The organism is Blautia faecis (assembly GCF_027662325.1).
GTDB classification, from domain to species: Bacteria; Bacillota; Clostridia; order Lachnospirales; family Lachnospiraceae; genus Blautia_A; species Blautia_A faecis.
Window position 1 is genome coordinate 1 of sequence record NZ_JAQDKY010000022.1, and the last position, 57,671, is coordinate 57,671.

A 57,671-nucleotide genomic window follows, 5' to 3' on the forward strand; every position below is an offset into this window, starting at 1 on the left:
AACAAAGAACTTGACATATTATTATATGTGTCTTCGATACCTCATTTAGATGGTTGGTAATTCGCAGCTTTATTGTTTTTATCTAATCCATCATTGCCAAGAAAGTATCGGAAAACCAATCACTCCCCCTCTTCCTCGTTAAAAGTTCCTAAATAGAATCAGTCCCAGCCGACACACAGCATTTGGGCAATGTGTATTACTCCAGCGAGCCATTTCAGGCGCGTTCTTAGCGCAGATGAAATCCAGCGCTTACGGAGACTTATGCGTGAGGGCTCTCCCGAACGCATTAGTCGCAGTTAGCGATTAGTTCATCGGAGCGTTGCGCCGGCGAGTGAGTAATACACATTGTCCAAATGCGTCCCTCCTGAAAACTTTTCACCCTCCCAACACACTAAATAGCAAAACGGTGTTTCAATACCTATGCATTGAAACACCGTATTTTCTATAGTGATTTATGAATTATGAGAGAACCTCGTTCTTCAGCTCATCTCCATTGATATAAGCCTGCGCATTCTCCATAGTTGTCTCTGCAATATTGGTGAGCGCTTCTTCTGTAAAGAATCCCTGATGGGAGGTCATGGTTACGTTCGGGAAGGAGAGAAGCCTCTGGATCAAGGAAGTCTGCATGATGCTCTCAGACAGATCTTCGAATACGTAATCAGATTCCTCCTCATAAACATCCAGACCAACTGCGAAGAACTTGTGGTCACGGATACCGGAAATCAGATCCTCCGTCTTGATAAGACCGCCACGGGAAGTGTTTACAAGGATAACTCCGTCCTTCATCTGGGCAATTGTCTTTTCGTTGATAATATGTTTGGTTTCGTCAGTAAGCGGGCAGTGCAGGCTGATCAGATCACTGGTAGCCAGCAACTCATCAAGAGAAACGTATTCCAGGAAGTCAAGATTCTTGTTTGGGAAAAGATCATATGCAATGACCCGCATTCCAAATCCCTTGCAGATTCTTGCCATAGCCTGACCAATCTTACCAGTACCGATAATACCGGCTGTTTTCTTGTAAAGGTTCACGCCCATAAGACCGCTTAAAGTAAAGTTGTTCTCACGGCATTTGATGTAAGCCTTGTGAGTGTGACGGTTAGCTGTAAGCGCCAGCGCCATTGCGTGCTCTGCAACAGCCTCGGGAGAGTAACCTGGTACACGCAGAACTTTCATGCCATATTTGTGGGCTGTCTTAAGATCCACGTTATTGTAACCAGCGCAGCGCATAAGGATCAGTTTTACACCCTGCTGATGTAATTCTTCAATAACAGGAGCGCCAAGGTCTGCATTTACAAAAGCACAGATGGCTTCATAACCTTTTGCAAGAGAAGCGGTCTCCTCATGGATATTTGCTTCAATAAATTTAATCTTAATATCTGGAAATTCAGGTAAAAGTTTTTCAAAAAACTGCTCGTCATAATTTTTGGTTCCGTAAAATAAAATTTTCATTATTTCTGGCTCCTTTCTTGTGGCAGCCGCTCTTTTGTCTGGGCTGTTCACCTTCGCTTTGTTTGTTTTAGTGTTCCTCAACTTACAGTGGGATTATACGTTATTTTTTTGAAGAAAAAAAGAGGAAAACGGAAAGTTTTTTAACTTCGTCAAAATCGTTAAAAGAATATCAATATAGAAATGAGATTAAAACGAATTTTAAAATTGCATAGAAATTAATACATGGTAAAATGTGCAATATGTATATTTTAGAAGAAAATACAAGCATATAATCTGGCAAAATATGACAGTTGCACTAAACTAACATTGACTATTATTTAACATAAAATAATAAGAATGCACATCTAAAAAGGCAAAAAAACAGGAACCTAAATGGAAAAATGGTTATTGCTCACTCCGTTCACAGTAACGAAAAATGTTCTCATTTAAGTTCCTGCGGTTCAGATTATTCTCCTAACCGATACAGATCCTCATAAAATTCCGGATAAGAAATCTTCACACAATCTCCACCCTTAATAGAGAGCGGTCCATCACAGAGCAGTCCTGCAACAGCGAAAGACATAGCCACTCTGTGGTCCAGATAAGAATCAATCTCTGCGCCGTGAAGCGGCTTGCCTCCATGTATGATCATTCCGTCCTCTGTAGGTGTAATGTCCGCACCCATGCGGGAAAGGTTCTCTGCCATAACCAGAATTCGGTCTGATTCTTTTACTTTAAGTTCTTTTGCATCCTTGATCACAGTAGTTCCCTCGGCGAAAGCAGCCATAACTGCAATCATCGGAATCTCGTCAATAAGAGTCGGAATGATTTCCCCGCCCACTGTTGTACCGTGAAGAGAACTGGTGCGAACAAGAAGATCAGCGGTAGGCTCTCCTTCCATATTTACATTTAAGAGCGTAATGTCAGCTCCCATATCCTTGCACACACGGAGCAGTCCGTCTCTTGTGGGATTGATTCCCACATTCTTCAGAAGAATCTCACTGCCTGGCACCAGAAGTCCGGCTGCGATGAAATAAGCAGCAGAAGAAATATCTCCAGGTACTGTAATTTCTCTGGCAAAAAGAGATGGTTCCGGAGCAATGGAAGCGGTAGTTCCCTCAGAAGTTACCCGAGCTCCAAAATAGTTTAACATGATTTCTGTATGGTTCCTGGAAAGAACCGGTTCGGTGACGCTGGTAATTCCGTCAGAATACATTCCTGCCAGAAGTACACAGGATTTTACCTGAGCAGAAGCAACTGGGGAATCATAGTGAATGGCCTTCAGAGGATGACCTATGATCCGAAGAGGAACACAGTTATTTCCCTTTATGCTTGCAATATCAGCGCCCATGGAAAGGAGAGGCGTCATGATCCGTTTCATGGGACGGCTCTGGATAGAGTCATCGCCGGTAAGCTCCGATACAAAATTCTGTCCTGCAAGAATACCGGAAATCAGGCGGGTAGTTGTGCCACTGTTTCCAACATCCAGAATATCAACAGGGGCAGATAATCCGTGGAGTCCTTTTCCATGAACCAGGATTTCTCCGTTGTTATTCTCAATATCAATACCCATTTTGCGGAAACAGGAGATGGTGGAAAGGCAGTCAGCTCCTTCCAGAAAATGGGTGATCTTTGTGGTTCCTTTGGCAAGGGAACCGAACATGACGGCACGGTGGGAGATGGATTTGTCGCCTGGAACTGTAAGTTCTCCGTGGAGATTTGTAAGTTTTTTTATTTCCATAATAATCGTTCCTTAAATATAAAGTTTCATACAGCAAAAACAGGTATCGACTATATTGCTTATAAAGAATTAGACGAGTCAATATGGCGTTTACTTCATATTTGCTGTATTGATACAGAGTTTGTCTGAAAAAATAATTGTAATGTATCCAATAAACAACTGTCGGTGCGCAGGTTATCGCTCATAAACAATATAATTGCGCTTTTTCAAAAGTGCAATGGCCCGTTCCATAGCGTCTTCTTCATAAAATTCGATTTTCAGAACGCCCTGCTCGAATTCGCGGTTGTGGATGATGCCGATGTTTTTAATGCTGATCTTGTCCATGGCAAGGATGGTGGCAATGGTAGCGATTCCGCCGGCCTCATCTGCAATATCCAGATAAAGCACATAAGCCTTGCGGATAGGACCATTATCCACAACATCAATGGAATCACGGTAATCCCTGGAGCTTGCAAACATCTGATAAATAGCATCTGCCTCCTTCCCATCTGTAGCACAGTTGTCTACAGAACAGCGGATCTGGATCAGCATGCGGATGTAGTCGTCCAGAACATTGGAAATGTTCTCATGGTTTTCCATGCAGATCTGCTGCCACATAACGGGAGAGGAGGAGGCAATCCTTGTAATATCGCGGAAACCGCCTGCAGCGATGGTCTTCATATATTCGGCATCGTTGTCTAGGGTTTTTACCAGATTTACAAGGGCGGAAGCAATAATATGGGGCAGATGGCTTACACCTGCTGTAATAAAATCATGTTCTTCAGCTGTAAGCACCATAGGGATAGCACCAAGAGAACTGATCAGCTCTGTAAAATCTGAAATATATTCCAGTCCCACTTCCCCGCCCGGAGTAAGAATATAGTATGCATTTTCCAGAATGCGCTCGTTGGAATGGTCAAAACCGGTTTTCTCAGAACCGGCCATAGGGTGACCGCCGATAAAGCAGTCTGTCATTCCAAGCTCATCCACTTTCTGATGGATGATTCCCTTTACACTTCCCACATCTGTGATAATGCAGCCTGGCTGGCGGATCTCTTTCAGATATGTAAGGCACTCCAGGTTGATCTCTACCGGAGCACATAAAAATACATAATCACAGGATCCAAAGCGTGGATCCTTCATTTCCTTACAGACACCATCTATAATGCCGGTGCTGATGGCGGAGGCAAGTGCTTCCTTACTGCGGTTATAGGCCAGAATGTGGTAATCCGGATGGTACTTCCGGATGGCCTTGGCGATAGAGCCGCCAATCAGACCGAGACCGATAAAACCGATTGTTTTCATAATATAATGTCGTTTCCTTTCCTTCGTTAAAGTGAAAAATTATCTTATGATATTGTACGAGATTCCTCGCAAATTGTCAATTCCTACAGAAATGACAAAATAATCTAAACTTTTTTGAAAAAAGACCGTCAAAATCCCAGAAAATACTTGAAATTCTTCTGAATATTTAGTAAAATATGAACATATTAGACAAACAGGGAGGTATTACATATGGACGTTTTTAGAACTGACCGAATCAGAAATGTAGTGCTGTTAGGACACGGCGGTGCTGGAAAGACAACTCTGGCAGAAGCAATGGCATATCTTGCCGGCTTGACCAACCGTTTAGGCCGTGTAGAAGATGGCAATACAGTCAGTGATTATGATAAAGAAGAAATCAAACGACATTTCTCTATCACTACATCTCTGATTCCGGTCCCGTGGCAGAAGAACAAGGTAAACATTCTGGACACTCCCGGATATTTTGACTTCGTAGGAGAAGTTGAGGAAGCTGTCAGCGCTGCAGACGCAGCAATCATCGTAGTATCAGGTAAGGCAGGGGTACAGGTTGGTACCCAGAAGGCATGGAATCTCTGCGAGAAGTATAAACTTCCGCGAATGATTTTCGTTACCGATATGGACGTGGACGATGTAAGTTACCGTAAGGTAGTAGATCAGCTTACCGAGCTTTATGGCAAGAAGATTGCCCCGCTGCATTTCCCGATCCGTGAGGATGGCAAGTTCGTGGGATATGTTAACGTTGTGAAGCAGGCCGGAAGAAAATATATCGACAAGGGACAGAAGGAAGAGTGCGAGATTCCTTCTTATCTGGATGAGTATCTTGAGAAGTATCATGATATCCTGATGGAATCTGTAGCAGAGACCAGCGAGGAATTCATGGATCGTTATTTTGAGGGAGACGAGTTCTCCGTTACAGAAGTTTCCGCAGCACTTGCCGCCAATGTACAGGATGCAAGCATTGTTCCGGTATGCATGGGATCCCCGATCAATCTTCGCGGCGTATCCAACCTTCTGGACGACATCTGCGGATATTTCCCAAGCCCGGACAAACGTTCTTGCAACGGTATTTCCCAGAAGACCAACGAGATTTTTGAAGCAAATTACGATTTCGCCAAAGCAAAATCAGCATATGTATGGAAATCCATCGTGGATCCATTCCTTGGCAAGTATTCCCTGATCAAGGTTTGCTCCGGTGTTATCAAATCTGATGATACCCTTCTCAATGTTGAGAAAGGCACAGAAGAGCGTCTTAACAAATTATATGTTCTTCAGGGTTCCAAGCCTATCGAAGTTCCAGAGCTCCATGCAGGTGATATCGGTGCAATTGCCAAATTAGTCAGTGTTCAGACTGGTGACAGCCTTGCCACCAAGGCGAATCCGGTTCTTTATCCGAAAGCAATTCTTTCCACACCTTATACCTATAAGAGATTTAAGGCTGTGAACAAGGGCGATGAGGATAAGATTTCCCAGGCTCTTGCCAAGATCATGAGCGAAGACAGGACTGTTCGTGTTGAGAACGATGGTGCTAACCGTCAGAGTCTGATCTATGGTATGGGCGATCAGCATCTTGATGTTATTGTCAGCATGCTGAAAGAGCGTTATAAAGTTGATGTAGAGCTTTCCAAACCGAAGGTTCCATTCCGTGAGACCATCCGCAAGAATTCTGACGTAGAAGGCAAACATAAGAAACAGTCCGGCGGACATGGACAGTATGGACATGTTAAGATGCGTTTTGAGCCGTCTGGCGATATGGAGACTCCATACGTATTTGAGCAGGTTGTTGTTGGTGGTGCAGTTCCGAAGAACTACTTCCCGGCAGTCGAGAAGGGCCTTCAGGAATGTGTTCAGAAAGGACCTCTTGCAGCATATCCGGTAGTTGGTGTAAAGGCTACTCTTTATGATGGATCTTATCATCCGGTAGATTCCTCAGAGATGGCGTTTAAGATGGCTACCATCCTTGCATTCAAGAAAGGCTTCATGGATGCTTCTCCGGTACTGTTAGAGCCAATCGTTTCCATGAAGGTTACAGTTCCGGATAAATATACAGGTGACGTTATGGGCGATCTGAATAAGCGCCGCGGCCGTGTTCTTGGAATGAATCCGGATCATAACGGAAATACCATTATTGAAGCTGACGTTCCTCTTCTTGAGATTTATGGATATTCCACAGATCTTCGTTCCATGACTGGTGGAAGTGGTGACTTCTCCTACGAGTTTGCCCGCTATGAGCAGGCTCCTGGTGATATCCAGCAGAAAGAGATCGAAGCAAGGGCAAGTAAGGTTGACGCTGCTGATGAATAAGTAGTATAATGAGACGGAGAATTTCTTGAAGAAGTTCTCCGTCTTTTATGATGGAAGTTCATATGAGGAAAGAAGGAGGAATATTATGAACAGAAAAGGAATCAAAAAGATTATGCTGTTTTTACTTGCTTTTATGCTTGTATTTCCGGTTTATTCATTTGGAAAAGCAGAGGCGGTTCAGGCAGCAGCATTAAAAGCACCGAAGCTTTCCAAGGTGGTACGTGTAAACAAAAGTGTTAAAATTACCTGGAAAAAGAGTAAAGGCGCTTCCGGCTACTATGTTATGCGTAAGACAGAAAATAGTTCCTGGAAAAAAATCAAAACTGTGAAAGGCGGTTCCAAAACATCTTACACAGATAAAAAAGTGAAGAGTGGAACTACATACTACTACACAGTAAAAGCCTACAAAGGAAAGAAAGTAAGTTCCTATAACAAAAAAGGACTGAAAATTGTTTATGAGGTGCCAACCACAACGAAACCGGATACTGCCGGCGGAAATACCACGGCAACAGGTTCCACTGTTGCAAATACAGCTTCCGAATATACCATTGAAACGGATATGGTACTTTCTGGTTCCGGTTCCGGTTACCATGCGAAGCTGGTTGCCTGCACGGCGACCTCTGCAGTAAGCTTTGGTATCCAGTATGACAAGCATGCAAGAGCTCCCTATACAGGTAAGGCATGGTTCATGATCGAGAATGTAGCCCACAATGGTGCAGGCGGTCAGAATTATATCTGGGTTCAGAAAGCGGCCAGAGATAAGACTTACCATGTAATGCTGACTGTGAAAAAAGACGGAACCTGCAGCTGCTACATCAACGGCAAACTTGCCAAAACAGTTAAAAACAGCAGTCTTGCAAACACAACTGTCTATCTTCGCGTAGAGGGTTCTGCAAGATTAAACGGAGATTCTGTAAATGCCACATTCAGCAATATTGAATTGAAGGCTGACGGCAAATATTATGCAGATAAGATCTGGGGTACACATGATTTCACAACCAATAAGGGAATCAAGGCAGATGCTTCCGGATATGCAGCTTCCAAGAGAGTGACGATCAAAGGAAAAGTAAAAGGACTGGCAAGTGGTCAGGACTGGGATAGTGCATACGAGCAGGTATCCGGAATTATTCAGTTTGTGAACTGATAGAATGAGATATAGTAGAATGACAAATTATTCTAAACGGACATGCTGCTGCAAATGACATCACTATATATGAAATAAAAACAGCATTCAGACAGAATTATGAAGAAGTATATTCTGTCTGGATGCTGTTTTATTTATAAAATAATAATCTTAATATAGCATTTACAGGATCTTAGTTGTCCATTTACTGCAGTCCCACACCTGTGAAACCACATCCTGATAAAATTCCGGCTCATGGCAGATGAGAAGCACACTTCCACGGTATTCCTTTAGTGCCTCCTTCAGAGCTTCTTTTGCATCCACATCCAGGTGGTTGGTAGGCTCGTCAAGAAGAAGGACATTTGTCTCTTTGTTTACCAGCTTGCAAAGGCGGACCTTGGCCTGCTCACCGCCGGAAAGCACACGGACCTGACTCTCAATATGTTTGGTGGTGAGACCGCATTTTGCAAGTGCGGAGCGGACTTCATACTGGGTATAAGATGGGAATTCTGCCCAGATCTCATCAATACAGGTAGTTTTGTTGTCACCTTTTACCTCCTGCTCAAAATATCCGATCTGCAGATTGTCCCCTAATTCCCTGGTTCCCTTCAATGATGGGATCAGACCAAGAATACTTTTCAGAAGAGTTGTTTTTCCAATTCCGTTGGCACCTACAAGCGCGATTTTCTGGCCTCTTTCCATGGAAAGGGTGAGAGGGCGGGAAAGGGGCTCGTTATATCCGATCACAAGATCCTTTGTCTCGAAGATGTATTTGCCAGGGGTGCGTCCCTGTTTGAAATGAAACTCCGGCTTTGGTTTCTCGGCAGCCAGTTCGATCACGTCCATTTTGTCCAGCTTTTTCTGGCGGGACATTGCCATATTTCTGGTGGAAACCCGGGCCTTGTTTCTGGCAACGAAATCCTTCAGTTCGCTGATTTCCTGCTGCTGGCGGCGATAAGCCGCCTCTAACTGAGCTTTTTTCACTTCATAGACTTCCAGAAAGTGGTCATAATCGCCTACATAACGGTTCAGCTCCTGATTTTCCATATGATAAACGATATTGATTACATCATTGAGAAACGGAATATCATGGGAAATAAGGATAAAAGCATTCTCATATTCCTGAAGATAGCGTTTCAGCCATGCAATGTGCTCTTCATCCAGATAGTTGGTGGGCTCATCCAGAAGAAGAATATCTGGTTTCTCCAGAAGCAGCTTGGCAAGGAGCACCTTGGTACGCTGTCCGCCGCTGAGATCTGTGACATCACGGTCAAGCCCAAGATCCAGAAGACCAAGTGCCCGGGCAACCTCTTCTACCTTGGAATCAATTACGTAGAAGTCGTGCATGGTCAGGGTATCCTGGATAGTTCCCAGTTCCTCCATAAGAACTTCCATTTCTTCCGGGGAGGCTTCACCAAGGGAATCACAGATGGTATTCATTCGTTCTTCCAGTTCAAAAAGCCAGGAAAAAGCAGATTTCAGCACGTCGCGGATGGTCATGCCAGGAGCGAGGACAGAATGCTGGTCCAGATAACCTACGCGGACATTTTTTGCCCACTGGATCCTGCCCTCATCCGGCATCAGTTTGTCAGTTACAATATTGAAGAAGGTGGATTTTCCCTCTCCGTTGGCGCCTACCAGGCCAATATGTTCTCCTTTTAAAAGACGGAAGGAAACATCATGGAAAATGGCTCTGTCACCAAATCCGTGGGTAAGGTGTTCAACATTTAAAATACTCATAGATAACTCCTGTTCTTAAATCAGAGCGTGCTTGAAACAGGCTCCGGTGTATATAGATAGCAGCTTGCGGTTTGCAGAGCAGCCGTTTTGCAAATTCAGAGCTGTATGCAAGATGCAAAGAGGGAAAAATGTTACAATCAGGATAGCTGCCGGATTCCTGCAATATCTGGTGAAGCCATCAGAGAATAGTTTGTATAATAAACTACAAATCCCGGTTTGGCTCCAGCCGGCTTTTTCACATTCTTTTTCTGGAGATAATCAATCTCTACCTTTGGTGCAGTGCGTCCCTTGGAATAAAAGGCTGCAAGATTTCCTGCTTCTTCAAAGGTGCGGTCCGGAAGTGTGCCGTCTTTTGTCTTTACCACAACATGGGAGCCTGGCATCTTTTTGGCATGGAACCACCAGTCATTTCCTGTGGCAAATTTAAAGGTCAGCTCATCATTCTGGTAGTTGTTTTTTCCTACATAAATATCGTATCCATCGCTGGAAACATAGTGGAAGGGTTTGGATTTCACCTGCATTTTGGCACCTTTTTTGTTTCCGTAGTGGCGCTTCACATAGCCGTATTCCATCAGCTCTTCCTTGATCTGGGAAAGGTCGCTCTCCTCAGCGGCAATGTCCAGGGCATTGGAGATGGATTCCAGATGTTCGATCTCGCTGGTGGTATCTGCAATCTGAACCTCCAGAGCTTCCTGGGTACGCTTCAGCTTACCGTAACGATCGAAATACTTCTTGGAATTCTCCTGGGGGGTCAGGGTAGGATCAAGAGGAATGGTGATTTCTTCTCCATTATAATAGTTCACAGCCTTAAAGGATTTACAGCCTTCTTCCAGACCGTAGCCGTAGGTGTTGATCAATTCGCCGTAAACCTTGTATTTGTCTTTTTTCTCAGTGTCTTTCATCTGCTTCTGCTGAAGGCTTAATTTTTTTCGGTTGCGGTCAAGGGCAGTCTGGACGATCTTTCGGAGATCCGCAGATTTCTGACGGATACGGGTGATCACGTCGCGGGAGGCATAATAGGTTTCCAGCATCTCTGACACAGATTCAAAGGTCCGGGTGGTGAAGCCTTCTCCATATTGGGAAAAAGGAAGAACACCGTATTCAACCGGCTCGTCCCCTTTGAAAACAATAACCGGGGTAAATTCTTCCCTCCGGATCTGTTCCATTAAACGGGTGAATTCTGTATAAAGCTGCTCTCTGGTATTCTCATCTAATGTCTGGACATCGTCATTTCCATCAATGGAAGCGCGATAGCAAAGTTCCTGAGCCATTACCGGGCTGAAACCGGTAAGCGTCTGATAGAGAGCTTTGGAGACAGCATTGGATCTGCCACATACTTTTTCCATGAAATCCTCTCTGGAAATGGTAAGAGGATCCAGCTTGTCCTGAGTGTGGGGGATGAAATAAGGACGTCCTGGCAGAACTTCACGTACAGAACTTACGTTGCAGGATACGTGCTTGATACTATCCAGGATCATATTATTATCATCACAGAAGATAATGTTGCTGTGCTTTCCCATCAGTTCCATAATGAGAACCTTATGGCATACATCACCAAGTTCGTTCAGGTGCTCCAGCTCAAATTCTACAACACGCTCCAGACCAGGCTGGCGTATCGCAGTGATCCTGGCGCTTCCGATGTGCTTGCGGAGAAGCATGCAAAAATTAGGAGCAGTCAAAGGGCTGATCCGGTTTTTGCCTGTAAAATAGATCAGAGGCAGGGAGGCGCTGGCGGAGAGAAGCAGACGCTTCTGACCATTTGCACCTTTTCCGGTGATCAGCAGTTCGTCACTTTCCGGCTGGGCAATTTTGTTAATGCGTCCCCCGGAGAGATTTTTATTTAATTCAGAAACCATTGCAGCAATGGTAATTCCGTCAAAAGCCATAAAAAACTCCTTTCTGTTGACAGGTTACCGGTCGCTCCGTGACCAGTAACCGTGACATGCAGACTTTATTATAACAGCAAAAAAAGGATTTGACTAGGGTTTTAGAATGAACTATAATAAATCTGTATGCGTAGGCAACTGTGAACGGTAACCTGCGTAGAGTTATTGCCTGAATATCAGAGACGATTCTGTTATGCGGAATGGTACTCTTTTCAGACAGTATTCGGAATAAAAATAAAGAAAGAGATTACTATGATAAAAAGTATGACCGGCTTTGGAAGGGCCGAGGTGATTACAAAAGAGCGGAAAATCACCGTTGAGTTAAAATCCGTCAATCACAGATATCTGGATCTGAGTATCAAAATGCCAAGGAAGCTGGTTTTCCTTGAGGGCGCGATCCGGAATCTTATGAAGACCTATATGCAGCGTGGTAAAGTGGATGTGTTTATCACATATGAGGACTACACCTTAAGCTGTGGCGCACTGAAGTATAATAAGGAGCTTGCAGGAGAATATCTTGCATATATCCGTCAGATGGCAGAGGAATTTGGCCTTGAGAACGATGTGAAGGCAGGAACTCTTTCCCATTATCCGGACGTGCTGACTATGGAGGAGCAGTCTGTAGATGAGGACGCATTGTGGGCAGTTCTGGAAGCACCGCTTCGTGAGGCCTGCGAGAAATTTGCCCAGTCCCGTGCAAGAGAGGGAGAGAATCTGAAGAACGACCTGATCGCCAAGCTGGATGCTCTTGATGAGAAGGTAAGTCAGGTAGAAGCCCGCGCTCCGGAGGTTGTGGATTCTTACAGAGAGAAGCTGGAAGCCAAGGTTCATGAGCTTCTGGAGGATTCTCAGATCGAAGATTCCCGTATTGCAGCAGAAGTTGTCCTGTTCTCCGACAAGATCTGCAACGATGAGGAAACCGTCCGTCTCCACAGCCATATCCAGGGAATGAAGAAGATGCTGGAGGAGAAGGAAGGCATCGGACGCAAGCTCGATTTTATGGCACAGGAGATGAACCGTGAGGCAAATACCATTTTGTCGAAATCAAGTGATCTGATTATCTCCAATATAGCAATTGATCTGAAGACAGAGATTGAGAAGATCAGAGAACAGGTTCAGAATGTGGAGTAACCTAGTACATCGTTTTCGAAATAACTATACCACTCACTTGTCTGTGAATCCGATTGCACAGGTATAAAAGCCTCGGCGTAGCCCGCTACGCCTGCGTTTTTATACCTGCACACTCGAATCCACATCCTACGTGATTGGTATAGTTATTTACGAAGCGATGTACTAGAGAATCAAAGACGTAAGCTTTCCTTATTGACAGAAGGGTGAAAACATGGCAAAATTAATCAATATCGGATTCGGCAATGTGGTGAATTCCCAGAAAATCGTAGCTGTGGTAAACCCGGATGCCGCTCCGGTGAAACGAATGGTTCAGAGTGTGAAGGGTTCCAATTCCCTTGTGGATGCCACTCAGGGAAGAAAGACCAAGTCTGTGATCGTTACCTCAGACCACATTCTGATATTATCTGCAATCCAGCCGGACACGATCGCTCGCAGATTTGCAGAAGTTATAGAAAATAAGGGAGAGGGCCATGAGTAGAGGAGTTTTGGCAGTTGTTTCCGGATTTTCCGGAGCAGGAAAAGGCACCATTATGAAAAGCCTGATGGCGAAGTACGACAATTACGCATTGTCTGTATCTGCCACCACCAGAAACCCCAGACCAGGGGAAGAAGACGGAAGAGAATACTTTTTCCGCACAAAAGAAGAATTTGAGGAAATGATCCGTCAGGATCAGCTGATCGAATATGCCCGGTACGTGGAGAATTACTACGGCACACCTAAGGCTTATGTGGAGGAGCAGTTGTCAGCAGGCCGGGATGTGATCCTGGAAATCGAGATTCAGGGAGCCCGCAAGATCAAGAAGAAATTCCCGGAAGCTGTGCTGGTATTTGTAACAGCGCCCTCCATGGAGGAACTGAAAGAGCGTCTTGTTGGAAGAGGCACTGAGACTGCGGAAGTGATCCACCAGCGTCTTGCAAGAGCTGCACAGGAGGCAGAAGGAGTTGACGAGTACGACTATCTGCTGGTGAATGACCAGCTGGAGGATGCTGTAGACAGGCTTCATAATATTATTCAGAGCGAACATTTCGCCATGAGGCGAAACCTTGGTTTTATCCATGAGATCCAGGCACAGGCAGCAAAGTTTGTGGAAGAATAATCCAAATAAAGAGCAGATGAAACTGCCATAAAATGAAATATTGATTTGCAACTTTATTCGCGAAAATACAGTTTGAAGCTGCGAATCTTTATAAAAATTATAACAATAATCACAATTTTTGAAAGGAGTATATATATGATCCATCCATCTTATTCTGAGTTAATCGAAGCAATCAATACCAACAATGAGGACGACGATGAGAGCATGGTGCTCAACAGCCGTTATTCCCTGATTCTTGCTACAAGCAAGCGTGCGCGTCAGCTGATCGGCGGTGCAAAGCCGTTGGCAGATAATGTTAAAGGCAAGAAACCTCTTTCTATCGCAATTGACGAGTTATATCACGGAAAGGTTAAGATCCTTCCAGGTAAACATGAGGAAGAGGATTTAGCAGAGATCGCAGGACATTCTGCAGAGGAGATTGCTGCTGAAGAACCTGCAGCTGCAGTTGATCCTGCTGAGTCTGAGGAGAGTGCAGAATAATATGAAATTACTGTTCATTTCCCTTGGATGTGATAAGAATCTGGTAGATTCTGAGGAAATGCTTGGAATGCTTGCTGCAGACGGACATGAGATCGTTGATGATGAGGACGAAGCAGAGGTCATTATTGTCAATACCTGCTGTTTTATCGGTGATGCCAAAGAAGAAAGTGTAAATACCATTCTTGAAATGGCAGAGAAGAAAAAGGCAGGTACCTGCAAGGTGCTGATCGTTACCGGCTGCATGGCACAGCGTTACAAGAAAGAAATTTCAGAGGAAATACCTGAAGTGGATGCTATTCTTGGTACAACCTCTTACGGCGATATCAGCAAGGCTGTAAAGGAAGCCCAGGCAGGCAGACACTTTGAAGAGTACAAGAGCATTGATTTTCTTCCGGATATTTCCGGTAAGCGTATGTTGACCACAGGTGGACATTTTGCATATCTGAAAATTGCAGAAGGCTGTGACAAGCATTGTACCTACTGTATTATCCCAAGACTCCGGGGCGGCTACAGAAGCGTGCCTATGGAGCAGCTCGTAAAAGAAGCCCGGTCTCTTGCTGAAAAAGGGGTGAAAGAGCTGATTCTGGTTGCCCAGGAGACTACTGTATATGGTAAGGACATCTATGGAAAGAAATCTCTTCATGTCCTTTTAAAGGAGCTTTGCAAAATAAAGGGAATCCGCTGGATCCGTATTTTGTACTGTTACCCGGAAGAGATTTATGATGAGCTGATTCAGACTATGAAGGAAGAGAAGAAGATCTGTCATTATCTGGATCTTCCGATCCAGCATGCAAGTGACCGTGTGCTGAAACGCATGGGCCGCCGTACCACCAAGCAGGAGCTGGTGGATATTATTGGCAGGCTGCGCCGGGAGATCCCGGATATTTTCCTTCGTACAACCCTGATCAGCGGTTTTCCTGGAGAGACACAGGAAGACCACGAAGAATTGATGGAGTTTGTGGATGAGATCGAGTTTGACCGCCTTGGTGTTTTCCCATACTCTGCTGAGGAGGATACCCCGGCAGCCACTATGGAAGATCAAATTCCGGAGGAGGTCAAGGAAGCCAGACGCGATGAGATCATGGAACTTCAGCAGGAAATTTCTCTTGAAAAGGGTGAGAGCCGCGTTGGTCAGGTGCTGACTGTTATGATTGAGGGCAAAGTATCTGGAGAGAGTGCGTACATTGGACGTACTTACGGAGATGCGCCGAAGGTCGATGGATATATTTTTGTACAGACCGGCGAACTTCTCATGACAGGAGATTTTGCGAGAGTCCGGGTTACCGGAGCTCTGGAGTACGATTTGATAGGAGAGCTGGAAGATGAATACACCGAATAAACTGACTATTGCCAGAATGATCCTGGTACCGTTTTTTGTATTATTTATTCTGACTGGCTGGGGCGGAGATGCCAACCGCTATATCTGCCTTGCTATTTTTGTAGTGGCAAGTATTACGGACTGGTTGGATGGTCATCTTGCCCGCAAGAATAATCTGGTTACCAATTTTGGTAAATTCATGGATCCTCTTGCTGACAAGCTTCTTGTTTGTTCTGCATTGATCTGCATGATCGAGCTTGACCGCCTGCCGGCATGGTTCGTGATCATTATCATTGCAAGAGAATTTATTATCAGTGGCTTCAGACTGATCGCTGCCGAGAACGGCGTTGTCATCGCTGCAAACTACTGGGGCAAATTTAAAACTGCATCCCAGATGGTCATGATCATTCTTCTGATCCTGAACTTTGGGGGAGCTTTTGAAATACTGACACAGATTTTTGTATGGGCATCACTTGCTCTGACGGTGATCTCTCTGATCACTTATATTGTGCAGAATAAGAATGTAATTTCCATGCAGGAATAAAATAGCCGCTGCCCGCGAAACGTTTTTGCGTGCAGAGAGTGAGAATATCTGAATGTAAACCAGCCAGCATCTTTGTGAGCAGAGATGTTGGCTGATTTCAAACATGCTCTGGAAAAGAGGTATATATATGATTGCAGAACTTGTAGCTGTAGGAACTGAGATTTTGCTAGGAAATATTGTAAACACCAACAGCGCATATCTTTCTGAGAAATGTGCCCAGCTGGGACTTTCTGTTTACTATGAGTCTGTTGTGGGAGATAATCGCGACCGAATGAAAGCTGTGATTGCATCTGCCCTTGACAGATCTGACGTGGTAATTCTTTCAGGAGGTCTCGGACCAACGGAGGATGATCTGACTAAGGAAGTATGTGCTGAGGTAATGGGACTTCCTCTTTCTGAAGATCCTCATTCCCGTAAGCGTATTGAGCGTTATATGAAGGAATATAAGAAGAATCATCCGGACAGACGTGTGACCTCCAATAATTATAAGCAGGCGCAGGTTCCGGAAGGCGCTATTGTGCTTGATAACCACAACGGCACAGCACCTGGTCTGATCCTTGAGAAAAATGGCAAGACTGCCATTCTTCTTCCGGGACCGCCTAACGAGCTGATCCCTATGTTTGAGGAGTCTGTTTTCTCATATCTTCGCAAGAAACAGCCGGAGATCATCTGCTCCCAGGTTGTGAAGATCTGTGGAATCGGTGAGAGTCAGGTGGCTGCCGATATCCAGGATATGATCGAGGCTCAGACAAATCCAACTCTTGCCCCATATGCAAAGACAGGAGAAGTTCATCTTCGTATTACAGCCAAGGGTGAGGATGAGAAATCCTGCAAGAAGCTGATCAAACCTGTAGTAAAGGAACTTCAAAAGCGATTCGGCAAAAATGTATTTGCCCTGGATGCGGACAAAACGCTGGAAGAATCTGTTGTGGATCTGCTGAAGGAGAAAGAATTAACTCTGTCCCTTGCAGAATCCTGTACAGGTGGTGCCATTGCTGCCCGCATTGTAAATGTTCCAGGTGCTTCTCAGGTGTTTACCCATGGATTTGTTACTTACAGCAACCGTGCCAAGAGAGAATGCCTTGGGGTGAAGAAATCCACGTTGAAAACAGTAGGAGCTGTTTCTGCAAAATGTGCCAGACAGATGGCAAAGGGCGGCTGCACAGCTTCAGGAGCTGATATCTGTCTTTCTGTTACCGGCCTTGCAGGCCCGGATGGCGGAACCAGTGAGACTCCTGTTGGAACCGTGTTTATGGGTTGCTGCTGCAATGGACATACGATTACCCGGGAATATCATTTTACCGGAAACAGAACCAAGATCCGTCAGCAGGCTGTTGCCAGTGCGCTAGTACTGCTTCGCGAGTGCATGATGGGAGAAGTTGAGGAGTAAGTTTTCTTAATCGCAGAAAATGCTTTACTTCATCATCTTCATCAGGTTTACCACTTTATCAAGCTTTGCACGTTCCCGGGGGCTTTTTCCCATTTTCAAAACCTCAATGATGGTATTGATTTCATTACTGTTAAAGTTCAGACCGGCATTTCTCCCCTGGGAAGCTGCATTCATAATAAATGGCAGCAGATCAGAGGGAGATTTTCCGGCTCCTTGCCGGGCCATCTGCTGGAGCATGTCAAGCTTGTTTTTGTCGATACCTGCAAGCTTTGGATTATCCTGCCAGTTGTCATCCATATGGAATCATTCCTTTCTTATATAGTAATGCTGCCAATTGGCGACATGTCCGTTTTGAATGAAATTTTTCTGTTTTTACTGTCGTTCTTCTTCGCAATTATCTTCTGGAGATGGTTCATTCATCATCCTCAGCATTTCTGCCATGGTCATCATATTGGTGATCTGATCCAGAGTCTTTCGTATATCTCCAAAACAGTAGCGGCGCAGGTCGTTTATGACTTCAAGAGGCTGGGCAGGGGCTGCTGCAGCCTGTATCTGCATGGCTTCTGACGGCTTTGTAAAAAGAGCGACTGTATTGGAAAGTTCCCTGGCTTTTGCAAAAACGGACAGAAACTGTTGCTGCCTGGGTGGAAAATAGGGGATGAGAGCTTTTAACAGCTGTCCCTGGTCAGTTCCCACCATCTGATCCAGAGCTGTCTGGGCAATATATTCCTGATCCATAAAAATCCCTTTTCTATATCTATGTTGTTGTTATTAAAATATGACGACGGTTTGAAAACGGTGAAATCTTCTGCAAATTGTGACGCACATTCTGCAGAAAGCATTTTTCAAACACGCTCTGACATCTGTAACATATTCTATAGCAGGGGGATGTATGAATTTCCCGCAAAGTCAGGAGGGAAAGTTATGAGAAGAGAAAATGAAAAGCTTATTATAGATGGAAATGCCATATACGAGCTGGATCTGGAATGTGTGCGAAAGAAGCAAGGAAAACAGGAAGAAAATGGCAGGTGTGTGGAGCAGTCAGAAGAAAGAAGGCAGTCCGCAAACCATACCGGGGATTAAAGACAATTTGCAGGAGAGAGTTTCTACCCAGAGCGTGGTTGAAAAAGAAACAAGGAAACGTAAGAATGCTTTTAGAATATGCCTGAAAAAGGGGACAGGGGAAAATTCCCGCTGTCCCGATTTTTTTGAAAAGGACTGAGAAGACAGCCCTTTTTCATATGTGGGAAACTCAGATCAGCAGCCGCAGCCATTTCCCCATCCACCGCAGAGAAGCAGAAGGATGATAATGATCCAGCAGCAGTCACCATTTCCGTTGCCACAGCTGTTGTTGCAGCCAATACCGTTGCCGCCGCATGCGCAAAGAAGAATGATGATCCAGAGAATATTGCATCCACAGGAGCCGTTCCCAAAGGAAAGCCCACATCCATTGTCACATCCGCAGCCATTATTACAACCGCAGTTACCACATCCGCAACCGGATCTTTCCTCGCCGCAGCCACAGTTTGTAGCAGCTAAATCACTCATGCTGTTACCTCCAGAAAATGTTTACAGTTCATCATATGGAGGGGACAGGGGGTGTGTGACAAAGCAGTTGACAGAAAAGAGAAATTTGGCTATAATAAACTGAAATGTAATATTTCTGTAATCTTTGAAAAGAATTCGACATAAAATATATAAAACAAGGATTGAGTTGTTAAGAATTAAGTCTGCGAAGCAAACGCTGTTTTTTGTGAACAAAGTTCACAGAAAACCCGAGAATCTCAGCGCGAAATCATGCGAATGCATGATTTCTGTGCATCGCGAAGCGTGTTACTGGTCACGGAGTAAACAGTAACTGTTTGTGAAAAGCAGAGGTGGGAAAGCTTCGGAATTAGTCAGGTCAAAGAGAGGAAAATGCTATGATAAAAGAAGAGAGAAACAGAAAGCAAAGTCTGGCTCTGGTGCTGCTTGTGATTGCCACATTATGTACGGTTTTTCTGATGACAAGGGATGTTCAGGCTGCGAAAGCCGGATTTAAGACTATAAACGGCAAGACCTACTACATAACAGCCAGCGGAGCCAAGCAGAAAGGCTGGCTGACTCTGAAAGGCAAGAAATACTATTTTAATAAAAAAACAGGCGTACAGTTAAAAGGCTGGCAAAAAGACAGTAAGGGCAGAAACATCCGGTATTTTACCAAGGGAAAAGGTGTGATGGCCACCGGTTTTCTGAAGAGCGGAACCGTAACCCGTTATTTCAGACCTTCCAATGGTAAGCTTGTCCGCGGCTGGCTGACCTTAAAGGGTAAGAAATATTATTTTACCAGCGGGACAGGCGCTATGGTAAAGGGCTGGCAGACCACAGCTAAGAAAGAGAAACGTTATTTCAAGAGCAATGGTCAGATGCTAACCGGCTGGTTCACGGATTCTAAGGGATATACCCGCTATTTTAATACCAGCACCGGTATTATGTATACCGGACTTAAGACTGTAGATGGAGATATCTATTATTTTTCCAAGACCAGCGGAGTCCGTTATCAGAAAGGCTTTGGCAAGGTTGGAAGCAAGCGGTATTATTTTAGTACCACAGATGGCAAAGCGCAGACCGGCTGGCTGAGTCTGGATGGAAACAGCTATTATTTTGGAACAACAGGCGTGATGTACGTAAACACTACAGCTTCCATTGGAGGAAAGACCTACGCGTTTGATTCCAATGGTGTTGCTTCCGAGAAACAGGATTCAGGAAAGGATGACAATGACAGCAGTATTACCTTTACCTGGTATGATGAGAAACGTGGCCGCAATTTTACTATTATGAAGGAGCTTAAGAGTCATCCGGGAGTTGCAGATGGAACCAAGTCTGATCTTGATATTCTGGCAGCTGTCTGCGAGGCTGAGGCAGGAGACCAGGGAATTGCAGGTATGAAGGCAGTTGCTCTCTGCCTTTTGAACAGAACTCTGGACAAGGAGTTTCCGTCCAGTGTCCGTTATGTGCTTTACCAGGGAACTACCTTCCCCCAGTATTCAGTCGTGACAAACAACCAGCTGCTGAAACGTCTGAATGGTCAGTTTATTGACCGTGCAAGCGCTTATGAAGCTGCCCAGCAGGCACTTGACAGTTTTAATGCTTATGTGCTGAATGGTACACCGCGTACAGTAAGCGGAATCAAGGCCAAAGATTTTAATTATAAGTATTTTATGATGACTTCTGCATTCTGGAAACAGCCATTGAATTTTAAAAAGGTTGTATATGAGACATACAAGGATCATACATTTTTTGTGGACTGGGTATAAAGGCTGCTGTCTAGCGCGTGTTTGAAAAATCATTCCCGCAATCTGCACGCCCCACTTTGCGGTGTATTTTGGCCGAAGTCGGTTGCCGTGGCCACCACTACGCCTTCTTCTTCCGCCTAGCATATGAAGAAGTCATTCTGCGTCAATATAGCAGAAACTTGATTTTTGATGTTCGGGTCACGGAGCGAACAGTAAACTTTATCGCGGTGAGTTGCTAAAATATAAAGCTAAAATCCTTGACAAAAACAGACAGCCTTTGTATACTTGCAAGTATTAAATGAGAAAGGCTTTGAAGGGAACAAGTAGCTTTGGAAAGAGCACACAGAGAGCTGCCGGATGGTGAGAGGCGCGTGCAGAGATCCATTGTGAATACATCCCGGAGCTTTGCACCGAACGGTTTTGAAGTGGCAGAGACAGCAGCGGACAGGCGCTTGTGATCGCTTGCAGAAATCCAGTAGGCTGTGACGGAGTGGCATACGTTATCATGCCGGGGTGATAATTCTGAAGAGTATTTGAAGACATTTATTTTTGGACAGTATTGTCTGTGGGGATAATCGTCTGGAAGAATTTTTCAGTATGGTCACTTATCGAGGCAGAAAGTGCGAGCTTTCTGTAAATTTAGGTGGTAACGCGGGACCCGGTTCTCGTCCTAAAGGGACATGAGAACCGGGCTTTTTATATCTGCAGCGGCTTTTTCGTAAAGAGAGAATAAGCAGCTCACATTTCTATTTTACAGGAGGAAAATAAAATGACAGTTTGGGAAGAACTGAAAGCCAGAGGCCTGATCGCCCAGGTAACAGACGAAGATGAGATTAAAGAAATGGTAAATAACGGAAAGGCAACTTTCTATATTGGATTTGACCCAACCGCAGACAGCCTTCATGTAGGACATTTCATGGCACTTTGCCTGATGAAACGTCTGCAGATGGCAGGGAACAGACCAATCGCCCTTCTTGGCGGCGGAACCGGTATGATCGGTGACCCATCCGGAAGAACCGACATGCGCCAGATGCTGACGAAAGAGACCATCCAGCATAACATTGACTGTTTCAAGAAACAGATGGAGCGTTTCATCGACTTTTCTGATGGAAAGGCACTTATGGTAAACAATGCAGAATGGCTGATGAACCTGAATTATGTGGAGCTTTTACGTGAGGTTGGAGCTCACTTTTCTGTTAACCGTATGCTTACAGCAGAGTGCTACAAACAGCGTATGGAAAGAGGCTTAAGCTTCCTGGAATTTAACTACATGATCATGCAGAGCTATGACTTCTATATGCTGTACCAGAAATACGGCTGCAATATGCAGTTCGGTGGCGATGACCAGTGGAGCAACATGCTTGGCGGTACTGAGCTGATTCGCCGTAAGCTTGGAAAAGACGCATATGCTATGACAATCACCCTTCTTCTTAACTCAGAAGGTAAGAAAATGGGTAAAACACAGTCTGGTGCTGTCTGGCTGGATCCAAATAAGACATCTCCATTCGATTTCTACCAGTACTGGAGAAATGTGGACGACGCAGATGTTATCAAATGCATGAAGCTTCTTACCTTCCTTCCGCTGGAAGAAATCCAGGAGATGGAGAAATGGGAAGGCAGCCAGCTGAACAAGGCAAAAGAGATCCTTGCATTCCAGCTTACCGAGCTTGTTCATGGAACAGAAGAAGCGAAGAAGGCAGAGGCTGGTGCCAAGGCACTTTTTGCAGGCGGAGCTGATACAGAGCATATGCCGACCACTGAGCTTGCAGCAGAGGATTTTGACGAAGAAGGCAATATCGACCTGATCAGCCTTCTTGTAAAATCCGCTCTTGTAACAACCCGTTCCGAGGGAAGAAGAGCCATCGAGCAGGGCGGCGTTTCCGTTGACGGTGAGAAAGTGACGGACATCAGACATGTACTTTCCAAAGACGCTCTCACAGGTGACGGTATTGTCCTTAAGAGAGGAAAGAAGAAATTTAATAAAGTATTTGTAAAATAAGATCATAAAAGGGGACCAGATACGCTCTAAATCTGATCGTTGATGCGAAAACAGATTTTTGTACTGGTCCCCGACTTATGCAAAAAATATTTTGACCGTGATAAAGATATATGCTATCATATAAACCATGCAAGCATTCCAATAAGAGGAATGCACGTTATTGTTTACAGTAACGAAAGTACTTCTTTATTGCGTAGGAGGAGAATTGAAATGAAGAAATACGGAGTAAACGAACTTCGAAAAATGTTTCTGGATTTCATGGAGAGCAAAGGACATCTTGTTCTGAAAAGCTTTCCATTGGTTCCACAGGGCGATAAAAGTGTCCTGCTGATCAATGCAGGAATGACACCACTGAAACCATATTTCACAGGAGCAGAGAAACCACCCCGTACAAGGGTCAGCACATGCCAGAAATGTATCCGTACAGGTGATATTGAGAATGTAGGTAAGACTGCACGTCACGGTACATTCTTTGAAATGCTTGGTAATTTCTCTTTTGGAGATTACTTTAAAAGAGAGGCCATTCACTGGTCATGGGAGTTCCTGACTGAGGTGGTAGGTCTGGATGCCAGCCGTCTTTATCCGTCTGTTTATCTGGAGGATGATGAGGCTTTCGATATCTGGAATAAAGAGATTGGAATTCCGGCAGAGCGTATTTTCAAATTTGGCAAAGAGGATAACTTCTGGGAGCACGGCGCAGGTCCATGCGGTCCATGTTCTGAGATTTACTATGACCGTGGAGAAAAATATGGCTGCGGCAAGCCGGGATGTACAGTAGGCTGTGACTGTGACCGTTACATGGAAGTATGGAACAACGTATTTACCCAGTTTGAGAATGACGGAAATGGCAATTATACAACTCTGAAACAGAAGAATATTGATACCGGTATGGGTCTTGAGCGTCTGGCTGTTGTTGTCCAGGACGTAGATTCCATTTTCGATGTAGATACTATCTGTTCCCTTCGTAACCTGGTAAGTAGGATTTCCGGCAAACCGTATGGGGTACATCATGAGGACGATGTTTCCATCCGTCTGATCACAGACCATATCCGTTCCGCGACATTCATGATCTCCGATGGTATCATGCCTACCAATGAAGGACGTGGATATGTACTTCGCCGTCTGATTCGCCGTGCTGCAAGACACGGAAGACTTCTGGGAATTGAGGGCAACTTCCTTGCTACTTTAAGTGCAGAAGTAATTGACGGCTCCAAGGATGGATATCCGGAACTGGAAGAGAAGAAAGAATTTATCTTCAACGTTCTCACCAACGAGGAGAACCAGTTCGGTAAGACAATCGACCAGGGACTTCGTATCCTGACTGATATGGAAGAGGCTATGAATGCAGCAGGAGAGAAGACTCTTTCCGGTGAAAACGCATTTAAATTATATGATACCTATGGATTCCCTCTTGATCTGACCAAGGAGATCCTTGAGGAGAAGGGCTACGAGATCGACGAGGAAGGCTTCAAGGCTGCTATGGATGAGCAGAGAGAGAAAGCACGTTCCTCCCGTGAGGTAACCAATTATATGGGAGCTGACGCTACTGTATATGACCAGATCGATACTTCTGTTACCACAGAGTTTGTTGGATACGATCACCTTTCCTTTGAATCTCCGGTTACTGTTCTTACCACAGAAGCTGAGATCGTAGATTCCCTGATGGAAGGACAGAAGGGTACTGTTTTCGTAGAGAAAACACCTTTCTATGCAACTATGGGAGGTCAGGTTGGAGATACCGGTGTGATCGAGACTGCAAATGGCAAATTCATCGTAGAAGATACCATCAAGCTTCGCGGCGGCAAATTCGGTCATGTAGGATATATGGAATCTGGCATGATTTCCAAGAGAGAGACCGTTTCTCTGAAAGTAAATGTTGCTGCAAGAAAAGATATTGAGAAGAACCACAGTGCGACACATCTTCTTCAGAAAGCTCTGAAAGAAGTTCTTGGTTCTCATGTAGAGCAGAAGGGTTCTCTTGTAACTGCTGACAGACTTCGTTTCGACTTTGCCCACTTCACAGCTATGACTGCTGAGGAAATCAGTAAAGTTGAAAAAATTGTAAATGAGCAGATTCAGGCAGGACTTGAGGTTCATACCGATATCATGGATGTTGAGGAAGCAAAGAAGTCCGGTGCTATGGCACTGTTTGGCGAGAAGTATTCCCAGAAGGTACGTGTGGTATCTATGGGTGATTTCTCCAGAGAGCTCTGTGGTGGTACCCATGTTGCAAATACAAGCTCCATCATGCTGTTTAAGATTGTTTCTGAGTCCGGTATCGCAGCAGGTGTCCGCCGTATTGAGGCACTGACCGGAAACGGGGTTCTGGAATACTATAAGAAGCAGGAAGCACTTCTTCACGAGGCTGCCAAGGCTCTGAAAACAAACCCTTCCGAGATGATTGAGAAGATCACACATCTTCAGGGTGAGGTGAAGGCTCTTGCAAGTGAGAATGAATCTCTGAAGAGCAAACTGGCTCAGGGTGCTCTGGGAGATGTTATGAATCAGGTTGTAGAAGTAAAAGGTGTGAAACTCCTTGCTGCCAAGGTAGAGGGCGTTGACATGAACGGACTTCGTGATCTTGGTGACCAGCTGAAAGAGAAGCTTGGCGAGGGCGTCGTTGTCCTTGCAGCAGTAAATGAGGGCAAGGTGAACCTTCTTGCAATGGCTACTGATTCTGCACAGAAAGCAGGAGCACATGCAGGAAACCTGATCAAAGCTGTTGCTGCAATCGTTGGCGGCGGCGGTGGCGGACGTCCGAATATGGCTCAGGCTGGTGGAAAGAATCCGGAGAAGGCAGGCGAGGCAATCGAAGCAGCAGCCGGAATCCTGGAAGGACAGATTCACTAAAAAACACTCAAAATTTTGTCAAAAATTTTTGTAAAATTAAACCAAAAGTTGTTGACGAATCCCGAGTGCATGATATATAATAATGTTCGTGCAAGAAAAATACCCAGACAGTTGTATTTTAGCACAATCTACAACTGGAGGGAGGTTAGGTGTGAGTCTATGTCAAACGTTATCGTAAAAGAAAACGAGACTTTAGATAGCGCTCTTCGCAGATTCAAGAGAAGCTGTGCAAAAGCAGGTATCCAGCAGGAAATCCGCAAAAGAGAGCATTACGAGAAACCAAGCGTTCGTCGTAAGAAAAAATCTGAAGCCGCAAGAAAACGTAAATATAATTAATTGTGCGCAAAAATCCCTGGCTGCATTCAGTCAGGGATTTTTAAATCCCGCAATATCTTCAAATTTGGCTCATTGTCTTCAGGGAAGAACTGATTTTTATATATGGTGATATCGCTGGCTGACCACATGTCCGTTTTGTTGCTGACCGGTGTATGAAGGAGAAAATATAAACTTATGATGATTTTGAAAAAAATAGCCAAGCTTCTGTTTAACCGGGTATTTTATGTAATATTTGCCATGGCGGTGCAGCTTGGCTGGCTGTTGACTATATTTCTGCGTCTTGCAGGATATTCCAGATATATGTCTTTTATTCTGGATGTTATCAGTATTCTGGTTGTTCTGAAAATTGTGAATCGAAAGATAAACCCCTCGTATAAACTGGCATGGACGATGTTGATCCTGTGCCTGCCAATTTTTGGCCTTGTTTTGTATCTTGTATTTGGACGTTCCAGAATTGCTGCTTATATGCAGGATCGATTTAATGAGATGCTGATGAAGTCCGGTAATCTTTTACAGACAGATCCTGAAATACATGATCTTCTGGAGGCAGAAGATATATCTGCATGCAACCAGTCGGATTATATATATCATAATGCAGGTTATCCTATTCACGGAAATACTACCGCAGAATATTTCCAGGTTGGAGATGACATGTTCCCGGTTCTTGTAAGGGAACTGGAGCAAGCACAGCATTATATTTTTATTGAGTATTTTATAATCCATGATGGAGTAATGTGGAGAACCATACTGGATATACTGGAGAGGAAGGTTCAGGAAGGTGTGGATGTCCGTCTGATTTATGATGACATGGGATGTCTTACCACGCTCCCTCATAAATATTATGAAACCATGAGATCCAAAGGAATCAAGTGTCAGGTCTTTAATCCTTTCCGTCCGATCTTGAATATTATCCAGAATAACCGTGATCATCGGAAATTCTGTATTATTGATGGATATGTGGGATTTACCGGTGGTGTAAATCTGGCAGATGAGTATATCAACCAGAAGGAGCGCTTTGGACACTGGAAGGACACTGCGGTTATGCTGAAGGGGGAAGCTGTCTGGAACATGACTGCCATGTTCCTTCATATGTGGAATGTGATTACCAATAACCGTGAGGATCATTCACTTGAGAAATATCTGCCTCATGTATGGCATCCGGAGGCATTTGAAGGGGATGGATATATTCAGCCGTTTTGTGATTCTCCGCTGGATAACGAGACTGTTGGAGAGAATGTTTATCTGAATATTATCAATCGTGCAAAAAGGTATGTGTATATCTGTACACCCTATCTTGTTATTGACAATGAGATGATGACTGCTCTTTGTCTCGCAGCAAAAAGTGGTGTGGATGTCCGTCTGATGACACCTGGGATTCCAGACAAAAAATTGGTATTTCTTCTTACCCAGTCTTACTACGAGCAGCTTCTGGAAGCAGGAGTGAAAATCTATGAATATCAGCCGGGATTTTTACATGCCAAGTCCTTTGTATGTGATGACGAGATCGCTGTTGTGGGAACCATCAATCTGGACTACCGGAGCTTGTATCTTCACTTTGAGGATGGTGTATGGATCTATCGGAATCAGGTGATTTATGATATTAAAAAGGATTTCACAGATACCCTGGAATATTGTAATCCGGTATCTTTGGAATTCTGTCGTGGAAGAAATATTGCAGTGCGGGCGATGCAGAGTATTCTAAGGTTATTTGCACCGATGCTGTAGAGCGTGTTCAAAAAGGGGTTTCTGCAAATTGAGGCGTATAGATTGCGGAAATGATTTTTCAAACACGCTCTAAACCTTATGAAGAATGAGTATATAGATGATGCCCCTTACCTGCGGCATTGCCATATATAAATCAGGAGGTCAGATATGAGAAAAGAGATAAAGAAACAGCTTCAGACGATTATGGATCAGGCAGTAAAGGATAATCAGATTGCCGGTATGAATATGATGGTAATAAAGGACGGCCAGGAGGAAGCCTATCTTCAGTGTGGCTATGCGGATAAAGCAAATGGGAGAATGATTGAACGGGATACCATATTCCGTCTTTTTTCCATGACGAAACCGATTACAGCGGCAGCGGCCATGATTTTATTTGAAAGAGGAGTAATTGATCTGGCAGATCCGGTTTCCAGATATATTCCGGGATTTGCAGACCAGATGGTGTCTGTACCTGACGGACTGGCACCAGTATGGCATAATGTAACGGTTTATCATTTGTTGTCTATGACCAGTGGTTTGACTTATGGCGGAAACAGCAGTGCCGCAGAGTTTGCCGTTGGAAATGTGATGGAAGAAATACATGCACGTCTGAATACAGAGCATCCCATGACAACACTGGAATTTGCAGATAAGATCGGCAGATGTCCTTTGGAGTTTCAGCCCGGAGAGCGCTGGAAGTATGGGGTATCCGCAGATATTCTGGCAGCAGTGGTGGAGAAGGCTTCCGGCATGAAATACGGTGAATTTCTTAAGAAGGAGCTTTTTGTGCCTTTGGGAATGAAAGATACAGATTTCTATGTTCCAGGTGAGAAGCTGGACAGACTGGCCATGACTTATGAGCAGACTGCCGGTGAAATGAAAGAATTCCGTGACAACAGTCTGGGAATCCGTCTTTCCATGGACGTACCGCCTGCTTATGAAGCCGGAGGGGCAGGGCTTGTTTCCACCATTGAGGATTATTCCAGATTTGCGGCTATGCTGATAAACAAAGGCAGCTTCCAGGGCAGACAGATCCTTAAGCCTGCTTCTGTGGAATATATGACCACCCACAAGCTTATACCATGTCAACAGGAGTGGTTTGAAAAATGGTGGGAGATGAATGGATATTCTTATGGAAATCTGATGCGTGTGATGACGGATCCGTGGAAGGCACCCTTTGCATGCTGTGAGGGTGAATATGGCTGGGATGGCTGGCTTGGCTGCTATTTCGCCAATTTTCCCAAGGAGAATATGACGATTCTTATGATGATGCAGAAGAAAGATGCAGGGACATTTGATCTTACAAGGAAGCTGAGAAATGTGCTGCTTCTTGGAATGTAATATAAAGAGGAATTTGAGTTATGCCTAGAATTTATGCGGACAATGCAGCAACCACAAAAATAAGTCAGACAGCAATGAAGGCTATGATTTCTGCAATGGAGAATAGTTATGGAAATCCGTCCAGTATTCATCAGATTGGGATGGCAGCAAATGATGCCTTACAGACGGCGAGAGAGCAGATCGCACGTTGCCTTGGCTGTATGCCGAAAGAGATTTTTTTTACATCAGGTGGGACAGAATCAGATAATCAGGCAATTATGTCAGCGGCTATGCTTGGGGCGAAACAGAATAAGAGGCATATTATTTCTACTGCGTTTGAGCATCATGCGGTGCTTCATACTCTGAGAAGGCTGAAGGAGCAGGGATTTGAGATTCAGCTTCTGGATGTGGGAGCAGAGGGGAATATTACAGCTGCTCAGGTGGAAGAAGCAATTCGGCCGGATACCTGTCTGGTTACGGTTATGTTTGCTAATAATGAAATTGGCTCTGTTCTTCCTATAGCGGAAATTGGAGAAGTCTGTCGTGCTCACGGGGTGCTTTTTCACACAGATGCAGTGCAGGCAGCAGGACATATCCCGGTAAATGTGAAGAAACAGAATATTGATATGTTATCTCTTTCCGCACATAAATTTCATGGTCCAAGAGGAATCGGTGCATTGTATGTGAAACGGGGGATTGAACTGACTTCTCTTATGGAGGGCGGCGGCCAGGAGCGTGGAAAACGGCCTGGCACAGAGAATTTACCGGCAATTATGGGAATGGCAGCTGCTCTGAAAGAAGAGTGCACTTTGATGGAACAAAATGAAGCCAAGGTTACCGCCATGCGAGATCGTTTGATTCAGGGGCTTTCGCAGATTCCCTACAGTATACTGAATGGTTCCAGGGAGAAACGCTTGCCTGGTAATGTGAATTTCTGCTTTGAAGGTGTATCCGGTGAAAGCCTGCTGCTTCTTCTGGATAGCAGGGGAATCTGTGCTTCTTCCGGTTCTGCCTGCGCATCAGGTGCCCTGGATCCAAGCCATGTACTTCTTTCTCTTGGTCTCGCTCCTGAAATCGCCCAGGGTTCACTCAGAATCAGCCTTGACATTTCCAATACTGAGGAAGAAATCGATTATATGTTGGAAGTGATTCCCCAGGTGGTGGAACAACTCCGCGGAATGTCAGATGATTGGCGGAAAAAGCATTGCGAGGATTAAAAGAATCGTGTATGATACAAGATATGATTATTAGAATAGATTGCTATTTAGTTGATTAAAAGTTCTTCAATGCGGACGCATTTGGACAATGTGTATTACTCACTCGCCGGCGCAACGCTACAGCGAACTAATCGCTAACTGCGACTAATGCGTTCGGGAGAGCCCTCACGCATAAGTCTCCGTAAGCGCTGGATTTCGCTTACGCTAAGAGCGCGCCTGAAATGGCTCGCTGGAGTAATACACATTGCCCAAATGCTGTGTGTCGGCTGGGACTTAAACACATTAAATAGTAATAGTTTTCAGTTTTTATGAGGTATAAATATGGAATCAGACAATATGAAAAAAGCATTGATCGCCATGAGTGGCGGCGTAGATTCTTCAGTGGCCGCTTACCTGATGAAGGAGCATGGATATGACTGCATCGGTGTCACCATGAAGCTTTTCCAGAATGAAGATGCCGGTGTGAGCCGCAAAAAAAGCTGCTGTTCTCTGGATGATGTGGAGGATGCAAGGAGCGTAGCGCATAATCTTGGAATCCCGTATTACGTGTTTAATTTCACCGCAGATTTTAAAAAACAAGTTATGGACCGCTTCGTAGCAGCCTATGAAAACGGTGCAACTCCCAACCCCTGCATTGACTGCAACCGCTACCTGAAATTCAACAGCCTTTACCATCGTGCAGAAGAATTAGGCTGTCACTATGTAGTAACCGGACACTATGCCAGAATTGAAAAGCGGGAAGATGGCAGATATCTTTTGAAAAAAGCAGCTGACCCTGCAAAAGACCAGAGTTATGTTCTTTACTCTCTTACTCAGGAGCAGCTGGCACACACCATGTTTCCACTTGGAGACATGAATAAACATCAGACCCGCATGATCGCAGACCAGCAGAATTTCTATAACGCAGATAAGCCGGACAGCCAGGATATCTGTTTTGTCCCAGATGGGGATTATGCTGGATTTATCCGCCGGTTTACAGGAAAAGACTATCCTGCAGGTGATTTTACAGATAAAGACGGAAATGTGCTTGGGCATCATAAAGGAATTATTGGCTACACGGTAGGTCAGCGAAAGGGGCTTGGCATTGCAGCTGGCAAGCCTGTTTACGTTACCAAAATCTGTCCGGCAGAGAACCGCGTGATTCTGGGAGATAATGAAGATTTGTTCCATCGCGAACTGGATGTGGAAGACTTTAATTTCATCTCCTTTGATATCCCGCCGGCAGAATTTCGCGCCAAAGCCAAGGTACGTTACCGCCAGAAGGAGCAGTGGGCAACTGTAAAAGTCACAGGAGAACATAGTGTACACATCATTTTTGATGAGCCCCAGAGAGCTATCACCAAAGGGCAGGCAGCTGTGCTTTATGATGGAGACGTAGTCATTGGCGGCGGTGTGATCACGGGCTGATAAAATCCGAAATTGTATGATATCTGTTGAAAATATATTGATGTAAAACAACCGGAAGAAATATAGCTAGGTCTATATTAAATTCTGGTTGTTTTTTTGTTTATGCAGTCAGTTTACAAAAAATTAAGAATATATCTTTGTTTTATAGATGACTAACCCTATGGGAAAATGTTACAATAACCCATATCAGGCATCAAAGTGGAGCGTATAGATGATAGAATGCCTTTTCAAACACGCTCCAGGCAACTACAGTGAAATATTCAGAAATGGAGGTATATGTGGAAAAAAGAAAATTAATCAGAGAACTTCAGTCCCATCAGTCCGTCTTAAAGGAAAAAGCCAGGGAGAAAGCCAGGGAATCCATCAGCGCAGTGATTCCCATTGTACTGATCGTTTTTATACTTGGTTTTACCGTGGCTGCGTTATCTCCAGGCATCCTGGTGGAATTCCTGGTAGGATCTGTGCTTGTGATCCTGGGAATGATCTTTTTTTCCATGGGAGCAGAATTATCCATGACGCCCATGGGAGAACATGTGGGAGGCAGTATGCTTCGCACGAAAAAGTTAGGCTTTATTATAATTATCGGTTTTATTCTGGGCTTTATTATCACAATATCTGAACCAGATCTGCAGGTTCTTGCAGAACAGGTTTCTTCTGTGCCCAATCTGGTGCTGATCTTATCTGTGGCACTTGGTGTTGGTGCGTTTCTTGTTGTGGCCTTATTGCGTATCCTTTTTGGAATTGCGCTGCCGCCATTGTTATTCAGTTTCTATATTTTAGTATTTGTATTAGCCATGTTTGTTCCTGAGAATTTTCTGGCAGTGGCATTTGATTCCGGTGGAGTGACCACTGGACCTATGACGGTACCCTTTATTATGGCATTGGGTGTTGGTATTGCATCCATCCGTAATGATAAACATGCCGGAGATGATAGTTTCGGGCTTGTGGCTCTATGCTCCATTGGACCTATTTTGGCAGTTCTGATTCTGGGACTTTTGTACCACACGGAAGGCAGCGCTGCGCTGGAAGTGGTTTCTGAAGTGGAAAATTCGATAGAACTGGGAAAATTATTTGCAGTTGCACTGCCAAAATATTTTAAAGAGATCGCTGTATCCCTTTTCCCAATTATTGCTTTCTTCGGAATTTTCCAGATTGTTTCGCTGAAATTGAATAAAACTGTGCTGATCAAAATCTGTATCGGCTTATTTTATACATATATAGGACTTGTTCTGTTTCTTACCGGGGCAAATGTAGGCTTTATCCCAGCTGGAAATTACCTGGGGATGGTATTGGGAAATTTGCCTTATAACTGGATTCTTGTGCCTCTTGGAATGGTGATCGGTTACTTTATTGTAAAAGCCGAGCCTGCGGTATATGTGCTGATGAAGCAGGTTGAGGAGCTGACTGACGGTGCGATTTCCGGGAAATCCATACAGATTGGTCTGTCTGTGGGTGTGGCAGTCTCTGTTGGGATTTCCATGCTCCGGGTGCTGACTGGAATCTCCATTTTCTGTTTTCTGGTGCCAGGTTATGCCATTGCCTTAATCCTCAGCCTGTTTGTTCCCAAAATTTTTACGGCTATTGCATTTGACTCTGGTGGTGTTGCCTCTGGACCTATGACAGCCACCTTTCTCCTTCCGCTGGCGCAGGGAGCCTGTGAAGCTGTGGGTGGAAATATTGTGACAGATGCTTTTGGCGTAGTGGCAATGGTTGCTATGACGCCGCTTATTACTTTGCAGGTGCTAGGCTTGGTTTATCGGGTAAAAGGCGGCGAGCTTGGAGGCAAGGGGAAGAATTTGCCTGCGGACAAAATACCAGTGGAAGCTATACCAGTGGCGGAACTGTTTGAAGAACTGGAAGACACAGAAATTATAGAGTTATAGAAAATTAAGAAAATAGGGATTGAGTGTTGACTCAAACACATTATAAATGAACAATTATAGTTAGGAAGACCTAATAGATGCCATTTTTGTGTGGCACAAAGTGGAAGTACAGATTATAGGAATGATGATTGGGTACACTCAGGGAAGATTATGAACAGCAACGAACTTTATAAAGAAAGGAATCATCTATGAGCGAATTATACATGATGGTTACCATCACCAACCGAAAATACATGTCGAAATTTGCAGCACTTTACCGGGAAAATCAGATAGAAGTAGGAACGGTTTCCCTTGGTATGGGAACTGCCTCAAGCTCCATCCTTGACTATATGGGATTAGAAGATGATGAGAAAAGCATCTGTTTTCACTTTGTGACAGAAGCTACCTGGAAAAAGGTGAAAAAGGGCTTGCAGAACCAGCTGCGGATCGACGTGCCCGGAACTGGGATTGCATTTACCATTCCCATGAGCAGCATTGGCGGCAAACGGGAATTGGGATTTCTCATTCAGGGACAGGAGTTTGTAAGAGAGGAGGAAGGTACATTGAAAGAGACAAAGCATGAACTGATCGTGGCAATTGCCAATTACGGATATAACACCCAGGTGATGAAAGCAGCAGAGGAGGGTGGCGCAACCGGCGGTACCGTTCTTCATGGAAAAGGGGTAGGAATGAAGCGCGCCGAACAGTTTCTTGGCGTTTCCCTGGTTTCCGAAAAAGAGGTGATCTTCATTGTGGCAAAATCAGAGCAGAAAAATGCCATTATGAGTGCTATCATGGAAAAAGCCGGGATTACCTCCAAGGCCGGAACCATTGTATTTTCCCTCCCCGTAACCAGCACCGCCGGGCTGCGGATTCTGGAAGATGAGGAAGAAAATTCATAAACTCCATATAAACTCCATATAGACGTGGTATACTGCGAATAATGTGTCAAGGTCCGCAATGGTAAATCAGATTTTTTTGCACGCCCCAAGTATTATGAAATCTATTGCGCAACTGTTTATAGGAAAATAAAAGAAATAGGCTTGGGGAAATTTGCCAGATATGGGGAGAGAAAATGAGTTATATTTTTGTGGTGGAAGATGAATTTGATATACAGGAATTGTTGAAAAATTATCTGGAAGAGGCAGGATATCAGGTGTTTTGCGCCTCTGATGGGGTGGAAGCTATTAATCTGTACGAGGAGGAAAAAGAGAAAATTGATTTGGTTCTTCTGGACGTGATGTTGCCTAAAATCAATGGCTTTGGGGTGTTGGAGTTGATTCGGAAATCTTCGTTGGTGCCGGTGATCATGCTCACCGCCCTGGATGATGAGTCCTATCAGATAAAAGGGTACGATCTTCAGGTGGATGAGTATGTGACAAAACCTTTTTCAACGCAGGTACTATTGCGGAAAATAGGGGCAGTGCTGCGACGCAGTGGGAAACATTTATCAGATGAGAAGAACCCTGAGATATTACAGTATGGAGATTTAAAGCTGGATTCTTCCGGTTACCAGGTGTGGGAGGAAGAGCGAAAAGTGGAGCTTACCCAGAAAGAGTTTGAACTTTTGCGAGAGTTCCTTTTGAACAAAGGGCGTGTACTAACCAGGAATCAGCTTTTGGATGCTGTGTGGGGTGCTGATTATTTTGGAGAAGACCGGATTGTGGATACACACATTAAGAATCTTCGGAAAAAGCTGGCAGGGGATTACATTGATACCATCAGAGGAGTAGGATATCGCATTGATAAAATACATAAAAAGCAGAATTAGTGTAAAAATATTTCTTTTAACCATGGTGATCCTTATGGCTGTATCCGGGGTTTCCTATGGCTTCGTGACCGCTTTTATGCCGCGCAGCTATTCCGATTCCCTGAACCGGACGCTGGCAGCAAGGGCGAAGCAGCTGGCAGAATCTTTGTCCGGATATACTTTGGAAAATGCATTATCTGTTATGGAAGAATTCAGCAGTGCGAATCAGTCTAGAGTGGTTCTTCTTGATGAAAATGGTGGAATTGTCAGGGAGTGGAATGGACTTGGGGATGCGCTGATGATAACTTCAGAGATAGAAGGAAGCAGTGAAGGGGTGTCAGAAGAATTTGCCAGTACAGTAGAAACTATGGAAGCAGATAATATCCAGACAGAAGAAGGTGTTTCCATGGTGGAGCAGATGGAACAGCAGGCTATGGGACGTTATGAGGTTGCTTTTAAAGGAACAGATCATAAGTATACCCTTTTTGTGTTTGGCTCTACCCAGCTTGTGAATCAGGCAGTGGAAGCATTGGGGCAGATCCTTCCGTGGATGCTGCTTACTGTTTTTGCGGTATCTTTGCTGATCGCTCTTTTTTATTCCAGATATTTGTCAAAGCCAGTGCAGAAGTTGGGCGCGGCTTCTGACAAAATGGCGAATCTGGATTTCTCGGTGCGCACTGATATGAAGCGTATAGATGAAATTGGGGTTTTATCCAGAAGCCTTGACACAATGGCGGAAAGCCTGGATCAGGCTTTGTCCAGCCTTTGGGAAGCCAATGCCAAACTGAAAGATGAGATGGAACAGGAGCGGGAACTGGAACAGCAACGTATGGAATTTTTTGCAGCAGCGTCCCATGAGCTGAAAACGCCTGTGACCATACTAAAAGGGCAGATTGAAGGCATGGAACAGAATGTGGGAGTCTACAAGGATCGGGACAAATATCTTGCCCGGGCAAGAGAAGTGACGGTTACTTTGCAGAATATGGTTCAGGAAATCCTGGTGATTTCCAGAATGGAATCCTGTGGTTTCTCATTAAAGAAAAAAGAGATGGATATGGCAGAGCTGGTGAGGCTTCAGCTGGCAGACCTGAACGAGCTTTTTGAGCAGAAAAATATGGAACTGGAAATCTTTTTGCCAGAGAAGTGTCCCTGCATGGCAGATTCTGGACTGATGGCGATTGCAGTCCGGAATATTCTGGTAAATGCAGTACGGTATTCACCTGCTGGTGAGAGAATAAGTGTGAAATTATCCACGGATTATAATGTGGATTCTTCCACATCTAACTCTTTTCTACTAAAAGAAGTTTCAGGGTGCCAAAATTCAAGAGAATTGAAAAGTATGAAAAATACAGCGAAGATACTTCTGGAAGTGGAAAACACAGGTGTGCACATAAGCCAACAGGATCTTCCCCGTTTGTTTGACGCCTTTTACCGCGTAGATTTCTCCCGTAACCGCGAAAACGGCGGCAGCGGTCTGGGACTTTATATTGTACGGGAGATTCTGGAACAGCATGGGGCAGAGTATGAGATGAGAAATACAGAGGCAGGTGTGTGTTTCCAAATGGAATTGTTGCCAGTGATCGTATCCCTCCAATGATTCTCCATATTCGCATGTTTCAGACACGCTCTAAGTTGAAACTTCATAGAAATCACAAATTACTTACATATGGAATACAAGAAAATGCTCTATTCTTCTTAATGTAATCAAAAAGAAGAAAGGAGCATTTTTTATGAAAACAATGCAGAAAAACAAAGGGTTGAAAAAAAGAGGAAAAGGGCTGGCACTGGGAATCTGTGCAGCAATTCTGGGTACTGTTGGTGTGGCACGGATACCGCAGACAGTGGCATGGGCGTATGCAGAGAGTTATATGGATGCAGATGGAAAGATGGTAACCAAGGTTTTTCAAAATGGGGACACAGATACTGTGACAGATGAGACCGACGAAGTGACAGCGGCTGAAGCAGAAAATGTTGGAAAATCCGCTACAGAATCAGCAACAGAGGATTTTTTCGTGACAGTTGTGCAGGATGGACAGAATACGGATGATAAGACGGATATAGAGATAGCGCAGGATTCAGCTGCAGATCAGGTTGGGTATATGGCAGACGGGAATAGTTATATTTATAAGGCATTAGGGCTGGAATATGATGAAGAGCAGAAAGCCTGGATGTGGAAAGAAAAACCAGTTTATGCAATCTGGTTTGGAGATGCGGGAATGATCATTTACGGAGATGTAAAGCCGGAAGGTGAGAATTGTCTGCATATTACATGGGAAAGCGGAGATGGAACTGCTACATTTAAGGTGCAGGAAATGACGAAAAACGAGTTGAAGAAGGCGTATTTAGCAGATTAAATTGCTATTTTGTGAATTGGTCGTTATCCCGCAACTTCATTTTTTCTAATCTATCGTTGTCAAAAAAATATCGGGAAAACAATCACTCACCCTCCCCCTTCGTTAAAAGTTCTTACCAACCAACAGGTCCCAGTCAGTATACAGCATTTGGGCAATGTGTATTACTCCAGCGAGCCATTTCAGGCGCGCTCTTAGCGGAGGCGAAATCCAGCGCTTACGTAGACTTATGCGTGAGGGCTCTCCCGAACGCATTAGTCGCAGTTAGCGATTAGTTTGCTGGAGCGTTGCGCCGGCGAGTGAGTAATACACATTGTCCAAATGCGTCCCTCCTGAAGAACTTTTCAACCCACTAAATAGCAATCCGCGGTGGCAAAGAGGAAGTTTCCTTGGCCGCCGCTTTTTACGTTTGAGATTAGAGGAATAAAATAGAAGCACGAGTTTTACAATAGAATAGAACTTATTTTTGAGGAGACATCCTATGCTTGAAAAGGCAATAAGAAAGGCGGTTCTGTCCATTTTACTGGCTAGTCTCATGGTGGGGGCTGGTTGTCGGATTACATATGCGGAGGAACAGCAGCAAACCACAGAGTCAAAAGTGGCTACCGATGACACTTTTGTACAGGCGCCTTCAGCCCTTCTGATGGAAGCCGGTACCGGTACTGTGATTTACGAAAAAGATCCGGACACAAGACGCAGTCCGGCAAGTATTACGAAGATCATGACACTGATCCTGATTTTCGATGCGTTGGAGAATGGTACACTGAAAATGGATGACCTTGTAACAACCAGCGCTTACGCTAAGTCTATGGGTGGCTCCCAGGTATTTTTGGAGGAAGGGGAAACCCAGGATGTGGAGACTATGATCAAGTGCATTGTGATCGCCTCTGGAAATGACGCCAGTGTAGCGATGGCAGAGCATATCGGGGGCAGCGAGCAGGAATTTGTGCGGCAGATGAATGAGCGGGCGGCTGGTCTTGGAATGCAAAATACCCATTTTGTGGACTGCTGTGGGCTGACAGATTCCACGGATCACTACACAACAGCCCGTGACATTGCCCTCATGAGCCGGGAACTGATTACAAAATATCCGAAGATACTGGAATATTCCTCTATCTGGATGGAAAATATTACCCATGTGACCAGACAAGGTTCCAAAGAGTTCGGATTAACAAACACTAACAAGCTTCTTCGCAGCTACGACGGCTGTGTAGGATTAAAAACAGGAAGTACCAGTCTGGCAAAGTACTGCGTATCTGCTGTAGCGTCCCGAAATAATATTACTCTGATTTCCGTGGTTATGGCGGCTCCTGATTACAAAGTCCGTTTTAAAGATGCAGCAGCCATGTTGAACTATGGTTTTTCCAAATGCAGTCTTTTTACAGATGAAAATCCCGAAAAGCTTCCCCAGATAGAGGTTCGAAAAGGAACCAAGCCCACCGCAGAAGTAAAATACGAAAAGAATTTCCAGTATCTCAGCACCGATGGAAAACCCATAGGCGAAGTGGAACGGAAACTGAATCTGGAAACCCAGGTGCAGGCTCCGGTGAAAAAGGGCGAAACTGCTGGTACTCTGGAATACTACAGAGATGGGCAAAAGCTTGGCGAGATCAACATTCTTTTCACTGAAACCATAGAAAAAGCAACCTATAAAAACTGTTTGGAGAAAATAATTACAGAAGCATTTTGACAAAACAGTCCTCGTCGGTTTATAATAAACTCTGTATGAAAATTTTTGCTGATGTCTTACAAAAATATAGCAGCAAAAGCGGAGGGAAAACATATGAAACAAGAGAAAAAACAGCCTGGCAGATTAAAGATGCTTGCAGGCTATTATAAACCATATAAGGGACTGTTTTTTGCAGATCTTTTTTTTGCATTCCTTGGGGCAGCAGTGACACTTGTCATTCCACTGATGGTTCGTTATATTATGAATTCCATAAGTGAAATGTCAGCGGATGAAGCGAAGACCATGATTTTGAAAATCGGGGTGGGAATGCTGGTACTGATCCTGGTGCAGCTTGGAAGTCGTTATTTTATTACCTATTACGGACATATGATGGGTGCTTATATTGAGCATGATATGCGAAACGAGATATTCAGCCATTACCAGAAGCTCTCTTTTGCATTTTATGATAATCAGAAGGTCGGCCAGCTTCTTTCCAGGATCACAAGTGATCTTTTTGATATTACAGAGCTTCTCCACCATGGACCGGAGGATATTCTGATCTCAGTGATCAAGCTGTTCGGAGCACTGATCATTCTTATGAATGTAAAGCCGCAGATGGCGCTGCTGTGTTTTGCAGTTGTAATTATTATGCTGATCTATGCACTGATTTATAATAAAAAGATGAAAAGTGCATTTAAGGAAAACCGTGTGCGCATGGGCGAGATCAACAGCCAGATCGAGGACAGTCTTTCCGGAATCCGTGTGGTAAAATCTTTTGGAAATGAGAAGCGTGAGATTGAGAAATTCCGTAAAGGAAATGAGCGTTTTGTGGATTCCAAGCGTGTGACTTACCGCTATATGGCAGGTTATCATGCAGGCATGGATGCGTTTACCACGCTGATCACAGTTACTGCACTGGTTTCCGGAGCCATGTTCCTGGCAGCAGGAGATTTAAGCGCCACAGATCTTGTGACCTTTCTTTTGTATATTAACAATTTTACAGAGCCGGTTACCAAGCTGGTAAACTTTACCGAGCAGTTCCAGAACGGCTACAGTGGTTATGACCGTTTCCTGGAAATGATGTCCATTGCGCCGGATATTGAGGATGCGCCGGATGCCGTTTCTATGGATCATGTAAAAGGAGATATCCGCTTCGAGAATGTTTCTTTCCACTATGAAGACCACAATGAGAAAGTGCTTTCTAACGTAAATCTGGAAGTGAAGCCCGGTGACTATGTTGCCCTTGTAGGCACCTCTGGAGCTGGAAAGACTACCCTTTGCAGTCTGATCCCCAGATTTTATGATGTTTCATCTGGTGCCATTTATCTGGATGGAAAAGATATCCGAAAGATCAAACTGAAGGATCTTCGTAATCAGATTGGAATTGTGCAGCAGGATGTATACCTGTTTGCAGGAAACATTATGGAAAATATCAGATATGGCCGTCCGGACGCTACCGACGAGGAAGTTATCCGCGCAGCTAAGCTTGCCAATGCTCATGATTTTATTATGGAAATGCCGGATAACTATGGCACAGACATTGGACAGCGTGGCGTGAAGCTTTCCGGAGGACAGAAACAGCGTCTTTCCATTGCGAGAGCGTTTCTGAAGAATCCGCCGATCCTGATTTTTGATGAGGCAACATCTGCCCTGGATAACGAAAGTGAGAAGGTGGTGCAGCAATCTCTGGAACGTCTTGCAAAAGACCGAACCACCTTTGTGATCGCCCATCGTCTTTCCACGATCCGCAATGCCAGAAGGATCCTGGTGCTGACCGAAGATGGAATTGCAGAAGAAGGTACACATCAGGAACTGATGGAGAAGGACGGCGTATATGCGAAACTTTGCAAAGCCGGATTGTGATCGTAAACAGCAATTATATGCGAAAGGATGAATTGCAGAATGAAAGAAATAAGAACCGAAGACGCAGCAGGCCAGATCCTCTGCCATGATATTACACAGATTATAAAGGATGAGAAGAAAGGCGTTCTGTTTTCCAAAGGACATATTGTGAAAGAAGAGGACATTCCGCTGCTCCTTTCTGTTGGAAAAGAACATCTTTTTGTGTGGGAAAAGAAAGAGGGAATTCTTCATGAAAATGAGGGCGCTGATATTTTGTATAAAATCTGTGCAGGAGATTCCATGCATGGAACTGATGTGAAAGAAGGCAAGATCGAACTGGTAGCAGACGAGGACGGAGTTCTGAAAATCCGCAGAGATGCCCTTCTGGCAGTGAATTCTCTGGGGGAGATGATGATTGCTTCCCGCCATGGGGACTTCCCGGTAAAAAAAGGAGATAAACTGGCTGGCACCAGGATCATCCCTCTTGTAATCGAAAAAGAAAAAATGGACAGAGCTGTGGAAGCCGCTGGCCCGGAACCGATTTTTTCCATTCTTCCCTATCATTTTAAAAAGGTTGGAATCGTTACAACTGGAAGCGAGGTAAAAAAAGGTCTGATTCAGGATACTTTTACCCCTGTATTAAAAGAAAAGCTTTCTGAGTACCCCACTGAGGTGATCGGTCAGACGACTCCGGGAGATGACAAGGCACAGATCACAGCCGACATTATGGAATTTATTAACCAGGGTGCAGATATGGTAGTCTGCAGCGGCGGCATGAGTGTAGATCCAGATGACCGTACACCTGGAGGAATCCGTGATACAGGAGCCAGAGTTGTTACTTACGGTGCACCGGTACTGCCGGGAGCCATGCTTCTTATCGCTTACTATGAGAAAGAGGGCAAATGCATTCCGATCCTTGGCCTTCCTGGATGTGTCATGTATGCGAAGCGTACTGTATTTGACCTGGTTCTGCCAAGAATCATGGCAGATGATGAAATTTTCCCGGAAGAAGTTGCTGCATACGGAGAAGGCGGTCTCTGCCTGAGCTGCAAAGTCTGTACCTTCCCCAATTGTGGATTTGGAAAGTAAGCAGGGCCTGGGGCGTGCAGATTGCAGAAGGCCTTTTTCAAACACGCTCTGGAAATTACAAAGTATTTAAGGAGATTTATGGAAAAATTTCGAACTGTAACCTATGAAGTCCATAACCCGAAAATAAAAAAAAGCGTGCGCTTTGCTGTTCTTGCAGACCTTCACGGAAGCATTTTCGGCGAAGAGAATAGTGCTTTGCTGAAAAAAATCCAGGAAAATGCCCCCGATGCCATTCTTCTTGCCGGAGACATGGTGGTCAGGATGGATCCTTTCACCCTGGAAACTGCCAGAAAACTGCTTTGTACACTGGCGAAGAACTTCCCCATCTTTTACGCCATGGGAAACCACGAAACCAAAATGGAAGCCAAAGGGCACCTTTATCGGAATGAGTACCTGAAATATCAGGCAGAGTTGAAACAAAAAGGAATCTGTTTTCTGGCAAATGAGAAGAGCAAAGTTGTTCTGGCTGGCAATTCCTTTGTGGTAAATGGACTGGAACTTCCACTGGAATACTATCACAAGCCTTTTTCCCCGAAGCTCACTTCAGAAAAAATGGAAGAGCTTATGGGAAAGCCAGATCCGGAAGCCATAAATATTCTTCTTGCCCATAACCCAAAATATGGCAGAACCTATTTCCGCTGGGGCGCCGACCTGATTCTGTCTGGACATTACCATGGCGGTGTGCTCCGTTTTTCCAGACATGTGGGAGCCATCAGTTCCCAGTTTATACCTTTTCCAAAATACTGTTGCGGCGATTTTTACAAAAATGGCAAATGTATGATCGTAAGTGCAGGCCTTGGGGAACACACAGTGCCTCTTCGGATCCATAATCCAAGAGAGCTGATTTTTATAGAAATGAAACCGTAAGGGAGAGAGGAAAGCGCATGGCAATTCCCGTAAAACTGAATGTTTTTGAAGGACCGCTTGATCTGCTCCTTCACCTTATTGATAAAAATAAAATTGATATTTATGATATACCGATTGTGGAGATTACGGATCAGTATATGGAATACATTCACGCTATGGAAAAAGAAGATCTTGGAGTTATGAGTGAGTTTATGGTCATGGCAGCCACACTTCTGGATATCAAGTGCCGGATGCTTCTTCCAAAAGAAATCAATGAAGAAGGAGAAGAGGAGGACCCCAGAGCGGAGCTGGTTCAGAAACTTCTGGAATATAAGATGTATAAATATATGTCTTATGAGCTGAAGGACAAAATGGACGATGCCAGCGGCGTTTATTTCCGTGAGCCGGATGTGCCAAGGGAGGTGCTTCAGTATCGGGAGCCAGTGGATCCCTCAGAACTTCTGGCTGGTCTTACTCTTGAGAAATTAAACGCCATTTACCAGTCAATCATCAGGCGGCAGGACGACAGACGAGATCCTATCCGAAGTCAGTTTGGAAAAATCGAGAAGGAAGAAGTCAGTCTTTCTGATAAAATGCTGGAGATGAAAGAATTTGCAAAGACTCACAGGAAATTCAGTTTTCGGGATCTGTTGAAAAAGCAGTGCTCCAAAGTACAGGTAATCGTTACCTTCCTTTCCGTGCTGGAACTGATAAAAATGGGACACATTCATGTGGTTCAGGAAGAGATTTTTGATGACATTCAGATCAATGTTGTGACAGAGCCGGAAACCTGGAAGAATCTGACAGAATTTGCAGAGGAAGAAGGATAGTGTATGGAAATTAAACGATTAGAAGGTGCCGTTGAGGCAATCCTGTTTGCGATGGGTGAATCTGTGGAATTAGGTCAGATTGCGAAAGCAATCCAGCAGGATAAGCCAACTACAGAAAAACTACTCCATAATCTGATGGATAAATATAAGGATGAGGGAAGGGGAATCCAGATCATTGAGCTGGAGGGCTCTTATCAGCTGTGCACCAAACGGGATTACTATGGCTGTCTGATCCGGATTGCCATGCAGCCTAAGAAACCTGCCCTTACAGATGTTATGCTGGAAACGCTGTCTATTATAGCCTATAAGCAGCCTGTGACAAAAGCTGAGATTGAAAAGATCCGGGGAGTAAAAAGCGATCATGCAGTAAATAAGCTGGTTGAGTATAATCTGGTAAAGGAGCTTGGACGTCTTGATGCACCTGGACGGCCGATCCTTTTCGGCACTACAGAAGAATTTCTTCGCACATTTGGTGTTCAGGGTCTGGAAGAGCTGCCGGCTGTGGATCCGGTAAAAATGGCGGATTTTAAGGCTGAGGCAGAAGAGGAAGTACAGCTGAAGCTGGATATATAAGACAGGACAAGTAAGCCACAGATAAACTGCAGACGATATAACAGAACAAGTAAGCCCGGATAAACTGCAGACAATGAAACAGGACAAGTAAGCCGCAGATAAACTGCAGGCGATAAGACAGGAGAGAAAAAATGCCCACAACATATGCACATGATTTGTTTGGTCAGAAAGTATACAGGCAATTGCCCGATCAAGTGAAAGAAATTATTCGGAAAAACGGTGAACTGTATCGGATCGGTCTTCACGGACCGGATATTTTCTTCTATTATTTTATTTTTAAGAATCACGTAAGCAGTGTAGGATACCGTATGCACAAAGAAAAAGCCCGGGCATTTTTTACCCAGGGAATGGCGCAGGTCAGAGAGACTGGTGATGAGGCACTTCTTGCCTATCTTCTTGGCTTTGGCTGTCATTATCTTCTGGACTCTTCCTGTCATCCTTTTGTAAATGAAATGAATGATAAGGGCAGGATTTCCCACAGCCTTCTGGAAATTGAATTTGACCGCTTCCTTATGGAAGAAAATGGGAAAAATCCATATGCCTTTTATCCTTCTGATTGTATCAAAGCAAAACGCAAAAATGCAGCGGAAATCCACAAGGCTTTTCCTCTTGTAAAAACAGGAGATATTCTTCTGAGCCTTAAACTGATGAAATTTATGACAAATCTGCTGGTATGTGACGATGGCGGGACGAGACGGGCGCGTCTGTCGAAGCTTTCCAGCCTTGGAGGAAGAAGAGCACAGTCTGCTTTGATCGATCACTATATGATGGCTCAGCCGGCAGGTGGCAGCAGGGAACCTGTGGAACAGCTGAATACATTGTTTGAAAAAGAGGTGAAAGAGGCACCGGCAGAATTGCTGGAGCTGTATCAGCTTTCCCAGGAGGACATGCTGTTGTCTGAGCGATGGAATCTGACTTACAATGGTTAGCTGTGATATACAAACTGAAAATTGAACCAATTTCAGGGACAGGTATTTTGTAAGATACCTGTTCTTTTTATCAGGCAAAACTTGTAGAGTGAGCTTTGCATAGTTTGGGACAGGTCCGCGTAAAATACTATAAACGGAATGTGGGGTGGACTATGAAAAGCAGATACAGATTCTTTTGTTTTACACTGACTTTTGTACTTGTTTTATGCACTGCTGCCCAGGTGTCAGGAAGCACTGGCACAGATGAAAAAAAGGCTGTCAGTTCCATTGTGCAGATGATACCGGCAGCTGTTGATATGAAAGAAACAGACGGACCTGGAAATCTCTATGCCTTATCAGCAGTTCTTATGGATGGGGATTCTGGCCGGGTACTGTACGAAAAAGAGGGCTATACAGCTCGTCCGAATGCCAGTACCACAAAGGTAATGACCTGTATCCTTGCCTTGGAAAAGGGCTCCGGTGATGATTATGTAATGGTGTCAGAAAATGCGGCCTCTCAACCAGAAGTAAAGCTGAATTTAAAGGAAGGGGAGCAGTATTACCTGGAAGATCTTCTTTATTCTTTAATGTTGAAAAGCCATAATGATACGGCTGTGGCAATTGCTGAACACATTGGCGGTTCTGTGGAAGGGTTTGCAAAAATGATGAATGCAAAAGCAAAGGAGATTGGCTGCACGAACACTCATTTTGTTACGCCGAACGGTCTTGACAGTGCAGATGCAGGAGGCATTCATCAGACTACCGCAAGAGATCTGGCTTTGATCATGAGCTATGCTGTGAAAAATAAAGCATTTCTTCATATCACACAGACCAGGGATTATTCTTTTTCTGATATTACAGGAAAACGTCAGTTTTCCGTCCATAATGCAAATGCATTTCTTGATATGACTCCGGATGCCATTTCAGGAAAAACCGGTTTTACAGGAAATGCGGGTTATTGTTATGTGGCAGCCTGTGAAAATGAGGAAAGAAAATTTATTATTTCCCTTCTTGGCTGCGGCTGGCCGAATAATAAGACATATAAATGGAAAGATGCCATGAAACTGCTGGAATATGGCAAAGCAAATTTTCACAAGGAAACCTATTGGCAGGAGCCGGAGATTCCGGCTATACCAGTAAAGGATGGGACTGACGAAAGCAGCGGGAAAGAATCTGGTAAGGAAAACCAGGAAAATTCCGGGAGAATTTTCACAGAAACTGGGACAGGTTTCGCAGATGTATATATAAATGGCCAGATCCAGGCATCTGATTCTGACAAAAAGAAACAGATCCTTCTGAAAGAAGGGGAAAAGATTACCTGCCATCTGCGTATTGAGAAAAATTTGACAGCACCTGTGAAAAAGGGGCAGAAAATTGGTCAGGTCACTTTTAGCCTTGGAGAACTTGTCCTGGATAACTATTTTGTGACAGCAGATCGCAATATTGTCAAAATCACCTATTTATGGTGCGCAAACAAGGTGTTTCATGACTTTTTTCACTAAAAAGCCTGACGGAATATGTATGATATATAAAAAAATCCCCCGAAAATCGAGGGATTTTTTTGCATAAAAACACGGAAAACTATTGAAAAATTGTGTGAAAAAATGTACAATTAGAATCGGCAGAATTTTTGGTTATACTTTTAAATTATTATAAAATGGAGGGCAAGAAAGAATGAGTAACGCAACACAAAGTTTAGCGGGCACAAGAATCACTTCTTTGCTTGACGCGAACAGTTTTGTTGAGATCGGCCAAAGTGTAACAGCCAGAAATACAGATTTCAACATGACTGAGAAAAAAGCACCTTCAGACGGTGTTATTACCGGATATGGTGTAATCGATGGAAATCTGGTGTATGTGTACAGCCAGGATGTTTCCGTACTGAACGGAACCGTTGGTGAAATGCATGCCAAGAAGATTACCAGACTTTATGATATGGCTATGAAGACCGGTGCTCCGGTGATCGGCCTGATCGATTGTGCAGGTCTCCGTCTTCAGGAGGCAACTGACGCATTGGAAGCATTCGGTGAAATTTATATGAAACAGACTCTGGCATCCGGACTGATTCCACAGATCACAGGTATCTTCGGTACCTGCGGTGGTGGTATGGCACTTGTACCGGCACTGACAGACTTCACATTTGTTGAAGAGAAGAAAGGCAAACTGTTTGTAAACACCCCGAACGCCCTTGAAGGCAATCACGTTTCCAAATGTGACACATCCTCAGCCAGATTCCAGAGCGAAGAGACAGGTCTTGTAGACGGAATCGGCACTGAGGACGAGATCCTTGGAAAAATCCGTGAACTCGTAACATATCTGCCATCTAACTGCGAAGACACTGATTCTTACATGGAGTGCACAGACGACCTGAACCGTGTATGCGAGGATATTGAGAACTGCACAGGTGACACAGCCATTGCACTTTCCAGAATCGCTGATAACGGCCAGTTCTTCGAGGTAAAAGCTGACTACGGCAAGAGCGTTGCTGTTGGATTTATCAGACTGAACGGCGCTACCGTTGGTGCTGTTGCAAACAGAAGCGAGAGCTATGATGCAGAAGGCAAAAAGGTATGGGAGTCTGATGGAACCCTTAGTGCACGCGGTGCAAGAAAAGCAGCAGAGTTCGTAAAATTCTGTGACGCTTTCGAGATCCCGGTACTTACTCTTACAAATGTAAACGGCTTCAAGGCTACTGTATGTGGCGAGAAGATGATGGCGAAATCTGTTGGAACACTGGTTCATGCATTTGCAGATGCTACTGTTCCGAAGGTTAACGTTGTGATCGGCAAAGCATTTGGAACCGCTTACACAGCTATGAACAGCAAAGCAATCGGTGCAGACATGGTATATGCATGGGAGGACGCAGAGATCGGTATGATGGATGCTGACCTTGCAGCTAAGATCATGTATGCAGGCGATGACGCAGCAGCTCTTACTGAGAAAGCAGCTGAGTACAGAGAACTTCAGAACTCTGTTTCCTCTGCAGCAGCAAGAGGATATGTTGACACCATTATCAGCCCGGCTGATACAAGAAAATATGTGATCGGTGCATTTGAAATGCTGTTCACAAAAAGGGAAGAACGTCCGTCCAAGAAACACGGCACGGTCTAAGCGAGGTGGAGCATATGAAACAGATTTTTAAGAAAGTATCCTCCCTTTGCACAGTACTTCTCATGATGGCAGTTCTCACTCTTACCGGAGCTTCCTCCGTATGGGCAGCTGATGAGGTAGATGACTCGGTAAAGCAGACTTTGGTCACTACTGCTGAGGGACTTACCGATACCATCATTGCTCTCAGTGATGAAGATATTGAGAATTATACCAAGTCATCTGATGAGTTTACTGTTGGTGCAATGACTGCATGGGCAGGCTCCAAGGATGAAGTTGGGGCTTTAAAGGAGAGAACCGGAGAGACAGAGGTGAAGGCTTCTGACGATGGATATACCGTTACTGTACCGGTCTCCTTTGAGAAAGCAGATGCAAATTTCGTTTATATTTTCGATGCTTCTACAGGAGCACCTACATCCCTTACTGTTGATGTACAGTACTCCATGGCTGAGACCTTAAGAAGAGCTGTTATGAATACTATCATGGGTATTGCGATCGTATTCATCGTTCTTATTTTCCTAAGCTTCCTGATCTATCTGTTCAGATTCATCCCGAATCCGGAAGCAAAGAAAAAAGCTCAGGCAGCAGCCCCTGCACCTGCTCCGGTGGCAGCACCAGTAGAAGTTGCAGAAGCAGACGATACAGAACTGATCGCGGTTATCGCAGCAGCAATTGCAGCAGCTGAGGGAACCACTACAGATGGATTCGTTGTACGTTCCATCCGCAAAATCAATCGTAAAAAGAGATAAATACAGGAGGATCCTAAAATGAAAAGTTATACAATTACCGTTAACGGAACAGCATATGAAGTAACTGTTGAAGAGACAGGAAGCGTTTCTGCACCAGCAGCTGCAGCTCCTGCAGCAGCTCCGAAGGCAGCACCTGCACCGAAGGCAGCTCCGAAGGCAGCAGCCGGAGCAGGTGCAGTTAAGGTTGCAGCTTCCGTACCTGGAAAGGTTCTGAAAATCGCAGCAAGCGTTGGACAGGCTGTAAAAGCCGGAGACAACATTGTAATCCTGGAATCCATGAAGATGGAGATCCCGGTTGTAGCTCCTCAGGACGGAACCGTTGCAAGCATTGATGTTGCAGAAGGTGCCTCTGTAGAAAATGGAGATACCCTGGCAACAATGAACTAAGTCGGGAGGTAATAGGATGTCTTACGTAGCAGACACTTTGTCCAACCTGATCCATCAGACCGCATTTTTTAATCTGACATGGGGTAACTACCTGATGATCGTGGTTGCTTGTGTATTCTTATATCTTGCCATTGCAAAGGGATTTGAGCCTCTGCTGCTTGTTCCCATTGCATTTGGTATGCTCCTTGTTAATATTTATCCGGACATTATGGCAAATCCGGAAGACATGTCCAACGGTGTTGGTGGTCTTCTTCATTACTTCTACATCCTTGATGAGTGGAGTATTCTTCCTTCCCTTATCTTTATGGGTGTAGGTGCCATGACAGACTTTGGTCCGCTGATCGCGAACCCGAAGAGCTTCCTGATGGGTGCTGCAGCACAGCTCGGTATCTATATGGCTTACTTCCTTGCAATCTTCCTTGGATTCAACGGAAAAGCAGCAGCAGCAATCTCCATCATCGGTGGTGCAGATGGTCCGACCTCCATTTTCCTTGCAGGTAAGCTTGGTCAGACTGCTCTTATGGGACCGATCGCCGTGGCGGCATATTCTTATATGTCACTGGTTCCGATCATCCAGCCTCCGATCATGAAACTGTTTACCACTGAGAAAGAGCGTAAGATCAAGATGGAGCAGCTTCGCCCTGTATCCAAGCTTGAGAAGATCCTCTTCCCAATCGTAATCACAATCGTTGTCTGCATGATCCTTCCGACAACAGCTCCTCTGGTTGGTATGCTTATGCTTGGTAACCTGTTCAGAGAGTGCGGCGTTGTAAAACAGCTTACAGAGACAGCTTCCAATGCACTTATGTACATCGTAGTTATCCTTCTTGGTACATCTGTTGGTGCTTCCACAAGTGCAGAGGCATTCCTGAATGTGGATACTTTGAAGATCGTTGTATTAGGTCTTGTGGCATTTGCATGTGGTACTTTCGGCGGTGTTATGCTCGGAAAGGTTATGTGCAAGCTTACAGGCGGCAAGATCAATCCGCTTATTGGTTCCGCCGGTGTATCTGCGGTACCTATGGCAGCCCGTGTTTCCCAGAAGGTTGGTGCTGAGGCAGATCCTACCAACTTCCTTCTGATGCATGCAATGGGACCAAACGTTGCCGGTGTTATCGGTACAGCCGTTGCTGCCGGAGCATTTATGGCTATTTACGGAATCTAATAATGATACCAGAAATTCGGATTTTTCCCGGCTTTCTATAGTGAAACCGGGAAGTCCGGATGAACTAAATAAATAAGGAGAACAATTATGGCAGAAATTGAAAAAAAACCTGTTAAAATTGTGGAAACCATTCTGCGTGATGCACATCAGTCCCTGATTGCAACCCGTATGACAACAGAGCAGATGCTTCCAATCGTTGATAAACTTGATAAAGTAGGCTACCATGCAGTTGAGTGCTGGGGCGGTGCTACTTTCGATGCAAGCCTTCGTTTCCTTCATGAGGATCCGTGGGAAAGACTTCGTAAATTACGTGCAGGATTCAAGAACACAAAGCTGCAGATGCTTTTCCGTGGCCAGAACATTCTTGGATATCGTCCATACGCTGATGATGTAGTAGAGTATTTTGTTCAGAAATCTCTGGCAAATGGTATCGATATCATCCGTATTTTCGACTGTATGAATGACCTTCGTAACCTTCAGACTGCTGTACATGCTGCAAACAAAGAGCATGGCCATGCACAGGTTGCTCTTTCCTATACACTTGGTGATGCGTATACTCTTGAGTACTGGACAAGCATTGCAAAACGTATCGAGGAAATGGGTGCAGACTCTATCTGTATCAAAGATATGGCCGGTCTTCTTCTTCCATATAAGGCAACTGAGCTTGTTACAGCCCTGAAAGAGACTGTTAAGATCCCGATCGATCTTCATACACATTACACCTCTGGTGTAGCTTCCATGACTTACTTAAAAGCTGTTGAAGCTGGTGTTGATATCATCGATACTGCAATGTCTCCATTTGCACTGGGTACTTCCCAGCCTGCAACTGAGGTTATGGTTGAGACCTTCAAAGGCACTCCATATGATACTGGATTTGATCAGCAGCTTCTTGCTGAGATCGCAGACTACTTCCGTCCAATGCGTGACGAGGCTCTTGAGAGCGGCCTTCTGAATCCGAAGAACCTTGGCGTAAACATCAAGACTCTTCTGTATCAGGTACCAGGTGGTATGTTATCCAACCTTACTTCCCAGCTGAAAGAGCAGCATGCAGAAGACAAGTTCTATGATGTTCTTGAGGAAGTTCCGCGTGTACGTAAAGACCTTGGTGAGCCGCCGCTTGTTACTCCGTCTTCCCAGATCGTTGGTACACAGGCTGTATTTAACGTTCTCATGGGCGAGAGATACAAGATGGTTACCAAAGAGACAAAAGATGTTCTCAGCGGAAAATATGGTGCTACAGCAAAACCATTCAATCCAGAAGTTCAGAAGAAATGTATCGGTGACACACAGCCGATCACATGCCGTCCGGCAGATCTTCTTGAGAATGAGCTGGGCAAACTTGAAGGCGAGATGGCACAGTATAAAGAGCAGGATGAGGACGTTCTGTCCTATGCACTGTTCCCACAGGTTGCTACTGACTTCTTCAAGTATCGTCAGGCTCAGGAGAAAAAGGTGGATGAGACGGTTGCTGATACCAAAAACGGAGCATATCCGGTTTAATCAGTGAGGAATAATTTGTCAGTGTCTGGCCTATAGACACTTTGCTGACAAAAATAATGAAAGACACGTGCAGAGAAGCCTTTTGCACGTGTCTTTTTGAAAAATATAAGTAAAATTTGTGTAACTTTCGGTAGTTACTGAATAGTTGCAAATCTGTTTTATGAAAGGTATGTAAATGAGTAAAATACTGATCATAGGCGGCGGTGCTGCCGGAATGATGGCCGGTGTTTATCTGGCAAGGGCAGGACATGAGGTCCACATCCTGGAGAAAAACGAGAAACTTGGAAAGAAAGTGTATATTACAGGAAAAGGCAGATGCAATGTTACAAATAACTGTGACACGGAAGAACTGTTCCGGGCAGTTATGTCTAACCCGAAATTCCTGTACAGTGCTTTCTATTCTTTCACGCCCCAGGATGTAATGGAATTCTTTGAAGAAGCGGGAGTTCCACTGAAGACAGAGAGAGGCAACCGGGTTTTCCCTGTGTCTGACCATTCTTCAGATATTATCCGCGGTCTGGAACGGGAACTTAAGAAAGCTGGTGCCCATATCCATCTTCGCACAGAGGTGAAAACGGTGAAGGTCAGTCCCTATGAGGAACCGGACGTGGATGAGAAAAAGGCACATCACAGCCGGGTAACAGGTGTAGAACTGGCAGATGGAAGTTTTATGGAGGGCGAGCATGTTCTGGTTGCCACTGGAGGACTTTCCTATCAGTCAACAGGCTCCACAGGTGACGGCTATCGCTTTGCGGAGGAAACCGGCCATAAAGTAACGGAGCTTTCTCCGTCACTGGTTCCTCTTAAGACAAAAGAGGATTATATCCCAAGACTTCAGGGACTTTCCTTAAAAAACACCGAACTTACGATTAAGTCAGGCAAAAAGGTGCTCTTCCAGGATTTTGGCGAGATGATGTTCACCCACTTTGGCGTGACAGGCCCCATGATTTTATCTGCAAGCGCACATATTGGCAAACAACTGCAGAAATCCGGAGAACTGAATGCTTATCTGGATCTGAAGTCTGCCCTTACCATGGAACAGCTGGATGCCAGGATTCTGCGGGAATTTGAGGCAGGACAGAATAAACAGTTTAAGAATGTGATCGGCGTACTTTTTCCATCATCCCTTACACCTGTCATGCTGGAACTGGGTGGCATTTCTCCGGAAAAAAAGATACACGATATTTCCAGGGAAGAAAGAATTCACTTTGAAGAACTGGTGAAAGCTTTCCCATTTACCATCAATGGAATGGGAGAATATAAAGAAGCAGTTATTACAAGAGGCGGTGTTTCTGTGAAGGACATTCAGCCGGGAACTATGGAATCCCGAAAGGTAAAAAATCTCTATTTTATTGGAGAAGTGCTTGACCTGGATGCGGTAACCGGTGGCTATAATCTTCAGATTGCCTGGTCAACTGCGTATCTGGCAGCCATGGCATTGAAAAATGGATGAAAATCTGTTATAAATGTAAGAAGTGAAAAAACTGCGATTTAAGAGGAGGTAACAGAGAAAATGGGATGTAACATTGCCATTGACGGGCCGGCAGGAGCAGGCAAAAGCACAATTGCAAAGAGAGTGGCAAAGGAGCTGTCTTTTATCTATGTAGATACAGGCGCTATGTACCGCGCCGTAGCACTTTATCTGCTGAGAAATGAAATTGACGGAACAGATGCGGAAGCAGTTGCAGATAACTGTCAGAGCGCTGAGGTTTCCATTCGATATGAAAATGGAGAGCAGGTTGTAATTCTTAACGGTGAGAATGTAAATCAGTATATCCGTACGGAAGAGGTTGGAAACATGGCATCCAAAACATCTGCAAACCCGGCGGTAAGGGCACATCTTCTCAATCTTCAGAGAAATCTGGCAGCAAAGAACGATGTTGTAATGGATGGCAGGGATATTGGAACTGTAGTTCTTCCGGACGCACAGGTGAAGATTTATCTTACTGCCAGCGTGGAGACAAGGGCTAAGAGACGTTATGATGAATATCTTGCCAAGGGCGAGGGTGCTGATCTTGAAGAAATCAAGAAAGACATTGAAAACCGGGATCATCAGGATATGACAAGAGAGATTTCCCCGCTCCGGCAGGCTGAAGATGCCGTGCTTGTAGATTCTTCTTTCATGAATATTGACGAAGTTGTAGCTGCAATTCTCGGAATCTACAAAGATAAGGTGGAATAACCATGGAAGTGAAGGTTGCGAAAACAGCAGGCTTTTGTTTTGGCGTACAGCGTGCTGTAGACAAGGTTTACGAGCTAATCGGCAGTTGTCCTGACAGGCTTTTTACCCTGGGTCCAATTATTCATAATGAAGAAGTAGTGAATGATCTGGAAAAGAAGGGGGTCAGAGTGGCATCTGAGGATGATCTGAGAACACTTCCTGAGGGCAGCACGGTTGTGATCCGCTCACATGGTGTGGGAAAAGAGGTTTATGACCATCTGGAAGAATACGGACTTTCCTATGTGGATGTAACCTGTCCCTTTGTTCTGAAAATTCACCGGATCGTAGAGAAAGAGAGCAGGGCAGGCGCCCATATTGTGATCATAGGAGACCCGGATCATCCGGAAGTGGTAGGAATCTGCGGCTGGTGCATGGGACCTTACACGGTAATTCGGACTGAGCAGGATGCACTGGATTTTGTGTTTCCGGCTGACAAAAGCATATGTATTGTGTCTCAGACAACATTTAATTATAATAAATTTAAAGATTTAGTTGAAATTCTTTCAAAAAAGAGGTATGATAATACTGTTTTAAATATTCTTAATATTTTAAACACTATTTGTAATGCTACCGAAGAACGGCAGAGAGAAGCAAAGAGCATAGCCGGAGAGGTAGACACTATGTTAGTCGTAGGAGGCCGACATAGTTCCAATACTCAAAAGCTGTTTGAAATATGTAAAAAGGAATGTGAAAATACTTACTATATACAAACACCTGTAGACTTGGATTCAGATATGTTCCAATGCAGTAGTTATGTAGGTATTACAGCAGGGGCTTCAACCCCAAAGAAAATTATTGAGGAGGTTCAAGAACATGTCAGAATTAAGTTTTGAACAGATGCTGGAAGATTCCGTAAAAACAATCAGAAATGGAGAAATCGTACAGGGAAAGGTCATCGATGTGAAAGAAGATGAAATTATCCTGAATATTGGCTATAAAGCTGATGGTATTATCACCAAGAGTGAATATAGCAATGATCCTTCCGTAGTACTCACAGACGCTGTACATGTAGGTGACTCCATGGAAGCCAAAGTGCTTAAGGTAAACGATGGCGAAGGCCAGGTTATCTTAACCTACAAGAGACTTGCTGCAGAGAAAGGCAATAAACGCCTTGAGGAAGCATTCGAGAATCAGGAAGTATTAAAAGCTCCTGTAACTCAGGTACTTGACGGTGGATTGTGTGTTAACGTTGAGGAGACACGTGTATTCATTCCTGCAAGCCTTGTTTCCGACACATATGAGAAAGATCTCAGCAAATATGCTGATCAGGAGATTGAGTTCGTTATCACAGAGTTCAATCCAAGAAGACGTCGCATCATTGGTAACCGCAAACAGCTTCTTGTTGCTGAGAAAGCTAAGAAACAGCAGGAGCTTATGGAGCGTATCCATGTTGGCGATACAGTAGAGGGTGTTGTTAAGAACGTTACAGATTTTGGTGCATTCATCGATCTGGGCGGCGCTGACGGACTGCTTCACATCTCTGAGATGTCCTGGGGCAGAGTAGAGAACCCGAAGAAAGTCTTCACAGTTGGTGAGACTGTAAAGGTTATGATCAAAGATATCAAGGGCGAGAAGATTGCTCTTACAATGAAATTCCCAGAGGAGAATCCATGGCTTACAGCTGCTGAGGATTTCGCTGTTGGAAACGTAGTAACTGGTAAAGTTGCACGTATGACAGACTTCGGTGCATTTGTTGAGCTTGCACCTGGCGTAGATGCACTTCTTCATGTATCTCAGATTTCCAGAGAGCACGTTGCAAAACCATCTGATGTGCTTACAATCGGACAGGAAATCCAGGCTAAAGTTGTTGATTTCAATGGCGAAGACAAGAAGATCAGCCTTAGCATGAAAGCTCTTGAGGCTCCGGCTGAGGAAGAGTCTGTAGAGGAATAATTTAACCAAGAGGGAAGTGTTGTGCATTTCTCTTATCCCATGTAACTAACCGCCATTCACAGGATTTGTGAATGGCGGTTAGTTTTGATATCATGAATATGATGTTGATAAAAAGACATTGTCTGTTAGAGCGTGTCTGGAAAAGGCTTTCTGCAAGATGTGCGTCACAATTTGCGGGAGATTTTGTCCGGATGAAGGCGCCGTAGCGAGCTACGACAACCGAATTCGGGTGAATCTCCCGCAAGTGGGGTGTTCAGATTGTGGGAATGATTTTTCAGATACGCTCTGGGGATGATGTCTTTTTTACGTGAGATTTTATATGCTTTGGAAGTTAGAGTATGTTTGAAAAAGGTTTTGGGAATTTTGAAATATAGGTTGAAAGTTTATTTTAATTTCCAAAATAAATATTCCAGGGTATGTATTAAATATTGCTTTTGCTTTTCTTCATTTTCCAGAAATTCCTCTGTGCATGGAAACCAGGTATAACAGGTCTCTCTTGTAGCAGATTTTTTCAGTCCTTTTTCCATAAATTTGCTAATAGATTTAGGGACTGCCATGTCCTCTCCGGGCAGATAATCATAACTTTTGTAATCACTGTAATATTGGCGGATACGGCCATTTAAAGGCTTTACAAGGAGGCTTACCAGGTTGTCCTGACCTGTAATATAGAATTCTTCTGTGCCGTTAGAAAAGGAAGCGGGCAGGCTGTAATGGGGGTTTATCTGCAAAATCAGATTGTCCCCGTCAAAATCAGTTCCGCGAACAGTAAATGCACCATCCCTGAGCGCAAGATACCCCATCATCTTAAACACATCTCCAAGTCCGAGAAGATCTTCCATATTGTGTCCCATAACCGTATCCAGGTCTGTCTGCTCCTGGTGTGCCATATATTTTTTATAGATTTTAATGCATTCCCCGCCATTACAGTAAATGCGCTTCTGTTCTCCTAGAAAGGCTTCCATCTGTTCCTGCTTTAACCCTGGGAGCTTTAAAAATCCCTTCAGAGGGCGAAGCACTTTATACAGGTCAAAAGAAGAAATCCCCTCAAAAGGATCTGGCAGCTCATAGAATTTATAACGAGCCTGAAGGTAAGGCTGATCAAAAGAATCTCCATTGTATTGGATGGTACAGCTGAAATTTTTTATAAATTCTGAAAAAAACTCCAATAATGCTTTTTCTTCCCGGAAATCGGGTGCAAGCCACTGATATAGCTGCCAGGAACCAGATTCATAGCAAACTGCACCAATTAAATATAAAAAAGATGAATTTCGTCCCAATCCAGTGGTTTCAATATCATAAAATAATGGTGAAAAATTGACACCCTCAGCAGCATTTCCAGATAAATTTTTAACAGTCT

At 44.4% G+C, this 57,671-nt stretch carries 51 protein-coding genes and 4 pseudogenes (1 of these 55 running past the window's edge); 44 read left to right on the top strand and 11 right to left on the bottom strand.

Annotated elements, in window-relative coordinates; genetic code table 11:
- Positions 1–459 precede the first annotated feature (459 nt).
- From PGQ38_RS11125 to PGQ38_RS11135, 3 genes are all read right to left on the bottom strand, one after another.
- Positions 460–1,449, bottom strand: coding sequence for a 2-hydroxyacid dehydrogenase (locus PGQ38_RS11125; protein ID WP_118578845.1), 990 nt, complete (start codon positions 1,447–1,449; stop codon positions 460–462).
- A gap of 445 nt (positions 1,450–1,894) precedes the next feature.
- Positions 1,895–3,169: a 3-phosphoshikimate 1-carboxyvinyltransferase gene (gene aroA / locus PGQ38_RS11130; protein WP_270431749.1), complete on the bottom strand. Its 1,275-nt coding sequence runs from the start codon at positions 3,167–3,169 to the stop codon at positions 1,895–1,897.
- A 174-nt stretch (positions 3,170–3,343) separates the two neighbouring features.
- Positions 3,344–4,453 carry a prephenate dehydrogenase gene (locus PGQ38_RS11135; RefSeq protein WP_270431751.1) on the bottom strand — a complete coding sequence of 370 codons (1,110 nt, stop codon included), beginning with the start codon at positions 4,451–4,453 and terminating at the stop codon, positions 3,344–3,346.
- Between the two features lie 210 nt (positions 4,454–4,663).
- Between PGQ38_RS11135 and PGQ38_RS11140 the strand changes: the two genes are divergently transcribed.
- A complete protein-coding gene (locus PGQ38_RS11140; RefSeq protein WP_118578841.1) occupies positions 4,664–6,754 on the top strand; it encodes an elongation factor G in 2,091 nt (696 codons plus the stop codon).
- A gap of 85 nt (positions 6,755–6,839) precedes the next feature.
- Positions 6,840–7,898, top strand: a complete 1,059-nt coding sequence (locus PGQ38_RS11145; RefSeq protein WP_270431753.1) for a hypothetical protein — start codon at positions 6,840–6,842, stop codon at positions 7,896–7,898.
- A gap of 162 nt (positions 7,899–8,060) precedes the next feature.
- On the opposite strand, the gene PGQ38_RS11150 is transcribed toward PGQ38_RS11145, so the two are convergent.
- Positions 8,061–9,617, bottom strand: a complete 1,557-nt coding sequence (locus PGQ38_RS11150) for an ABC-F family ATP-binding cassette domain-containing protein (protein WP_118578837.1) — start codon at positions 9,615–9,617, stop codon at positions 8,061–8,063.
- 137 nt (positions 9,618–9,754) lie between these two features.
- The gene (locus tag PGQ38_RS11155) at positions 9,755–11,503 is read right to left on the bottom strand and encodes an Rqc2 family fibronectin-binding protein (protein ID WP_118578835.1); all 1,749 of its coding nucleotides are present in this window, start codon (positions 11,501–11,503) and stop codon (positions 9,755–9,757) included.
- Positions 11,504–11,755: 252 nt separating this feature from the next.
- Here PGQ38_RS11155 and PGQ38_RS11160 point away from each other — a divergent pair, with 252 nt between their 5' ends.
- The 7 genes from PGQ38_RS11160 to PGQ38_RS11190 all read left to right on the top strand — a co-directional run bounded on the left by PGQ38_RS11160 (position 11,756) and on the right by PGQ38_RS11190 (position 17,463).
- Positions 11,756–12,634 carry a YicC/YloC family endoribonuclease gene (locus PGQ38_RS11160; protein WP_118578833.1) on the top strand — a complete coding sequence of 293 codons (879 nt, stop codon included), beginning with the start codon at positions 11,756–11,758 and terminating at the stop codon, positions 12,632–12,634.
- 211 nt (positions 12,635–12,845) lie between these two features.
- Complete coding sequence (locus PGQ38_RS11165) at positions 12,846–13,112, top strand: extracellular matrix/biofilm biosynthesis regulator RemA family protein (protein WP_118578014.1); 267 nt, start codon at positions 12,846–12,848, stop codon at positions 13,110–13,112.
- The gene (gene gmk, locus PGQ38_RS11170; RefSeq protein ID WP_173772474.1) at positions 13,105–13,731 is read left to right on the top strand and encodes a guanylate kinase; all 627 of its coding nucleotides are present in this window, start codon (positions 13,105–13,107) and stop codon (positions 13,729–13,731) included. The genes PGQ38_RS11165 and gmk overlap by 8 nt, the downstream gene beginning before the upstream one ends.
- 135 nt (positions 13,732–13,866) lie before the next feature.
- Positions 13,867–14,211, top strand: a complete 345-nt coding sequence (gene rpoZ, locus PGQ38_RS11175; RefSeq protein ID WP_118578015.1) for a DNA-directed RNA polymerase subunit omega — start codon at positions 13,867–13,869, stop codon at positions 14,209–14,211.
- A 1-nt stretch (position 14,212) separates the two neighbouring features.
- Complete coding sequence (gene rimO / locus PGQ38_RS11180) at positions 14,213–15,550, top strand: 30S ribosomal protein S12 methylthiotransferase RimO (protein WP_118578016.1); 1,338 nt, start codon at positions 14,213–14,215, stop codon at positions 15,548–15,550.
- Positions 15,534–16,073 carry a CDP-diacylglycerol--glycerol-3-phosphate 3-phosphatidyltransferase gene (gene pgsA / locus PGQ38_RS11185; RefSeq protein WP_118578017.1) on the top strand — a complete coding sequence of 180 codons (540 nt, stop codon included), beginning with the start codon at positions 15,534–15,536 and terminating at the stop codon, positions 16,071–16,073. Before rimO ends, pgsA begins: the two co-directional genes overlap by 17 nt.
- Positions 16,074–16,200: 127 nt before the next feature.
- Positions 16,201–17,463, top strand: coding sequence for a competence/damage-inducible protein A (locus PGQ38_RS11190; protein ID WP_118578018.1), 1,263 nt, complete (start codon positions 16,201–16,203; stop codon positions 17,461–17,463).
- A gap of 24 nt (positions 17,464–17,487) precedes the next feature.
- On the opposite strand, the gene PGQ38_RS11195 is transcribed toward PGQ38_RS11190, so the two are convergent.
- Both PGQ38_RS11195 and PGQ38_RS11200 read right to left on the bottom strand, forming a co-directional pair.
- Positions 17,488–17,760, bottom strand: coding sequence for a hypothetical protein (locus PGQ38_RS11195; RefSeq protein WP_118578019.1), 273 nt, complete (start codon positions 17,758–17,760; stop codon positions 17,488–17,490).
- Between the two features lie 75 nt (positions 17,761–17,835).
- A complete protein-coding gene (locus PGQ38_RS11200; RefSeq protein WP_118578020.1) occupies positions 17,836–18,201 on the bottom strand; it encodes a hypothetical protein in 366 nt (121 codons plus the stop codon).
- A gap of 21 nt (positions 18,202–18,222) precedes the next feature.
- Between PGQ38_RS11200 and PGQ38_RS20680 the strand changes: the two are divergent.
- A pseudogene (locus tag PGQ38_RS20680) lies at positions 18,223–18,330 on the top strand (DUF6783 domain-containing protein); the annotation flags it as partial.
- Positions 18,331–18,387: 57 nt separating this feature from the next.
- Positions 18,388–18,546 carry a hypothetical protein gene (locus PGQ38_RS11205; protein ID WP_202187657.1) on the top strand — a complete coding sequence of 53 codons (159 nt, stop codon included), beginning with the start codon at positions 18,388–18,390 and terminating at the stop codon, positions 18,544–18,546.
- Between the two features lie 174 nt (positions 18,547–18,720).
- On the opposite strand, the gene PGQ38_RS11210 is transcribed toward PGQ38_RS11205, so the two are convergent.
- A complete protein-coding gene (locus PGQ38_RS11210) occupies positions 18,721–19,011 on the bottom strand; it encodes a hypothetical protein (RefSeq protein WP_118578021.1) in 291 nt (96 codons plus the stop codon).
- Between the two features lie 374 nt (positions 19,012–19,385).
- Here PGQ38_RS11210 and PGQ38_RS11215 point away from each other — a divergent pair, with 374 nt between their 5' ends.
- Positions 19,386–20,759, top strand: a complete 1,374-nt coding sequence (locus PGQ38_RS11215; protein ID WP_173715955.1) for a cell wall hydrolase — start codon at positions 19,386–19,388, stop codon at positions 20,757–20,759.
- A gap of 18 nt (positions 20,760–20,777) precedes the next feature.
- Here the strand turns inward: PGQ38_RS11215 and PGQ38_RS20685 are convergent.
- A pseudogene (locus tag PGQ38_RS20685) lies at positions 20,778–20,837 on the bottom strand (DUF6783 domain-containing protein); the annotation flags it as partial.
- Here PGQ38_RS20685 and PGQ38_RS20690 point away from each other — a divergent pair.
- The 31 genes and pseudogenes from PGQ38_RS20690 to rpsA form a co-directional block, all read left to right on the top strand.
- Positions 20,814–20,879 (top strand): annotated as a pseudogene (locus tag PGQ38_RS20690) (hypothetical protein); the annotation flags it as partial. The pseudogenes PGQ38_RS20685 and PGQ38_RS20690 sit on opposite strands and share 24 nt — an antisense overlap.
- A gap of 628 nt (positions 20,880–21,507) precedes the next feature.
- A complete protein-coding gene (gene tyrS, locus PGQ38_RS11220) occupies positions 21,508–22,737 on the top strand; it encodes a tyrosine--tRNA ligase (RefSeq protein ID WP_148461974.1) in 1,230 nt (409 codons plus the stop codon).
- A 210-nt stretch (positions 22,738–22,947) separates the two neighbouring features.
- Entirely contained in the window at positions 22,948–25,587 is a 2,640-nt protein-coding gene (alaS, locus tag PGQ38_RS11225) for an alanine--tRNA ligase (RefSeq protein WP_118578022.1), read from the top strand.
- A 159-nt stretch (positions 25,588–25,746) separates the two neighbouring features.
- A complete protein-coding gene (rpsU, locus tag PGQ38_RS11230) occupies positions 25,747–25,923 on the top strand; it encodes a 30S ribosomal protein S21 (RefSeq protein WP_004222305.1) in 177 nt (58 codons plus the stop codon).
- A gap of 183 nt (positions 25,924–26,106) precedes the next feature.
- Entirely contained in the window at positions 26,107–27,648 is a 1,542-nt protein-coding gene (gene cls / locus PGQ38_RS11235; RefSeq protein WP_173736298.1) for a cardiolipin synthase, read from the top strand.
- 147 nt (positions 27,649–27,795) lie between these two features.
- Positions 27,796–28,968 carry a serine hydrolase domain-containing protein gene (locus PGQ38_RS11240; protein ID WP_270431760.1) on the top strand — a complete coding sequence of 391 codons (1,173 nt, stop codon included), beginning with the start codon at positions 27,796–27,798 and terminating at the stop codon, positions 28,966–28,968.
- A gap of 20 nt (positions 28,969–28,988) precedes the next feature.
- Positions 28,989–30,164 carry a cysteine desulfurase family protein gene (locus tag PGQ38_RS11245; RefSeq protein ID WP_195391615.1) on the top strand — a complete coding sequence of 392 codons (1,176 nt, stop codon included), beginning with the start codon at positions 28,989–28,991 and terminating at the stop codon, positions 30,162–30,164.
- Between the two features lie 321 nt (positions 30,165–30,485).
- On the top strand, positions 30,486–31,571 hold the full coding sequence (gene mnmA, locus PGQ38_RS11250; protein WP_243283991.1) for a tRNA 2-thiouridine(34) synthase MnmA: 1,086 nt from the start codon (positions 30,486–30,488) through the stop codon (positions 31,569–31,571).
- A gap of 266 nt (positions 31,572–31,837) precedes the next feature.
- Positions 31,838–33,454: a DUF1538 domain-containing protein gene (locus PGQ38_RS11255; RefSeq protein ID WP_215661232.1), complete on the top strand. Its 1,617-nt coding sequence runs from the start codon at positions 31,838–31,840 to the stop codon at positions 33,452–33,454.
- Between the two features lie 188 nt (positions 33,455–33,642).
- Entirely contained in the window at positions 33,643–34,335 is a 693-nt protein-coding gene (locus tag PGQ38_RS11260) for a P-II family nitrogen regulator (RefSeq protein WP_204453015.1), read from the top strand.
- A gap of 173 nt (positions 34,336–34,508) precedes the next feature.
- Positions 34,509–35,204, top strand: a complete 696-nt coding sequence (locus PGQ38_RS11265; protein ID WP_195391618.1) for a response regulator transcription factor — start codon at positions 34,509–34,511, stop codon at positions 35,202–35,204.
- Positions 35,176–36,780: a sensor histidine kinase gene (locus tag PGQ38_RS11270; RefSeq protein WP_195699223.1), complete on the top strand. Its 1,605-nt coding sequence runs from the start codon at positions 35,176–35,178 to the stop codon at positions 36,778–36,780. The genes PGQ38_RS11265 and PGQ38_RS11270 overlap by 29 nt, the downstream gene beginning before the upstream one ends.
- A 133-nt stretch (positions 36,781–36,913) precedes the next feature.
- Entirely contained in the window at positions 36,914–37,537 is a 624-nt protein-coding gene (locus PGQ38_RS11275) for a hypothetical protein (protein ID WP_204453017.1), read from the top strand.
- A 478-nt stretch (positions 37,538–38,015) separates the two neighbouring features.
- The gene (locus tag PGQ38_RS11280; protein ID WP_195391620.1) at positions 38,016–39,224 is read left to right on the top strand and encodes a D-alanyl-D-alanine carboxypeptidase family protein; all 1,209 of its coding nucleotides are present in this window, start codon (positions 38,016–38,018) and stop codon (positions 39,222–39,224) included.
- 93 nt (positions 39,225–39,317) lie between these two features.
- A complete protein-coding gene (locus PGQ38_RS11285; protein ID WP_118578027.1) occupies positions 39,318–41,066 on the top strand; it encodes an ABC transporter ATP-binding protein in 1,749 nt (582 codons plus the stop codon).
- Positions 41,067–41,105: 39 nt separating this feature from the next.
- On the top strand, positions 41,106–42,134 hold the full coding sequence (locus PGQ38_RS11290) for a molybdopterin-binding protein (protein ID WP_204453021.1): 1,029 nt from the start codon (positions 41,106–41,108) through the stop codon (positions 42,132–42,134).
- Positions 42,116–42,241 (top strand): DUF6783 domain-containing protein, encoded by a 126-nt coding sequence (locus PGQ38_RS20695; RefSeq protein ID WP_368356998.1) that lies wholly within the window; start codon positions 42,116–42,118, stop codon positions 42,239–42,241. The genes PGQ38_RS11290 and PGQ38_RS20695 overlap by 19 nt, the downstream gene beginning before the upstream one ends.
- A complete protein-coding gene (locus tag PGQ38_RS11295; protein WP_204453024.1) occupies positions 42,213–43,001 on the top strand; it encodes a metallophosphoesterase in 789 nt (262 codons plus the stop codon). Before PGQ38_RS20695 ends, PGQ38_RS11295 begins: the two co-directional genes overlap by 29 nt.
- 17 nt (positions 43,002–43,018) lie before the next feature.
- The gene (locus tag PGQ38_RS11300) at positions 43,019–43,810 is read left to right on the top strand and encodes a segregation and condensation protein A (RefSeq protein ID WP_118578030.1); all 792 of its coding nucleotides are present in this window, start codon (positions 43,019–43,021) and stop codon (positions 43,808–43,810) included.
- Between the two features lie 3 nt (positions 43,811–43,813).
- Entirely contained in the window at positions 43,814–44,383 is a 570-nt protein-coding gene (gene scpB, locus PGQ38_RS11305; protein ID WP_118578031.1) for an SMC-Scp complex subunit ScpB, read from the top strand.
- Between the two features lie 131 nt (positions 44,384–44,514).
- On the top strand, positions 44,515–45,312 hold the full coding sequence (locus PGQ38_RS11310; protein ID WP_195409344.1) for a zinc dependent phospholipase C family protein: 798 nt from the start codon (positions 44,515–44,517) through the stop codon (positions 45,310–45,312).
- Between the two features lie 275 nt (positions 45,313–45,587).
- A complete protein-coding gene (locus tag PGQ38_RS11315; RefSeq protein WP_187564972.1) occupies positions 45,588–46,793 on the top strand; it encodes a D-alanyl-D-alanine carboxypeptidase family protein in 1,206 nt (401 codons plus the stop codon).
- Positions 46,794–46,965: 172 nt separating this feature from the next.
- Positions 46,966–48,402: an acyl-CoA carboxylase subunit beta gene (locus PGQ38_RS11320; RefSeq protein WP_204453026.1), complete on the top strand. Its 1,437-nt coding sequence runs from the start codon at positions 46,966–46,968 to the stop codon at positions 48,400–48,402.
- Positions 48,403–48,416: 14 nt separating this feature from the next.
- Positions 48,417–49,148, top strand: a complete 732-nt coding sequence (locus PGQ38_RS11325; protein WP_204453035.1) for an OadG family transporter subunit — start codon at positions 48,417–48,419, stop codon at positions 49,146–49,148.
- 18 nt (positions 49,149–49,166) lie between these two features.
- Positions 49,167–49,535, top strand: a complete 369-nt coding sequence (locus PGQ38_RS11330) for a biotin/lipoyl-binding carrier protein (protein ID WP_118578036.1) — start codon at positions 49,167–49,169, stop codon at positions 49,533–49,535.
- Positions 49,536–49,551: 16 nt separating this feature from the next.
- On the top strand, positions 49,552–50,700 hold the full coding sequence (locus PGQ38_RS11335; protein ID WP_118578037.1) for a sodium ion-translocating decarboxylase subunit beta: 1,149 nt from the start codon (positions 49,552–49,554) through the stop codon (positions 50,698–50,700).
- An 87-nt stretch (positions 50,701–50,787) separates the two neighbouring features.
- Positions 50,788–52,200, top strand: coding sequence for an oxaloacetate decarboxylase subunit alpha (locus PGQ38_RS11340; protein ID WP_173715969.1), 1,413 nt, complete (start codon positions 50,788–50,790; stop codon positions 52,198–52,200).
- A 175-nt stretch (positions 52,201–52,375) separates the two neighbouring features.
- Positions 52,376–53,653 (top strand): BaiN/RdsA family NAD(P)/FAD-dependent oxidoreductase, encoded by a 1,278-nt coding sequence (locus PGQ38_RS11345; protein WP_204453037.1) that lies wholly within the window; start codon positions 52,376–52,378, stop codon positions 53,651–53,653.
- A 60-nt stretch (positions 53,654–53,713) separates the two neighbouring features.
- Positions 53,714–54,382 (top strand): (d)CMP kinase, encoded by a 669-nt coding sequence (gene cmk, locus PGQ38_RS11350; RefSeq protein ID WP_173715971.1) that lies wholly within the window; start codon positions 53,714–53,716, stop codon positions 54,380–54,382.
- Positions 54,383–54,384: 2 nt separating this feature from the next.
- Positions 54,385–55,254, top strand: coding sequence for a 4-hydroxy-3-methylbut-2-enyl diphosphate reductase (gene ispH / locus PGQ38_RS11355; protein WP_195391624.1), 870 nt, complete (start codon positions 54,385–54,387; stop codon positions 55,252–55,254).
- The gene (gene rpsA / locus PGQ38_RS11360) at positions 55,235–56,314 is read left to right on the top strand and encodes a 30S ribosomal protein S1 (RefSeq protein ID WP_118578042.1); all 1,080 of its coding nucleotides are present in this window, start codon (positions 55,235–55,237) and stop codon (positions 56,312–56,314) included. Before ispH ends, rpsA begins: the two co-directional genes overlap by 20 nt.
- A gap of 1 nt (position 56,315) precedes the next feature.
- Here rpsA and PGQ38_RS19990 read toward each other — a convergent pair.
- A pseudogene (locus tag PGQ38_RS19990) lies at positions 56,316–56,492 on the bottom strand (DUF6783 domain-containing protein); the annotation flags it as partial.
- Positions 56,493–56,574: 82 nt separating this feature from the next.
- Here PGQ38_RS19990 and PGQ38_RS19995 point away from each other — a divergent pair.
- Complete coding sequence (locus PGQ38_RS19995; RefSeq protein ID WP_308768383.1) at positions 56,575–56,625, top strand: hypothetical protein; 51 nt, start codon at positions 56,575–56,577, stop codon at positions 56,623–56,625.
- A gap of 72 nt (positions 56,626–56,697) precedes the next feature.
- Here the strand turns inward: PGQ38_RS19995 and PGQ38_RS11365 are convergent, their stop codons facing one another.
- Positions 56,698–57,671, bottom strand: the 3' portion of a protein-coding gene (locus PGQ38_RS11365; protein ID WP_270431773.1) for a ribonuclease H-like domain-containing protein. The gene runs 49 nt beyond the window's last position; the window shows 974 of its 1,023 coding nt (coding positions 50–1,023); its start codon lies beyond the right edge, outside the window; it ends in the stop codon at positions 56,698–56,700.

Coding starts and splice junctions, on each gene's coding strand:
- PGQ38_RS11125 (WP_118578845.1), bottom strand. CDS start 1,449: ATGAAAATTTTATTTTACGGAACCAAAAATTATGACGAGCAGTTTTTT.
- aroA (WP_270431749.1), bottom strand. CDS start 3,169: ATGGAAATAAAAAAACTTACAAATCTCCACGGAGAACTTACAGTTCCA.
- PGQ38_RS11135 (WP_270431751.1), bottom strand. CDS start 4,453: ATGAAAACAATCGGTTTTATCGGTCTCGGTCTGATTGGCGGCTCTATC.
- PGQ38_RS11140 (WP_118578841.1), top strand. CDS start 4,664: ATGGACGTTTTTAGAACTGACCGAATCAGAAATGTAGTGCTGTTAGGA.
- PGQ38_RS11145 (WP_270431753.1), top strand. CDS start 6,840: ATGAACAGAAAAGGAATCAAAAAGATTATGCTGTTTTTACTTGCTTTT.
- PGQ38_RS11150 (WP_118578837.1), bottom strand. CDS start 9,617: ATGAGTATTTTAAATGTTGAACACCTTACCCACGGATTTGGTGACAGA.
- PGQ38_RS11155 (WP_118578835.1), bottom strand. CDS start 11,503: ATGGCTTTTGACGGAATTACCATTGCTGCAATGGTTTCTGAATTAAAT.
- PGQ38_RS11160 (WP_118578833.1), top strand. CDS start 11,756: ATGATAAAAAGTATGACCGGCTTTGGAAGGGCCGAGGTGATTACAAAA.
- PGQ38_RS11165 (WP_118578014.1), top strand. CDS start 12,846: ATGGCAAAATTAATCAATATCGGATTCGGCAATGTGGTGAATTCCCAG.
- gmk (WP_173772474.1), top strand. CDS start 13,105: ATGAGTAGAGGAGTTTTGGCAGTTGTTTCCGGATTTTCCGGAGCAGGA.
- rpoZ (WP_118578015.1), top strand. CDS start 13,867: ATGATCCATCCATCTTATTCTGAGTTAATCGAAGCAATCAATACCAAC.
- rimO (WP_118578016.1), top strand. CDS start 14,213: ATGAAATTACTGTTCATTTCCCTTGGATGTGATAAGAATCTGGTAGAT.
- pgsA (WP_118578017.1), top strand. CDS start 15,534: ATGAATACACCGAATAAACTGACTATTGCCAGAATGATCCTGGTACCG.
- PGQ38_RS11190 (WP_118578018.1), top strand. CDS start 16,201: ATGATTGCAGAACTTGTAGCTGTAGGAACTGAGATTTTGCTAGGAAAT.
- PGQ38_RS11195 (WP_118578019.1), bottom strand. CDS start 17,760: ATGGATGACAACTGGCAGGATAATCCAAAGCTTGCAGGTATCGACAAA.
- PGQ38_RS11200 (WP_118578020.1), bottom strand. CDS start 18,201: ATGGATCAGGAATATATTGCCCAGACAGCTCTGGATCAGATGGTGGGA.
- PGQ38_RS11205 (WP_202187657.1), top strand. CDS start 18,388: ATGAGAAGAGAAAATGAAAAGCTTATTATAGATGGAAATGCCATATAC.
- PGQ38_RS11210 (WP_118578021.1), bottom strand. CDS start 19,011: ATGAGTGATTTAGCTGCTACAAACTGTGGCTGCGGCGAGGAAAGATCC.
- PGQ38_RS11215 (WP_173715955.1), top strand. CDS start 19,386: ATGATAAAAGAAGAGAGAAACAGAAAGCAAAGTCTGGCTCTGGTGCTG.
- tyrS (WP_148461974.1), top strand. CDS start 21,508: ATGACAGTTTGGGAAGAACTGAAAGCCAGAGGCCTGATCGCCCAGGTA.
- alaS (WP_118578022.1), top strand. CDS start 22,948: ATGAAGAAATACGGAGTAAACGAACTTCGAAAAATGTTTCTGGATTTC.
- rpsU (WP_004222305.1), top strand. CDS start 25,747: ATGTCAAACGTTATCGTAAAAGAAAACGAGACTTTAGATAGCGCTCTT.
- PGQ38_RS11240 (WP_270431760.1), top strand. CDS start 27,796: ATGAGAAAAGAGATAAAGAAACAGCTTCAGACGATTATGGATCAGGCA.
- PGQ38_RS11245 (WP_195391615.1), top strand. CDS start 28,989: ATGCCTAGAATTTATGCGGACAATGCAGCAACCACAAAAATAAGTCAG.
- mnmA (WP_243283991.1), top strand. CDS start 30,486: ATGGAATCAGACAATATGAAAAAAGCATTGATCGCCATGAGTGGCGGC.
- PGQ38_RS11255 (WP_215661232.1), top strand. CDS start 31,838: ATGGAGGTATATGTGGAAAAAAGAAAATTAATCAGAGAACTTCAGTCC.
- PGQ38_RS11260 (WP_204453015.1), top strand. CDS start 33,643: ATGAGCGAATTATACATGATGGTTACCATCACCAACCGAAAATACATG.
- PGQ38_RS11265 (WP_195391618.1), top strand. CDS start 34,509: ATGAGTTATATTTTTGTGGTGGAAGATGAATTTGATATACAGGAATTG.
- PGQ38_RS11275 (WP_204453017.1), top strand. CDS start 36,914: ATGAAAACAATGCAGAAAAACAAAGGGTTGAAAAAAAGAGGAAAAGGG.
- PGQ38_RS11280 (WP_195391620.1), top strand. CDS start 38,016: ATGCTTGAAAAGGCAATAAGAAAGGCGGTTCTGTCCATTTTACTGGCT.
- PGQ38_RS11285 (WP_118578027.1), top strand. CDS start 39,318: ATGAAACAAGAGAAAAAACAGCCTGGCAGATTAAAGATGCTTGCAGGC.
- PGQ38_RS11290 (WP_204453021.1), top strand. CDS start 41,106: ATGAAAGAAATAAGAACCGAAGACGCAGCAGGCCAGATCCTCTGCCAT.
- PGQ38_RS11295 (WP_204453024.1), top strand. CDS start 42,213: ATGGAAAAATTTCGAACTGTAACCTATGAAGTCCATAACCCGAAAATA.
- PGQ38_RS11300 (WP_118578030.1), top strand. CDS start 43,019: ATGGCAATTCCCGTAAAACTGAATGTTTTTGAAGGACCGCTTGATCTG.
- scpB (WP_118578031.1), top strand. CDS start 43,814: ATGGAAATTAAACGATTAGAAGGTGCCGTTGAGGCAATCCTGTTTGCG.
- PGQ38_RS11310 (WP_195409344.1), top strand. CDS start 44,515: ATGCCCACAACATATGCACATGATTTGTTTGGTCAGAAAGTATACAGG.
- PGQ38_RS11315 (WP_187564972.1), top strand. CDS start 45,588: ATGATACCGGCAGCTGTTGATATGAAAGAAACAGACGGACCTGGAAAT.
- PGQ38_RS11320 (WP_204453026.1), top strand. CDS start 46,966: ATGAGTAACGCAACACAAAGTTTAGCGGGCACAAGAATCACTTCTTTG.
- PGQ38_RS11325 (WP_204453035.1), top strand. CDS start 48,417: ATGAAACAGATTTTTAAGAAAGTATCCTCCCTTTGCACAGTACTTCTC.
- PGQ38_RS11330 (WP_118578036.1), top strand. CDS start 49,167: ATGAAAAGTTATACAATTACCGTTAACGGAACAGCATATGAAGTAACT.
- PGQ38_RS11335 (WP_118578037.1), top strand. CDS start 49,552: ATGTCTTACGTAGCAGACACTTTGTCCAACCTGATCCATCAGACCGCA.
- PGQ38_RS11340 (WP_173715969.1), top strand. CDS start 50,788: ATGGCAGAAATTGAAAAAAAACCTGTTAAAATTGTGGAAACCATTCTG.
- PGQ38_RS11345 (WP_204453037.1), top strand. CDS start 52,376: ATGAGTAAAATACTGATCATAGGCGGCGGTGCTGCCGGAATGATGGCC.
- cmk (WP_173715971.1), top strand. CDS start 53,714: ATGGGATGTAACATTGCCATTGACGGGCCGGCAGGAGCAGGCAAAAGC.
- ispH (WP_195391624.1), top strand. CDS start 54,385: ATGGAAGTGAAGGTTGCGAAAACAGCAGGCTTTTGTTTTGGCGTACAG.
- rpsA (WP_118578042.1), top strand. CDS start 55,235: ATGTCAGAATTAAGTTTTGAACAGATGCTGGAAGATTCCGTAAAAACA.